Raw genomic sequence first — 56299 nt, 5'->3', positions numbered from 1 at the left:
GGCGCGCCACGCATCACCAAAGATGGTGTGTCTGTTGCGAAGGAAATCGAACTGGAAGACAAGTTCGAAAATATGGGCGCACAGATGGTTAAGGAAGTTGCTTCCCGGACCAACGACGAAGCAGGCGACGGTACAACAACCGCGACTGTTCTGGCACAAGCCATCGTCAAAGAAGGTCTGAAGCAAGTTGCTGCTGGCCTGAACCCAATGGACCTGAAGCGCGGCATCGACCTTGCGACATCAAAAGTTGTTGAAGGCCTGAAGAGCGCGGCACGTGAAGTTGCTGACTCTGCAGAAGTGGCACAAGTTGGCACAATCTCTGCAAACGGCGAAGCTGAAATCGGCAATCAAATCGCAGATGCGATGCAAAAGGTTGGCAACGAAGGCGTTATCACTGTTGAAGAAAACAAAGGTCTGGAAACAGAAACCGATGTTGTTGAAGGCATGCAATTCGACCGTGGCTTCCTGTCTCCTTACTTTGTCACCAACCCAGACAAGATGGTTGCGGACCTCGAAGACTGCATGATCTTGCTGCACGAGAAGAAACTGTCTTCCCTGCAGCCAATGGTTCCACTGCTTGAGCAAGTGATCCAGTCTCAGAAGCCTCTGCTGATCATCGCTGAAGATGTTGAAGGCGAAGCGCTGGCAACTCTGGTTGTGAACAAACTGCGTGGCGGTCTGAAAATCGCAGCGGTTAAAGCACCTGGTTTCGGCGACCGTCGTAAAGCAATGCTGCAAGACATCGCGATCCTGACTGGCGGCCAAGTGATTTCCGAAGACATCGGCATGAAGCTTGAGTCCGTAACTATGGACATGCTGGGCACTGCGAAGAAAGTCACCATCACCAAGGACGAAACCACTGTTGTGGACGGCGCTGGTAACAAAGGTGAAATCGAAGCACGTGTTGGCCAGATCCGCACACAAATCGAAGAAACAACGTCTGACTACGACCGTGAGAAGCTGCAAGAGCGCGTTGCCAAACTGGCAGGCGGTGTTGCTGTGATCCGCGTTGGCGGCATGACTGAAGTTGAAGTGAAAGAACGCAAAGACCGCGTTGACGATGCACTGAACGCGACCCGCGCAGCGGTTCAAGAAGGTGTTATCGTTGGTGGTGGTGTTGCTCTGGTACAAGCCGGTAAAGCACTGGCAGGCCTGGAAGGCGCTAACGCTGACCAGAACGCAGGTATCAAAATCGTTGCACGCGCAATCGAAGCACCTCTGCGTCAGATCGCTGAGAACTCCGGCGTTGACGGTGCGGTTGTTGCTGGAAAAGTTCGTGAAAGCGACGACACAGCGTTTGGTTTCAACGCACAGACTGAAGAATATGGTGACATGTTCGCATTCGGTGTGATTGACCCAGCGAAAGTTACACGTACAGCTCTGGAAGACGCAGCATCCATCGCGGGTCTGCTGATCACAACCGAAGCTATGGTTGCTGACAAGCCATCTGAAGGCGGCGCAGGCGCACCTGCAATGCCAGACATGGGCGGCATGGGCGGCATGATGTAATCAGCCGCACATTTGTGTGAATTGAGGGCCGTACCGGTTGGTGCGGCCCTTTTTTATGGCTAATGCATAGGTGTGAAGGCGGAAGCTTTCGACGAGAATATTTTTTAAAAAAGTGAAAGCAGAGGCTTTGCGGGTATTTCTTCTCACAGCACTGACCATGGTGGCCTTTGCGGCGAATTCTGTTTTGAATAGAATGGCGATTGTCGACGGCGGCATGGATGCGGTTTTATTTGCCGTTCTGCGTCTGCTTGCAGGGGCCGTAATCCTTGCGGGAATATTGCTTTGGCAGAAGAAGGCCTTTGAGCTTAAGGCCGATCTGCGTCCTGCCGGCGTGCTGTCTTTACTGGTCTATATCTTTGGCTTTTCAGTTGCCTATATAGTTTTGCCATCCGGCGTCGGCGCGCTTTTGCTTTTCGGCATGGTGCAAATCACGATGTTTATGGCGGCTGTCATCGAAAAAGATGTGATCCCCGCGAAACGTTGGTTCGGCACGGGGCTGGCTTTCCTAGGTCTTTGCTGGATGCTTTGGCCACAACCGGACGCCGAAACCCCTCTGATGGCCATGGGTGCAATGTTGATCGCTGGTTTGGGCTGGGGCGTCTATTCATTGGTTGGACGCTCCACCGCTGATCCGGTCAAAGCGACGGCGCTGAATTTCATTCTTGCGGCACCGATTGGGCTGGTGTTGCTGTTCCTTTTGCCGGCGGATTTAAATGCCTATTCGGCGCAAGGCGTGGCCTTGGCAGTTCTATCAGGTGCGGTGACGTCCGGACTTGGCTATGCGCTTTGGTATTCGGTTGTGCCTGACCTTGGCGCCACACGGGCCGCTGTAGCGCAGCTGAGCGTTCCAGTGATCGCGACAATTGGCGGCGCGGTGTTGCTGTCTGAGGCCGTAACGCTGCAGCTGCTAGTGGCAACGGTACTGGTCCTCGGTGGTGTCACGTTGGCGATTTGGCGCAAATAGCCGTCACAAAGATATTCCCCTGAAGTGAGCCGCCCTTCGCTATGATGAGATATGTCATGGCGCTGGATATGGGCAGTCGCGGCTTATGCGTTGCTGTTAGGCGGGGGCTTTCTGATTGGGCATTACCTGCCCATGTGGCTTGATGTCCCCGGCGAAACCAGTGCGCCTTTTGGAGCGATGACATTGACTGTGGCGGGCATCTATTTAGTGATCTCTGCGATCCCTTTTGTGCCAGGAGCAGAGATCGGTTTTGCTCTGATGATGGTTTTCGGTGCCCGTATCGTGATCTTGGTTTACCTTTGTATGGTGGCCGCGCTCTGGCTGGCTTTCGCGGCGGGGCATCTTCTGCCAAAGGCCACACTTCGAGAGCTGTTTGTTGCTCTGAAACTGAATCGCGCCGCGGTTATGGTACGTCAGGCTGAGACGATGACAGGCGCTGGCCGTAGGGCTTTTCTGACCCAGAATGCTCCGGGACGTATTCTGCCATTTCTTTTGAAAAACAGATACCTGGCCATTGCGATCTTATTCAATGTGCCAGGAAATGCAGTGTTGGGCGGCGGCGGCGGCATTGCACTGTTCGCGGGGATGAGCCGGCTTTATTCACCAATTTGGTTTTGTGTGGCATCGGCGCTTGCTGTCGCGCCGGTGCCCATTTTGTTTTTGGTCTTCGGATATCATCCGTAGCGGCGATTAAGCAGCTGTCAGACCCTGAAGGCTACGCACTTCGATGTCGCCAGTGATCTGTGCTTGGATCGCCAAAGCAGCAGAATGAGATCCTGCAGCTGTGGTGAAATAGGGGATCTTGTCGTTCAACGCGACCGCGCGGATGTCGCGGCTGTCTTCTACGGCTTGCGCGCCTTCGGTGGTGTTCATTACCAATGCAATCTCGCCGTTTTTCAACAGGTCCACGATGTTCGGGCGACCTTCGTAAACTTTATTCACTCGATCACAAGCAACGCCCTGATCCGCCAGCCATGTGGCTGTGCCAGACGTCGCAACGATTGCGAAACCAAGGCCAGTCAACAGTTTGGCTGCTTCCAACATCAGCTCGGTTTTGTCTGCATCTTTGATTGATACAAAAACTTTGCCTTCGTTTGGCAATGACATGCCTGCGCCTAGCTGAGCTTTCAGGAAAGCTGTCGCAAAGTCACGATCCCAGCCCATGACCTCACCGGTAGAGCGCATTTCCGGGCCCAAGATGGTATCAACGCCTGGGAAGCGGTTGAATGGCATCACAGCTTCTTTGACCGAGAACCATGGCATGTTTGGATCGGCCAAGGTCATCTGATCCGCAATTGGCTGAGGCTGGCTGATATCCGCGCCTTCCTGATACGGCGCGCGCAGCGGGAAGTTTGACAAAGGCTCACCTGCCATCAAACGTGCTGCAATCGATGCAATCGCACTGTCTGTGGCTTTCGCAACAAATGGCACGGTCCGTGATGCGCGTGGGTTTACCTCGATCAGGTAGACTTCGCCCTGTCGTGTCGCGAACTGGATGTTCATCAAGCCTTTGACGTGCAGGGCTTTAGCAAGGGCAACAGTTTGGCGCTTGATCTCTTCGATCAGCTCCGGTGCCATGCTGTATGGCGGCAAAGAACACGCAGAGTCCCCAGAGTGAACGCCAGCTTCTTCGATGTGCTGCATGATGCCTGCGATGTGGACGTTTTCACCGTCACATAGCGCATCCACATCAAGCTCGGTTGCGCCATCTAGGTAGCTGTCGAGCAGTACCGGGCTGTCGCCAGAAACCACAACAGCTTCAGAGATATAGCGTTCGAGCTGAGGCATATCGCGCACGATTTCCATCGCGCGGCCACCCAGAACGTAGGATGGGCGAATAACCAGTGGGAAGCCGATTTTCTCAGCGATTTCCAAGGCTTCTGCATCAGTGGACGCGATGCCGTTGTTCGGTTGCTTCAGACCCAACTCGTTGACCAAGGCTTGGAAACGTTCGCGGTCTTCTGCAAGATCAATCGCGTCTGGGGTGGTGCCAAGGATCGGAATACCAGCAGCTTCCAGATCGTTCGCCAATTTCAGTGGAGTTTGACCACCGAACTGAACAATCACACCATGAAGCGTGCCATTTTCCTGTTCTACGCGCAGGATTTCCATCACGTGTTCGAAAGTTAGCGGTTCGAAATACAAACGATCCGAGGTATCATAGTCAGTGGACACGGTTTCTGGGTTACAATTGATCATGATCGTTTCGTAACCAGCGTCTGTCAGCGCGTAGCACGCGTGGCAGCAGCAATAGTCAAACTCGATCCCCTGGCCGATCCGGTTTGGACCGCCACCCAGGATGACCACTTTTTTGCGGTCAGATGGGCGTGCTTCACATTCCACTTCGTCAAAGACTGGCTTTTCGTAGGTGGAGTACATGTAAGGGGTTTGTGCTTCGAATTCCGCAGCACATGTGTCGATGCGTTTGAAGACGGCGGTGACACCAAGATTGTGGCGTGCACGACGCACATTTGCTTCGTCGCGGCCTGTCAGAATGGCCAGGCGCGCATCGGAGAAGCCGAGCATCTTCAAATGACGCAGGGCTTTTTCTTCGACAGGAAGACCGTTCTTGCGCACGTCTTCTTCCGCATCGATGATTTCGCGGATGCGGTCCAGGAACCATGGGTCAAACATGGTCACGTTCTGGATTTCTTCGTTTGTCAGGCCGTGACGCATCGCTTGTGCGATCACGCGCAGACGGTCTGGCGTTTGCTTAGAAAGCGCACGCACAATGGCAGGCTTTTCTGGCGCACCTTCGATTTCGATCTCATCAAAGCCGGTCAGACCAGATTCCATGGAGCACAGCGCTTTTTGCATGGATTCATGGATGGTACGGCCGATGGACATGGCTTCGCCCACGGATTTCATCGCAGTTGTCAGGTAAGGCTCGGAACCTGGGAATTTCTCGAAAGCGAATTTCGGGATCTTAGTCACGACATAGTCGATGGTTGGCTCAAACGACGCCGGGGTCACTTTGGTGATGTCGTTGTCGAGCTCATCCAATGTGTAGCCAACCGCCAATTTCGCAGCGATTTTAGCGATCGGGAAACCGGTCGCTTTGGATGCCAGTGCGGAAGAACGAGACACCCGTGGGTTCATCTCGATCACCACCATACGACCATCGGCTGGGTTCACAGCCCATTGCACGTTGGAACCGCCGGTTTCCACACCGATTTCGCGCAGAACATTCACCGAATGGTTCCGCATGATCTGGTATTCTTTGTCGGTCAGCGTCAGAGCAGGGGCCACGGTGATTGAGTCACCAGTGTGCACGCCCATCGGGTCGATGTTTTCGATCGCACAAACGATAATGGCGTTATCCGCTTTGTCGCGGACCACTTCCATTTCGAATTCTTTCCAGCCTAGCAGGCTTTCATCGACGAGGATCTGGTTCACCGGGGACGCATCCATGCCGGTGCGGCAGAAGTGGATGTAGTCTTCGCGGTTGTAAGCCACACCGCCACCGGTGCCGCCCATGGTGAAGGCCGGGCGGATGATGGCTGGCAGACCGATGTCTTCCAGCTCTTCCAGCGCCAGACGAATGCCTTCATCCAGATCGTCTTCGCCGTTTTCTTTCTTCGGTGCAGTCACAATGGAGGCACGTGGGTTTTCAATGCCCAGACGATCCATCGCTTCGCGGAACAATTTGCGATCTTCTGCCATTTCAATCGCATCGCGTTTCGCGCCGATCATTTCGACGTTGAACTTATCCAGCACACCCATTTCTTCGAGCGCCAAAGATGTGTTCAGACCGGTCTGACCACCCATGGTGGGCAGCAGCGCATCTGGGCGTTCCTTTTCGATGATCTTCGCGACCACTTCAGGCGTGATCGGTTCGATATAGGTCGCGTCCGCCAGTTCAGGGTCGGTCATGATTGTCGCTGGGTTGGAGTTCACCAGAATGACGCGGTAGCCTTCTTCGCGCAGCGCTTTACACGCCTGTGCGCCGGAGTAGTCAAACTCGCAAGCTTGGCCGATCACAATAGGACCAGCGCCGATAATCATGATGGAGGAGATGTCGGTTCTTTTTGGCATGGCAGACCTCGGGTTTGGTGGGCAGCACCACCGTGTGCGCAAATTGTCGTGGGTTATACAAATCGAGGGCCAAGGTGCAAGGGGGATTCGGATAAATCCGCCTTCAAGTTGGCTGGTGACACAAACAACGCGTGGCTTCATTTAGCATATTGCAAGGCATAGGGGAAAACCTGTCGCTTTCCGGGCTGTGCAGGATCAGCATCAACGGTATATCAATCACATTACGAAAGAGGGCAGACGTTTGCAGATTCGGTTTGATCAGGGGCCTTTGGGGGCTGGCACATGGTTTGATGCGCCTGAAGATCTGATTGTGGCAAAAAGCCCTGAAGATGTACCAGCAGCTTTTGCGAAATTGGATGCGGCCCGCGCGGCGGGAAAATGGCTGGCGGGCTACGCGACCTATGAATTGGGCTATGCGCTGGAAGAAAAGCTGGCAGACCGGATGCCCGCCGAGCGCCGTTTGCCGCTTTTGTGTTTTGGCGTTTACGGCGCGCCAGGATTGAAAGCGCTTGTGCATGGTTCGGTCAAACTGAATGATCCAAAACCGCGATGGAATGAGGCACGCTATCAGCAGGCCTATGATCAGGTGAATGCTTACATCGGGGCCGGGGATATCTATCAGGCCAATCTGACTTTCCCGATGGATGCAGAATATGAAGGCAGCTCCGAAGCGCTGTATGCCGCGCTTTCCACGCGGCAACCGGTGGGGCAGGGCGTTATGGTATTGCAGGACGAATTGCCTGACCTTCTGAGCCGCTCCCCGGAGTTATTTTTTCGCACCTCAAGTGCAGGTATGATCGAAACGCGCCCTATGAAAGGCACGCAGCCCCGGTCTGACGACCCGGTTGAAGATGCCGAACGTGTGGCTTTCCTTCAGGCCGATGAAAAAAACAGGGCCGAGAACCTGATGATCGTTGACCTTCTGCGCAATGACATTAGCCGCGTCGCAGAACTCGGGTCGGTACATGTGCCCGAACTCTTCAAGGTCGAAAGCTACGCGACTGTGCATCAGATGGTTTCCCTCGTGCGCGCGCAACTGCGTAAGGGCGTGAGTTTGGGAGAGGTGTTTCAGGCGCTCTTTCCCTGCGGGTCGATCACTGGCGCACCAAAATTGCGCGCGATGGAGATTTTGAATGATCTCGAACCAGAATCCCGCGATATCTATTGCGGCACCATTGGTTGGGCGGCGCCTGATGGGCGCAGTGATTTCAACGTGGCGATCCGCACCCTTATGGTGGAAGATGGCAAGGCGACGTTGAATGTCGGTGGTGGTGTCGTATGGGACAGCACTGGCCCGTCAGAATATGAGGAAGCGCTTTGGAAAGCACGCTACGCGGCAGCGTTCCAGCAGGAACGCGACTGATTGAAACCTTTGGCTGGACGCCGGAGGCTGGATACCGACATCTAGATCGGCACTTCGCACGTATGGCTAGATCCGCTCGCTACATGGGATTTGAATTCGATGCAGCGGCGGCCCACGGGTGCCTGAGCGCGCAAGGGTCACAGCCGCTGCGCTGTCGGTTAACGCTGGGTGCTAAGGGATTTGAGTTTACTTGGGCAGATATGGCCGCAACCCCGGCAAGATGGACTGTGGCGATATCAGATCAACGTCTTTCATCAGCGGATCCATGGTTGCAGCATAAAACCACGCGCCGCGCGCTTTATGACAACGCACGGGCAAACCTGCCTGATGGAGTAGATGAATGGGTTTTTCTCAATGAACAGAACGAGGTCTGCGAAGGTACTATCACTAATATCTTTGTAACTTTGGCAAATGGTGCCCAAATCACGCCGCCCACATCCTGTGGCCTTCTTCCAGGTATATTGCGGGAAGAGTTGTTGACGTTGGGGCAGGTCAAAGAGGGCATCGTTACGCGTGATATGATGCGCGCGGCAAAAGCCATTCACATGGGCAATTCTTTACGCGGTTTAATCAAAGCTGATCTGGTCTGAAGCTATTGCGCCGCTGTGCGAAAACGGTTGGCTTCATCTTGATAAAGATAATCGCGGGTTAGCGGCACGCTGCTTTGTTCACGTGTGATTTGAAATTGAAACACACACTGGCGGTGCAACCGAAACGTCAGCTCGCTGGCGACTAGATAAAACCGCCACATCCGACAGAACCGTTCATCATAAAGCGCACGCGCTGCTTCAATATTTTCCATAAAGCGATCATGCCAATGTTTCAGCGTTTCTGCGTAATGCAGTCGCCAGACTTCGACATCCGTGACCCACAACCGTTCTTTTTCGATGGCTTTTAACGCTTCGGACATGGAGGGCACATAGCCGCCGGGGAAGATATATTTGTTCACCCAAGGGCTGGTACGACTGGGCGGCGCTGCGCGTCCAATGGTGTGGATCAGTGCAACCCCGTCGCGGCGTAGTTTTTTACGAACATGGTCAAAATACTCGCGGTAATGCGGCACTCCGACATGTTCAAACATGCCCACCGAGACGATACGATCAAATCGCTTATTCAATTCCCGATAATCCTGCAGGCGAATATCGATGCGATTTTCTAGCCCCGCGTCTTTGACTCGCTGGACGGCCACAGCATGTTGCTCTTCAGATAGTGTAACCCCGGTGACCCTTGCTCCATAATCTCGTGCTAGGGTCAGCGCCATACCGCCCCAACCGCAGCCAATATCCAAGGCACGCATATCTGGCTCGATCAGCAGTTTATCGGCAATATGACGTTTTTTGGCGCGCTGGGCGTCTTCAAGGCTCATCAAAGGATCGCGGAAATAGGCGCAGCTATATTGCTTATCCTCATCCAGAAAGAGGTCATAAAGTGCGCCCGAGAGATCATAGTGATGCGCCACATTGTCTTTGGCGCGACCCACTGGGTTAAATTGGTGAAAACGTTTTAACCAAGGTCCGATGTGGCGTTCCACACCATGCCCTTGACCCAGAGAGAAATTTCGGATGCCAATCGAGATCAAGCCATAGAGGTCGTCATTTTCGATGGTCAATGTGCCGTCCATATAGGCTTCGCCAACACCCAATTCAGGGCTCATCACGATGCGCCTGGGCAAGCTTGGATCGGTTAGAGTAATTCGCACGGGATCACCGCTGCCAAAGCGCTCCTGCGTGCCATCGGGCATCGTAATTTCCAAAGCGCCGCGTTTGATCAATTGGCGCATCATCCGTAGGAATAAGGCTGTCCACATACCTTCCCCCATACTGTCGCCAGCAGGGTGCGCTGGCTTTCCCTCACCGCAAAGTTTGCCTGAAAAGCACCGCTTTTGTAAAGATTTTGGCGTTTTGGCCAGTTTTTCCGCCTTCAGGGGCGGTTTGAGGTGGTGAAATCGGCCGATTGACCAATCGCAGTGCTTGACTTCCACGCCTACAAAAGGTGTATCACCCCAGACTGATTTTGCGCGCATTTGATGCGTCTATAGACATGCCCGATGAAAGGCCCCGAAGAATGGCAGATACCATGCATGCATACCGCAGCCACTCCTGCGCTGAGCTGACCAAATCCAATGTAGGCGAGACCGTGCGTCTGGCGGGTTGGGTGCACCGTGTTCGTGACCACGGCGGCGTTCTTTTCATCGATCTGCGCGACCATTACGGCGTGACCCAAGTGATTGCTGATGGCGACAGCCCTGTTTTCAAAGAACTGGAAAAAGTGCGTTCGGAATGGTGTATCCGCATCGACGGCAATGTGCTGGCGCGCGATGAAAGCTTGGTGAACCCAAACCTGCCAACCGGTGAAGTCGAAGTGTTCATCCGTGACCTCGAAGTGCTGGGCAGCTCTGAAGAACTGCCATTGATGGTCTTTGGCGATCAGGAATACCCAGAAGAAACGCGACTGAAGTATCGTTTCCTTGATCTGCGCCGCGAGCAGATGCAGGAAAATATGAAAATGCGCTCTGACGTTGTCATGTCCATGCGCAAGCGCATGTGGGATCTGAACTTCCGCGAGTATCAAACACCAATCATCACTGCCTCTTCCCCAGAAGGCGCGCGTGACTTCCTGGTGCCATCCCGTCTGCACCCAGGCAAATTCTACGCCCTGCCACAGGCGCCTCAACAGTTCAAACAGCTGATGATGGTTGCGGGCTTTGACAAGTACTTCCAAATCGCGCCGTGCTTCCGCGACGAAGACCCACGCGCAGACCGCTCCCCGACCGACTTCTACCAGCTCGACATGGAAATGAGCTTTGTTGAGCAGCAGGACGTTTTCGACACCATCGCGCCAGTTCTGGCCGGTGTGTTTGAAGAGTTCGGTGGTGGCCGCAAGGTGGATGCGCCAAACGAATGGCCGCAGATTTCTTACAAAGACGCGGCGCTGAAATACGGTTCTGACAAGCCTGACCTTCGTAACCCGATTGAGATGCAAGTTGTGTCTGAGCATTTCGCGGGTTCCGGTTTTGCGATCTTTGCGAAGCTTCTGGAACAAGAAGGTACTGAAGTCCGCGCAATCCCTGCGCCAACTGGTGGGTCTCGGAAATTCTGTGACCGCATGAACAAGTTCGCGCAGGGCGAAGGCCTGCCGGGAATGGGTTACATCTTCTGGCGTAAACAGTCTGCGGACAGCATCGCGCAAGAGCAAGGTATTTCCGTCAAAGAAGTGAACGCAAAGATCAAAGCGGGCGAGATCACTTTGGGTGAAGAAGCGGCTGGCCCTCTGGCGAAAAACATCGGCCCAGAGCGCACCGAAGCGATCCGCCAACAGCTGGGGCTGGGCGTGGGTGATGCGGCCTTCTTCTTAGGTGGCAAACCTAAGGCCTTTGAAAAGGTTGCTGGCCGTGCGCGTGACGTGATCGGTGCAGAACTGAACTTGATTGACAAAGATCGTTTCGCATTCGCTTGGATCGTGGACTTCCCGATTTACGAGCAGGACGAAGAAAGCGGCAAGATCGATTTTGAACACAACCCGTTCTCTATGCCGCAGGGTGGTATGGACGCGCTGATGGGCGATCCGTTGGATGTCAAAGGTTACCAGTATGATTTGGCGTGTAACGGCTATGAACTCGTGTCTGGTGCGGTGCGGAACCACAAGCCAGAGATCATGTTCAAAGCCTTTGAAATCGCAGGCTACGGCAAGGAAGAAGTCGAAAAACGTTTTGGTGCGCTTGTGAACGCCTTCCAATACGGCGCGCCTCCACACGCAGGATGTGCTGCGGGTGTTGACCGTATCGTAATGCTGTTGGCTGATCAGCAGAACATTCGCGAAGTCATGATGTTCCCAATGAACCAACGCGCCGAAGATCTGATGATGAACGCGCCAAATGATCCGCAAAGCGATCAATTGATGGAACTGGGCCTGCGGGTTATCCCACAGGACTAAGCGGTTCAAAAGACGATGAATTCAGGGGGCTTTGGCCCCCTTTTTCGTGCGCGAATTATGGCTGGTGACGAAAAGAACGACGGAAATCCTCGCGGCGCGCGTTTTAGCTTTTATAGTTGATGTGAAACCAGCCAGAGGCCGCCATGTTTGACCCAACCCTTGCCGAGATCCGATTTGGAACCGGTCTGTCACCAAGCCTGAAAGCGCCACGTGATGTGTCGCAGATGCTTGCGGGGATTCAGGGGCGTGACGTGATGGCGGACCGCTTTCCAATCGAGCCATATGACACGTACCGGCACCGCATTCGCGACTATGCGGTCGCGCAGCGCGCCTATCGCAAAGGGCGCGGGACTGAACAAGAAGAGCAGCTAAAGAATGCGCGTAAAAAAATTACGCGGGCTTCTCGGACGGCCTATGCGGAGTTCTTTCGCAATGCTTTTTTGCGCCGGATTCACAGCGAGACCGGATTTCGCGAAAGACTAGCGTTTTTCTGGCAGGATCACTTCACAGCCCGCGGTAAATCCGTGATCGCGAAACGTGCAACGGGGCCTTATGTCGAAGAGGTGATCCGCCCAAATATTGCGGGTCGATTTGAAGACATGCTGATAGCTGCCGTGACCCATCCGGTGATGCTGACCTATTTGGATCAAGCGCAATCGATGGGGCCAAATAGCAAGGTTGCTAAACGCGCGGAAAAGCGGGGGCGGCAACGTGGGTTGAATGAAAACTTGGCCCGAGAAGTCATGGAGCTGCACACATTGGGGGTTTCGGCGGGCTATTCCCAGGCTGATGTTCGGGAGCTCGCTGAGCTGTTTACGGGCATGAGTCTTAATAAATCTCTGCTCTTCACGTTCAAACCTGAAATGTCAGAACCGGGGGCTGAAACGGTAATGGGGCGTCTCTATTCAGATGAAGCATCGTTTGAACCCATCAAAGCAGCTTTACGCGATTTGGCGCGGCATCCCGTTACCGCGCGCCATCTTGCGCAAAAGTTGGCGCGTCATTTTGTGTCAGACAATCCAGAGCCTGATTTGGTTGCCGCGATGGAAGCGGCCTATGTCGAGAGTGGCGGTCAATTGGTTGAAGTTTATACCGCGATGCTGGCACATCCGGAAAGCTGGCAGGCATCTAGCGCTAAGGTCAAAAAACCATTTGATTTCATGGCCACAAGCCTGCGCGCATTAGATGTCGGCGGGACAACGCTTGCGCGCAGTCGCGAACGGGATTTGCGCAATATTCTCTATTTTCCGATGCAGATTATGGGGCAGCCCTGGCAAGCCCCAAATGGGCCAGATGGTTGGCCCGAAGAGGGCAATCACTGGATTACGCCGCAATTCATGGCCGCGCGCTTGCAGTGGGCGCTGGCCGCTCCGCGGGCGTTGCGACGAACCTTGCCTGATCCGCGTACCTTCGCGCACGCAGCGCTGGGCGACCGGCTGCCAAAGGATGTCCGCTTTGCAGCAGAAGCGGCTGAAAATCGTTGGGAAGGCATCGCCTTGGTGCTGACTTCCCCAGCGTTCCAGCGGTTTTAGGAGGAGTTGAGTATGATTTTACCACGTCGCAAATTCCTAAGCCTGTCCGCCGCAATCGGCTGTTCGGCGGCCGCTAGCCCACTGTTGACGCCGGTTAGTTTGGCCTCAGCGCCAGGAGATCGACGGCTGATCGTTATCGTCTTACGCGGTGGCATGGATGGGATTGATGTCCTGCGCCCTTGGGGGGATCGAACCTTTAAGGCCTTGCGGCCCACACTGGCCAAAGATCAGAACAATGCACTGGACTTAAACGATTTTTACGGCGTTCATGCAGGTCTAAAGGATCTGATGCCATTATGGAAAGATGGCAATCTAGGCTTTGTTCAAGCAACTTCGACACCCTATCGCGACAAACGCAGCCATTTTGATGGTCAGGATTTGCTTGAGGCTGGAACCTCCGCCTTAGCGCCGCTTGGGCGTCGCACAGGCTGGCTGAACCGGATGTTGCCTTATCTAGCGGGCGCTGAGGAACGCACGGCCTTTGCTTTGGGTCGTGAGGATATGTTGTTGCTGACCGGTGATGCACCTGTCTCAAACTGGTCTCCTGAGGTGGATCTGACGCTGAGTTCGCAAGGGCTGCGACTGTTGGAAATGACGATGCATAGCGATCCTGAAATGGCCGCAGCGATGGCAGAGGCGATCATGTTGGCCGGATCAGACGGGGATTCTGTGACCTTTGAGATGTCAGACCAAGAGATGATGTCTGAGATGGCTGAGGATGCTAAAAAGGCGCGTACCGGACAAACCCATCTGAAAATCGCCGATTTCGCCGCGGAACAGCTACGTGCCGACAGTCGGATTGCGTCCTTTTCAGTTGGCGGTTGGGATACGCACGCAAATCAACAGCGCGCATTGAATGCTCCGTTGAAACGATTGAGCGAAGTCATTCTGCGCCTGAAAGAAGGTTTGGGGCTGCAGGTTTGGGGCAAGACTTCGATCCTGTGTATGACCGAATTTGGTCGCACGGTGCGAGAAAATGGCACGCAAGGAACTGATCATGGCACCGGTGGCACAATGATCATGGCTGGCGGCGCTATTCGGGGTGGGCAAGTATTCGGTGATTGGCCGGGACTTAAGGAAGCCGATCTTTACAAAGGGCGCGATCTGATGCCGACATCAGATGTCCGTGCTTGGGCAGCATGGGCGATGCATGATAGTTTTGGTGTGCCGCAATCCATTTTAGAATCTGAGGTCTTCAGCGGATTGGATATGGGCCGCTCGCCGGGGCTGTTGCTTTAGCGCGGGAGATGATCTTTAGACGGCTTGTCGCTTGTTCAATCGATCCTGAACCAGCCCTGCCAATCGCGACACACAGGCTCGGTCTGGTTTGCCTTTGGACAGAGTTGCTAGCAGCTCGTCACACGCGCGGGTTAACCCATTGTCTTTTGCGCTACGCGCAACACCTGATAGGAACTGCGCTACATAGGCAATTGTTTTGCTATCCTGCGCATCGCCGAGCACGTCAGAGGCATGCGCTAGGTCATCTGTGAATGCAATTGGATCAGGTTCGATATCCTCCTGCGGGACGGGCCGTGGCCCATTGGGAACGCGGTCTCTGGGCAATAGGGCAAGCACTGCGCTTTGAAAATCAGCCAAAGAGGTTAGGGGCTTATCCAGAAAACGGTCAGCGCCAGCGGCTCGTGCCGCGTGTGCCAGATGTGGATCGCCGGAAATCGCCAGTAACACATCAACGCGGGGTGTCGTTTTATTGAGGTCGCGGATCAGATCGATCCCTGATCCATCTGGCAGGCCAAGATCGATCACTGCAATCGATGGCCGGTAGGCACGCAAGTGACGCCGGGCAGAGGCGACACTGTCAGCCCGCCGAATACGTGCGCCGCTTTTAAGGCAGATCAAGCGTAAGGCTTCGCTCGCAAATCGGCTGTCTTCCACTGCCAAGACCGTCAAACCTAGAAATGGTCGGGTTGAGGTCGGGGTGGTCATAAAGGTGGAAAATTCATCCATGGCGGCAGCTCCTGACTGAAAACACAGCTTTGGACGCCACGTTAGAAGGGATATGGCTAACAAGCCGTTAAGCCCGCGACGGCCTGTCGCTTGTCAGAGGCTTATGGCTCCCCCATAAAAGCGGCACTTAAAGAACTCCGAGGAGACGCCAATGATTGGCCGTTTGAACCACGTCGCGATTGCTGTTCCAGATCTGGAAGCTGCCGCTGATCAATACCGCAATGCGCTGGGCGCAAATGTAGGTGCACCGCAGGATGAGCCGGATCACGGCGTGACCGTAATCTTCATCGAACTGCCGAACACAAAGATCGAATTGCTGTACCCTCTGGGAGAAAACAGCCCGATCCAAAGCTTTTTGGATAAGAACCCGTCAGGCGGCATGCACCACGTGTGTTATGAAGTCGAAGATATCATTGCAGCGCGTGATCACCTGAAAGAAACTGGCGCACGAGTGCTGGGCAGCGGCGAGCCAAAGATCGGCGCGCACGGCAAGCCAGTTCTGTTCCTGCATCCAAAGGACTTCAACGGCTGCCTGGTGGAGCTGGAGCAGGTCTAATTGGCCGCAGCTTAGCCTTACGAATTGAACAAAGCCGCCCTTGTCCGGGCGGCTTTCGCACATTAGGTAGTGCAGAAATCTGAAGGAGTGACCATGTCTATTACCTCTGCCATCGTTTTATATGCTGTCTGCTGGTTTATGACCTTTCTCGTGGTCATTCCGATCCGGCTGCAAACTCAAGGCGATGTGGGTAAGGTTGTGCCTGGTACACAGGCCGGCGCGCCGGAACATCACTACCTTAAGAAAAAAGCCTGGATAACCACTGGTGTTGCAGCGGTGATCTGGGGGATCCTAGTTTGGATTGTTTCGCAGGGCATCATCGAAGTCAGAGATTTTGACTGGATGAACCGCTTGCCTCCGATAAGCGAATAAAGAGTGAAAAGAAAAAGCCGCCCAGTAGGGCGGCTTTCTTTTTAGAGATCATTGATGGCGACGCGACTGCTAAGCCGTTCGCCCTGCAGCAGATGATAAATATGCGTGTAGGTCGCAGCGCCTAGGATCGGAACCAAGAGGTTCACGATCGGAACAGACAATGGCATGGCCATCAGCACACCCGCAGCCCAAATCGTTGGGAAATGTTCTTTGCGCAACGCCTTGGCCCCTTTGCGACCGACGCGACGTATGGCGACAAGCGTGAAGTACTCGCGGCCTAGCAGAAATCCGTTTAATCCCCAGAATACAAAAGGCGCAAACGGTGGCAGTCCGACATAAATCAGCAATGCCAATAGGTTGGCGATGATCAGCAGGCCAAGAAAGCTGATGGTATCGATCAATGCTTCACTCAACGGAACGCGATTGGCTTCGGAAAGGTGAGGGAAGTGTTTGTCTTCAACGGCATCAGCAACCTGATCCAAAAACAAGGACGTCATGGCTGAGGCCACCGGGACCATCAAAAAGATCGATGCTATCATCATCATGATAAGCGAACCGATCCCAATCGCGCCACCAATCCATGCGCTTTCGCCAAACCAGCTGGCCAGCAGGCCCGGTAGGCCCACCCAATTAAGGAACCCCAGAAACAGAAAATAGGCGAGCAGCAGCAACCCAAGAGTTAAACCGATGCCGCGCCAGAAAACCTTACGAAACCGCAAGTCCATCATCTGTCCCAAGGCCTTGGAAAAGGATGCGAAAATTACTCCGATTGCCATGTGACCTTTTCCTTTAGCTCAGGGCGTGGGCGTTCAGGTGGAGTCATCTTTTCCGTACCAATGTGAATGATGCCTGCCACGCGCTCATGGGCGGCAAGACTAAGGCCGGTTTCAACGAATTCACGATCATGGCTCGGCCAACCGCTGAGCCAATTGGCACCCCAGCCCGCAGCCAAAGCTGTGTTCAAAAGGGCCAGGCAGACGGCACCAGTGGAATAGGTCTGTTCGATCACAGGCACTTTCGGGCTGTCTTGTGGGCTATCCACAACCACAACGGCCAAGTTGCCAGTGTCAAACTGGTGGCGGCCTTTGTCAGTCTGAGTCGTATCATGTCCTAATGCAGCACCACGCGCGCCAGCAAGTTCGCCAAGGCGGGCAAGGGCTGCGCGTTCAAGCACGATCAGCCGCCAAGGTTCTAATTTCCCGTGATCAGGCGTGCGCAGGGCCGCGGTCAGAATGGGGGCTAGCTCTTCGCGAGTGGGCACCGGGGCGGTCAGCGTTTTGGCCGGGCGCGAACGCCGGTTAAGTAAAAAATCAAGCGCAGCATCATTGCGGTCAGGCATAAAGGTCTCCTGTCAGTCGCCTTTCATGTCTGCGTACTCGGGGCGAAATTCAACAGGAAATCGGATTTTTTCTTACGAAAATACCCGTTTGTGGTGTGTTATTCTGCTTCAGCATCCCGCGCGATGCGGTAAACGCCTTCTGGCAGATCTAAAGCTGCTGCGAGGTCTTCGGCCTGCGTGATCGACAGGGTGATCTTTTGCACGGTTTCCGTGCGCGGATCAAGCTGCTCGATTGTGATGCAGTCTTCAAACAGATTGATGGAAATGTCTTCTTGCAGATGGGCTGCGCCTTCATCGACAAGTGTAACGACGGTGGAGTCAAATTCGTGCTCTATGCTGAACATAGGATCAGCCTATCGCAGTTTAATCAAAGCGCAAGGCTTTCGGATAGAAACCCAGACTCTTGGTCACGCAAAATTGCGCCTATGCATTGAATGTCTGGTTTTGGCGCATCTGATTTGCTCTTAAAGTGATGGAAAGGAGCCCCTATGCGCAGTGCATTGATCTTTGTTGGTTTGGCATTTCTTGGCCTCGCGGGCTGTGACGTCGTTCCTGTTCAACCAGATCAGCCACCCATGACGGTTGAACATCAGGCTGCGGGACACGTCAGCCCCGCGCAATTTAGCTCCGTTGTCGAAAGGCTTGCGCCGGTGGTGCAGGACAGCTGCGAACAGATCAATCTGGTGCGCAATTGCAAAATCCGGCTTTATGTCGCCCGGACACCTGATGGGACCGCCAACGCATTTCAATCCATCGACGGTTTTGGACGGCCCTTTGTGGTGCTGACCGAAAGCCTGTTGGCAGACATGCGCAACGAAGATGAAATCGCATTGGTACTGGCGCACGAAGCGGTTCATCACATATTAAATCATTTAGAACGACAGCGCGTGGATGCCATCGAAGGGGCGGATGTTCTGGCAGATGCTACCGAGCGCAAAGGCGGCACTAGGCGTGATATTCGTAAGGCGCGTCAGGTTGGGGCTTTTGTTGGCGCGCGGCTTTATGCACAGGAATATGAACTGGAAGCGGATGCTTTGGGTGCAATTCTTTTGCGCGAAGCAGGGTTTGATGCGCAGCGCGGGGCATTGCTGTTTCAGCGCATTCCCGATCCGGGCCATCATGCACTCAACACTCATCCGTCAAATGCACAGCGCCGCGCAGTGGTGCGCGATGCGGTGCTGAATAATAAAATCCCGGGTGATGTTCTGGTGATTTTCCCCAATCAATCGTAACTTTCATACAAAGACGTAAAACAAGGGCAGGGCCTGCAATGAAAGCCGTGGCAATCGCTGCAATGATAGGTGCAATTGGACTAAGCGCCTGTGTTGAAACCACAGTGGGGCAGGGCAGCTCTGGCGGCAATGTATCTGCTGCGACTTCGACCTCACCACCGGCTGTCTCGGCAGGAGATCCCGCGATCCAGCGCTACAATCGAGTGGTCGCGCGGATGGAACCTATTGCAGAGAAGGCTTGCCAGAGACGCGTGCGCGCCGGGGTGAATTGCGATTTTAATATCGTGCTCAACACCGATCCGCGTCAGCCTTCGAACGCTTATCAATCTTTGGATCGAAACGGTCGCCCAGTCTTAACCTTCACGGTCGCTATTCTGAAGGAAATGCAGAACGATCACGAAGTGGCGTTTGTTCTGGGCCATGAAGCTGCGCACCACATCGCCGGACACCTTGGGCAAATGCGCGAGACTGCAACACTTGGTGCTGTCTTGGGCGGAGGTCTTGCCGTCTTACTGGGCGGCGGGCAGTCCGCGGTTGAGATCGGCGCCGACCTCGGCGGCACGGTGGGCGCACGGGCCTATTCAAAGGATCATGAACTGGAGGCTGATGCTCTGGGCGCGCGTATCACTCATGACGCGGGTTATGACCCGGTCAAAGGCGCCGCTTTCTTTCAGCGCATCCCTGATCCGGGCAACCGTTTTCTGGGCTCACATCCCCCCAATGCTGAACGCATTGCAACAGTCCACCGAGCGGCTGCGAGTTTCTGATGCGGCAAATCATGAACGTCGTCACAGATCGCGGCAGCAAATATGCGGTCACTGGGTTTCAAGTTAAAACGCGCACCGACATCGATGCGGCGTTAAAAGAGCTGAAGCGCAATAAAAAGTTCGCCAAGGCAACGCATAACACTTGGGCGACTCTCTTTTCAGACGGAACACCATTGAAAGGGGATGATGGCGAAAGTGGTGCGGGCCTGGTCATTGTACGCATGCTCGAGCGCGCAGAGCTTTTCGACCATTTGATCGTGGTCACCCGGTGGTATGGGGGTACCAAACTTGGCGGCGATCGGTTTCGTAGGGTGCAAGACTGCGTGAATGCCTATTTGGACTCTTAAGCGACTTGGCTCCCTTACGAATTGGCTTGGGCAACTCAGATTTCGGCTGTTGATACAGATCAAGTTCTAAATTGACGTCACTTGGTAGGCTTTCGTCGGAGGAGACCCGATGAAAGATTTTAAGAAAGACCCTGAACTGAGCCCGCATATCTATCTATTTGACGAAATGGCCGAGCAGCTGGGCAAGAACCTAGAGCTGGCTTTAATCGAAGGAAAGATAGACGCTGAGGATGTCGTGGAGGGCGTCGTTCGCTGTGGCACCTGCAAGCGCGCCGATGTCTGTGCCGCTCATATTTCGGAGGTTCATGATACACAGCAACCGTTTGAGTTTTGCCAAAATAAAGATTGGTTTTCAGAGCTTTAACTCGATTTTCTTTGTGGAATTTGAGTAAGCCAATCAATCGCGCTACAGTTCATCTGGGGATGCACAGTCACGACCACTTCCAAAAGGAGGAAACGGATGAGACGTGCATATATTTGGATCGCAGGATGCATGGTGCTTGCCGCCTGTGCCACACCGCGCGCGCAATGCGAGGCGCGTGTCGACAGCAATATCAAAGCGTTGAAACAAGCCATCGCCACAAGCGAGGCCAATCTCGCACGCGGTTATGCCATTGAAACCGAGGTCACGCCGCGATTGCGCTATGGACTTTGTGTGGGCGGGGCAAATGTCGAATCCTGTTTAAAAACCGAATACGACACCAAAAAACGCCCAGTCGCGATTGATCTGGAGGAAGAGCAACGCAAGCTTGCCTCTGCAAAACGCCGGTTGCAGTCAGAAGAACGGCAGCGTGCCTCTGCCTTCGCCGAATGCGCAGCCAATTATCCTGACAGTTAGAAACCCGTGGAATTGCCTATAATGTTGCAGCGATGCTTGCGGCTCAGTGGGCAACTCCTTACCTCTTAACGCAATGGATTCCTTTAGAGGTTATTAGAATGCGGATCATCAAAGTTCTCTTGTCTGTCATTGTGGTGCTTGTGCTCACTCTTGTAGGGCTGGTGTTTTTGCTACCGGGCGAAAAGATTGCAGGTCTGGCCGCAGATCAAGTCAAAGGGCAGACCGGTCGTGATCTGACCTTTGAAGGAGATGTGAGTTTCAGCATTTTCCCGACTTTGGGGGTTGCCACGGGTCCTGTGGCGCTCAGCAATGCGGATTGGTCTGACAATGGCCCAATGTTTGCAGCACAAGGAGCCAAGATTGGTGTTGACCTCATGGCGCTGATTGGCGGCAATATCCAAGTGAAAAACATTGAGCTAGACAACCCGATTATCCTGCTAGAACAGGACAGGCAGGGTCATGCAAATTGGGATCTCTTCCCCGAGAGCCAAGGCACTGCAAACACTGAGACTGCAGGGGAAGCTGGTGGAGCTGCATTCACCTTAGATAAGTTAAGCGTCACTGACGCCAGCATTCGTTACCTCGTTGGCAATCGCGAAGAATTTGCGCTGAAGGAAGTGACCGCAAAGCTGGCTTGGGGTGGGAACGATGCAACACTTGATGTGCGCGCAATTCCAGCCAGTGAAGAAGTTAATCTGAAAGCTGAAATCGGGGATCTGGACGCGCTATTGGCTGGCGAGATCACCAGCGTTAAAGCGGATCTGTCTGCCGTGGGCAACGAAATTGCATTTGAAGGGCGTGCATCCATTGCACCAGAACTTCAAGGCGCAGCGCGCGCGAAATTGCCAAACCCAGATGCTTTCTTAGCGGCCCTGAGCTTGGGAGGGGCAGGTGTACCTGCAACGGATTTTGCAGGCGACATTACCTTTACTAAATCACAGCTCTTAAGTCTGCGGAATGGTGAGATGACGGTAGCTGGGAATGCCTTCAAAGCTGATGCAGATATCAACCTGGCGGCCAAACCTGTTGTGACTGCAAATGTTCAGGCCGGGGATTTGAGCCTAGAGGCTTTCACCACCTCGGCTGACGCTGGTGCTGAGAGTGCTGACACGGGTTGGTCAAAAGCTCCGATTGATGCAAGCGCACTTGGGCTTTTTGATGGGACAATCTCACTTAGCGCGTCTTCGATTGCGACGGGCACTCTGAACTTCGGCGCCTCGCGTCTGTCCATTGATGTTGATAACTCCCGGGCTGTGGCAACGTTGACTGAATTGAACGGCTATGATGGCGTGATCACAGGGCAGTTTGTGGCCAACAATCGCTCTGGCTTATCCGTTGGCGGAAAAATGAATGTTGCTGGTATGGAGCTGCAGGGGCTGTTGAACGACTTCGCAGAAATGGACCGATTTACCGGTGCAGCGGATGCGCAGATCGGCTTTTTGGCGTCAGGGAATTCACTGCATAGCATCATGCATTCTTTGAAGGGCGACGGACAGGTCACCGTTGGGCGTGGTACAATTGCTGGGTTGGATTTGGACAAGTTGTTCCGAGGCACTCCGAGCGGGGGCACCACAGTCTTTGATGATCTGTCCGCCAGCTGGACCATCGTGGATGGGGTTCTCACCAACAATGATCTGCTAATGGACCTGCCCAATGTGCAAGCCAAGGGCACTGGCACGGTCGGTTTGGGGCCGCAAACCATTGACTACACCTTCACGCCTCAGATTAAGAATGACACCGACACCGGCATCGCAATCCCGGTGCGAGTGAAGGGCGCTTGGGCGGATCCAAAAATTTGGCCTGATTTGGAAGCTGTTGTGAAACAGAACTTCAAAGAAGAGACAAAACAGCTGGAAGAGAAAGCCAAACAGGCCGTGGCTGATAAGCTGGGCGTGACCACAGAAGAAGGCCAATCGCTGGAAGATGCGGCAAAACAAAAGCTTGAAGATGAGGCCGCGAAGCAACTGCTCAAACTCTTTGGCGGGAACTAAGGCTTGACGATCCGTGTTGTGGGTGGCACCAATCAGTCCATGACACGGATGACCACCATCTTTGTAACCTATTATCCCCTGCCTAAATAACGGCGGGTGAATTGACGTGACCGCCGCTTGCCGGTGGATCACAGACTCCCAAACATGAAAATGCATCGGTTCGCGGCTCTGATAAAGGGCAATGCAATGTGCGCTAAGAAATTAACAGTTGGACTGTTTGGGTTTGGGGGCTTTGGCCGGTTGATTGCCGAGCATCTCGCCCCGCATGTAGAACTGCGTATACATGATCCGTATAAATCCGTATTGGGCGGTGTCAGCTTGGTTGAAGTTGCGCAGGCTGACGTGATTATCCTTGCGGTGCCGGTCAGCGAAATCCGCTCAATCTGCGAAGATATCGCCGAATTTTTACGCCCCGGTGCGGTGGTTGTTGATGTTGGGTCGGTTAAGATTGCCCCGATCGCTGACATGGTGGAATGTCTGCCTGATCATGTGCAAATCGTCGGAACTCACCCCTTGTTTGGCCCGCAAAGCGCGGCGGATGGCGTGGCTGGCCACAAGCTGTCGATCTGCCCGGTGCGAGGTGACGCTTGGCGAAGCATACGCGTGTTCCTGGCAAGACAACTCAAGCTGAAAGTGATTACCTGCCAGCCAGAAGACCACGACCGCGAAGCGGCGATGGTGCAGGGGCTGACGCATTTAATCGCTAAGGTGATGACCGATATGGGGCCGCTGCCGGAGCGGATGACCACAACCAGCTTCGACTTAATCGCGCGCGCGGTAGAAATGGTGAAAGATGATCCACCAACAGTGCTGCATGCCATCGAAAGTGCAAATCCGTTTGCGTCTGAAGTGAGGGAAAGTTTTTTTCAACGCGCTGACATATTAAGGGCGCAGTTTGATGGAACTGTGCCGACAGGACGCTTTTTTTCTCGGTAGGGTTGTAGTAGAAAAGTGTTGTTGTTGTGAAGCTTTCTTGGACCATGAGAAAGCGGTTGAGGAGAAATAGTTTTGAAACGTTCGATACGGAATATTACGGCCGTTGTTCTGGTGCCGGCCTTGCTTGCAGGATGTGGCGGTGAAAACTCTGTGGTGGGTATCGTTGGCGGTGGTGGCGGTTCTGGCGGAGGTGGCACAACGATAACCAATCACCCTGCTTTGGTTGCGTCATTTCTAACCACACTGGATTCTGTTCGAACGGCCGCGAACAACTTGATCACCACTGATGCGCGTTATCTTTTGCAAGACAGTTATTTCGATGTGAACGGAAGCGGGAGCTTCGATGCGGGCGATTTGGCAGCCAGCCCGATTAAACATGCTGGGATCCATTATGCCCACGCCGCAGGTTTGACAGGTGCGGGTGAAACCATTGCAGTTACAGACAGTGGGTTTCGTACTACGCACGAGGTTTTTGCTGGGAAGAATGTGACTGTGGGTGCTGGCGTTTCCGCTACAGATCACGGCACAACCGTAGCGTCAATTGCCGCTGGTAGTTCCTCTACGATGATTGGTGTCGCGCCCGGTGCAGATTTGATTTTAGGAGATTGGGGCATCGCCAATCGGACCGCTACAGCGAACGCTGCTGCCGCAGCCGGCGCTGTCGCGTACAACAACTCTTGGGGATACGTTGGATCATCTGCAACGACTACAGATTATAATGCTCTGTTCTCCAGCACTGCTGGAACTGATTATCTGAACGCGCTTAAAAACTATGCGCAGGATGGGATCGTCCTATTTGCAATTGATAATGATGAAACGATCACAAACGTCGGCTTGATGGCAGGCTTGCCTATTCTTGAACCAGATCTGGAAGAAAGCTGGATTGCTGTAGTGAACGGCGTCCCGGTAATGGTTGGTGACGATATAACCTCTGCAACCCGGTTATCTGGAGCGTGTCTGGACGCAGCTGCATGGTGTTTGGCAGCCGATGGGACATGGGCTGGTGCTGACTCTACTTCTGACAACAGCTATTCTCGCGGAACCGGCTCATCTTTTGCATCGCCAACGATCGCAGGTTCTTTGGCCCTTTTGGCTGAAGCCTTCCCAACATTGACGCATAAAGAACTGCGTATTCGTTTGTTGGCATCAGCCGACAATGATTTTGCTGGATTTACAACGGCAGGTTCTGTCGAGCTGGTACCTGGGTTTGAGCACGACTACAGCACTGAATGGGGACATGGGTTCTTGGATGTCGCAGCGGCCCTTTTGCCGATTGGACAAACAACAATGACCATGGGCAGTGGTGCTGTCGTGAGCCCAGATCAACCCTTGGTCGTCACCGGTGGCGCGAGCGGGGATGCCGTATCTCGGGCGTTGCGTGGTGTGAAACTTTTAAGTCGCGATCAACTGGCTGGTGAGTTCACTGTCGACGGCGGCGCGATGGTCGTAGATGCACCGAACAATCCTCTGTTTACAAACAATGACGTTACACGCTTTTCGCAGGTTCAGGATGCAACCTTCGGTTCTTCTGCCTTCTTCGGTGAAGGGCAGACCATTCCGACACAGTGGGGCGATAATGATCTGAGCATTGCATTCTACCAGCGCAGTGAAGTTGGAAATGACTCTTTCGGGATCGGCGCCAGCCGTCGCTTTGACCTTGATGGGGCGACTTTGGAGATCAGCACAGCCCTAGGCGATGACACAAAAGGTCTTTTGTCTGATTGGAATGGCGGCACACAGTCTTCGATTGTGTCGGCGGGAATGGCCTTGTCTGCTGATCTCAGCAACGCGTCAGCGATTTCTTTCGAAGTCGGCTATGCCGCGGGACGTGAAGATTCTGGTTTAGGTACTTCGGCAGCGGTTCTGATGAATTCAGCAGCTGTATCGTTTACTCGTACAAATACCTTTGCACGCAATGATCGGTTTAACGTGTCTTTGTCGATGCCTGCGGCTGTGACGCGGGGGTCGACCTCACTGTCTTTGCCAGTGCAATCTGACGATGGGTTGATGACATTTCAGGATGTCGCAATCGATTTGGCACCTGAACAACGCGAGTTGCGCCTGGCTTTGACCTACGAGCGCCCGATTTCTCGGACCGCATCCTTGGGGCTTTCCATCGCGCATGCGCATAACCATGGAAACATTGCAGGCAACAAACAGACAGGTCTGCTGTTTAGCTATACAAAGCAGTTCTAAGGCGAAGACATTGCAAGAAAAAACCCAGCCATTTGGCTGGGTTTTTTTATTTAGGATGTTGTCACGATTACCGGCGACGGTCACGCCGTGAAGACATTGGCTGGAAAGCCACGCCTACATGGGCTTCACAGTATGGCTTACCCGCTTGTACCGGCAGGCCGCAGAACCAGAAGTGCTCGGTCGCTGGATCGCCTACTGGCCATTTGCAGGTACGTTCTGTCAGTTCCATCAAAGTCAGCTTCTTCGCCTTCTTCTCAACTTCATTCACCTTCGCCAGCGCTTCTGGGCTGATTTCATTTGCAGACGGCTGAGGTGGCAGAGGTTGGCCCGCAGGGATGATTGCCTTGCGGTTTGGAGCACCGGCTGGGCGCGGCGGCACAGCAGGCTCGGTTTTCATCTCGGGCATTGGCTTGGCCGCTTTAGGCTCTGTCTTGGGCTTTGGTGCCGGCGCCTTCTTTGGCTTGGCTTCTGCCTTAGGTTTGGCATCCGCTTTTGCGCCGCCAGACCCAGCCCTGTTGGACAGGCCAAGGCGGTGGACCTTACCGATCACCGCATTGCGGGTCACGCCGCCCAGTTCCTTTGCGATCTGGCTAGCGGATTGGCCTTCGCCCCACATTTTTTTCAGGATCTCTACGCGGTCGTCAGTCCAGGACATGCCTAATTCCTTACAAAAAAAGCGGTGCCCCGGTTGGACCAGGGTCCGCTTTTAAAATTCTCGGTCAGACACCTATTTTAGTCGCCCCACGGCCAGTTACAAGGCATTGATTCGTCTTGCAGCGCATCCCTGGTACCAATTTTTGCCGAATCCTCGAGTGCCTCATTGAAAACTTGGCAAAAAACATCGTGTTTCCCTAGGTTTGAGGGGCATTGGTGAAAGTGATTCTTATTTATGATTTCTATGATGAAATGGCAGATTTGCTTGTTGGCGGCATTGCTCTTGAGCCCACCGGTACAGGCCGGTGAAATTGCAATAACTTTGGGTGATCTCCCGTACGCGCAGCCCTCACAAACCACGCCGGAGGCTGGGCTGTTGTATGTCACAGAGATCAATCAGGCCTTGGCTAAACATCAGATCACAGCCACGGGTTTTGTGGTCGGGCAACAAATCAATCGAAGGTCTCGCAAAGCTCTGCAGGCTTTTGTGGATGCAGGTCACTCTATTGGAAATCATACCTGGTCGCATCCTGACTACGGAACTCTAACAAGCGCCGAGTTTCGCAAAGAGGTCAGTCGTACTGATCGGGTATTGCAGAGGGTCGCAGGGAAGGTCGATTACTTTCGGTTCCCTTATTTACGCGAAGGTGAAAGCCAAACATCAAAACGCCTCGCAGAAGAGATCTTGGCAGAATTTAACTATAGCAATGTGCCCGCCACGATCGACAATGATGAATGGAAGTTTAACGCTGAATATGTTGCAGCGTTAAGCAGCGGGGATGTGCAAATAGCCGAACAAGTTGCTGAAAGTTACTTTGCGTATATGAAGGCCCAAACGCTGCACTTTGATCAAATGGCGAAGTCTCACTTCGGGCGCGAGGTCAAACACATCTTGTTGCTTCATATGAACAGGATCAATGCCGATCATCTTGCGACGTTGCTTGATTGGTATGCTGAAAATGATTGGCAGTTCATAACAGTTGATCAGGCTTTGAAGGACCCGCTTTTTACGGCGCCTGATCTTTATATTGGGCCCAAAGGGCTGTCACAGATCGAGCGGGTGATCGGACATAAAATCGATTGAGACTGCGGTTTATGTAACCGCGCGCCGTTTGGTTTCTCTCCATGCCAGAACTGCCGCTGACAGCAAGATCAATGCGCTGCCAAGGAAGGATGTGCTATCGGGGATCACCCCAAAAATTACGCCATCGTAAAGCGCGGCAAACACTAATGTTGTGTAAAAGAAGGGGGCTACAAAGCTCGCATCCCCTAGGCGAACCGCATTCACGAAACAGCTTTGCGCCGCTGCCATCAACAGGCCCACACCGGTCAAAGCCGCCCATTGTAGTGGGTTGGGCCAAATCCAGACCATAGACGCAGCAGCAGTCGAAATCACGAGCCCGATGAGGTTGTTAATCCAAAGGATCTGCAATGGCCCTTCAAGGTTGGTCAATTTTTTGATGACGGTGACTTCGATGCCTAACAGCAAGGCGCCTGCTAATGCCACGAGGGCGCCAAATTCCAACACGCCTGATGTCGGCCGCATCAAAATGATCGCGCCTGTGATAGCGATCGCTGCGGACAACCAGCGCCAGGGGCCAACTTTTTCGCCTAAAAACGGGATGGCAAAAAGCATCCCAAACACGGGGTTTAAAAAGCTGATCGCGGTTGCGTCACTCAGCGGGATAAAAGCAGCAGCGGCAAACATCAGTGTAACGCCGCCCCATCCTAACGTTGAACGTAGAACATGGGTCCCAAAGGCTGGCCTGCTGAACTTGGGGCGTAGGATAGCAACGGCTGTTGATATGGCCACGAAGGCAAATAGGAACCGCCCTTGGCTGACTTGTAGTGCGTGCAGCGGTGTTCCTAGCGCATCCGTACCAAGCGCCTTGGCCAATAAAGTTGTCCCCGCCACAAAAGAAGATGCGAGGATCGTAAGCGCTGCGGCCAGGATTGGTTTTTGTTGCACCTTGGTCATAGCGTTTCGTTATGAGGTTTTCGCAGCCCCCACAAGCCTTGGGTGAGCGGCTAAGTGAAAGCGCAGGCGAACAGATGAAAGAAAAGACTTCTCAAACTCAAGTCCGCGTCCTATAGAGCGCTCATGATGATGAAAACAAGCCATACGCGAGTCCGACGATTCCGACGCTAACCCTCAACCCTCTGTCTTGCGACAAGGTCTGAGCAACATCATCTTGCGATTTTCTAATCGTATCTTTGCAAAATATGCGCAAATGCGCCGCAATCCCAAGTTCTCTCATTGACACCATAGCCCAGCTATTGCACGCCGTTATTTCTTCGCGCTTGCAGGCCAAGGGCTTCACTACAAGGATCGGACCATGATTTCTTCTGTTCTGCCGACATATAATCGGGCACCACTTAACTTCGTCAAAGGCGAAGGCAGCTGGGTTACTGAAGCAGATGGCCGACGTTTTCTGGACCTCGGCGCTGGTATTGCTGTGAACGTGTTGGGTCATGCGAACCCGGCGCTGGTGGACGCGTTGACCACGCAGGCGAACGCCATCTGGCATGTGTCTAACCTTTATGAAATTCCGGAGCAGCAGGCGTTGGCTGACAAACTGGTCGATGCGAGTTTCGCTGACACAGTGTTCTTCACCAATTCTGGTACCGAAAGCTGCGAGTTGGCTGTGAAAATGGCGCGCAAGTATTGGTATGAAAAGGGCCAGCCCGAAAAGACCGATATCATTGGGTTTGAGGGCGCTTTCCACGGGCGTAGCTCTGCGGGTATCGCAGCGGCCGGCTCTGAGAAGATGACCAAGGGCTTTGGACCACTGTTGCCAGGCTTTGCACAAGTCGCATGGGGTGATCTTGAGGCTTTGAAAGCGGCCATCACAGAAACCACCGGGTCAATCATTCTTGAGCCGGTACAGGGCGAGGGTGGTATCCGCCCAATGGACGACGCAGATCTGCGCGCTGTGCGGGACATCTGTGATGACGCGGGCGTCTTACTGATCCTGGATGAGGTACAATGCGGCGTCGCGCGGACAGGCAAGCTTTTTGCTCATGAATGGGCAGGAATTTCGCCTGACATCATGATGGTCGCTAAAGGCATCGGCGGAGGGTTTCCTTTGGGTGCAGTTCTAGCGACTGAAGAGGCCGCAAGCGGCATGGTCGCGGGCACTCACGGGTCGACTTACGGTGGTAATCCATTGGCCTGTGCGGTCGGTAATGCCGTGATGGATATTGTGGCTGATCCTGACTTTTTGGATGATGTGAACCGCAAATCTGGTCTCTTGCGTCAAAAGCTCGAAGGTCTGGTTGCCGCGCATCCAGAGATTTTTGAAGCTGTGCGTGGATCTGGCTTGATGATCGGTTTGAAATGCAAGGCTGATATGGGGGCCGTTTTGCAGGCGGCTTATGACGCTGACCTGATCACCATCCCTGCCGCAGATAATGTGATCCGCCTTTTGCCGGCTTTGAACATCACCGATGCAGACATTGACGAAGCGCTCGTGCGGCTGACCAAAGCCGCACAGACCGTCGAAAAGACACTCTAAAGGATAAGCAAGATGAACCACTTTCTGGATATTCACAAAACTGATCCGGCGGATTTGCGGGCGATTATCGACAATGCGAAAGCCATGAAAACGGCGCGGGCGGGTCTGTCCAAGGGCACTCTTGATGCTGACCGGCCGCTTGAGAACCAAATGGTTGCGCTGATATTTGAAAAGCCCTCTACACGGACGCGTGTCTCTTTTGACGTTGGTGTCCGTCAGATGGGTGGTCAGACCATGGTGCTGTCCGGCAAAGAGATGCAGCTGGGCCATGGTGAAACAATCGCGGATACCGCGCGTGTACTGAGCCGTTACGTGGACCTGATCATGATCCGCACCTTTGAAGAGCAAACCCTGCTGGAACTGGCGGAATACGCCGATGTGCCGGTGATCAACGGTTTGACCGATCGCACGCACCCGTGTCAGATCATGGCGGATATTTTGACCTTTGAAGAGCACAACGGTCCGATCAAAGGCAAAAAGGTTGTTTGGTCTGGCGACGGCAATAACGTCTTTGCAAGCTTTGCCCATGCTGCTGGTCAATTTGGGTTTGATTTGACGTTTACTGGTCCGCAAACCCTTGATCCAGAACAAGAGTTCATCGATCTTGCGCGTTCCAAGGGCAGCAAGATTGAGATCGAGCGCGATCCGATCAAAGCGGTTGAAGGGGCTGATCTGGTTGTAACCGACACCTGGGTGTCTATGCATGATCCGCAATCAGCTCGGGAGCGTCGTCACAATCAGCTGCGTCCTTATCAGGTGAACGAAGGGCTGATGTCGCATGCTAAGTCTGATGCGTTGTTTATGCACTGTCTGCCAGCGCACCGCGACGAAGAGGCGACGAATGCGGTTATGGATGGTCCACGCTCTGTGATCTTTGATGAAGCAGAAAACCGGTTGCACGCCCAAAAGGCAGTTATGCGCTGGTGCTTGGGTAAGTAAACGATTGCTTCACCTGCCGGGGCTCTGCTCGTCGTCATTGGTCGCTCGGGCCAATGGCGCAACCTACAGCGACTCTTAAGCAAGAAGAAATTGGAAGCAGCGCTTTAGGAGCGCCGTTTTGCTTTTAATGTGGGGTCGGCTTTTGTGGGGTCTTCGGGCCAGGGATGTTTTGGATAGCGCCCACGCATATCTTTGCGCACATCGGCATAACTGCTGGCCCAAAACCCAGGAATATCCATTGTGGTTTGCACCGGGCGCTGAGCAGGGGAGAGCAATGTTACTTTAAGGGGTGAATTGCCGACCATTGGATGGCTCTTTTGGCCGAACATTTCCTGTAGGCGAAGCGTGATCTCTGGATGTTCACCTGCGTAATCGATGGGGATCTGGCGGTTCAAAGGCGTGGTGAAATGCGCTGGGGCTATCTGGTCCAAAAGCTGCATCTGTGGCCAGTCGAGCATAGCGCGCAGGGCATCCAAAATGTCGAATTTTTTCCATTGGGCTGCGGTCTTGACCCCAGAGATATGCGGCAGCAGCCAGTTATCCAGATCTGCAAGAAGTGCAGTATCGGTCATGACAGGCAGGTCGTGGCCTGCTTCGCGCGTAAGCTCTACCCGAGCGATAAACCGTTGTGCCGCGGGGCTTGGACGAAGCCCAAGGTCTTTCACACCCTCAAGCATGGCCTGCGCGATGGCATCATCAGGAGCGTCTCTCCAGAGACGGTCATCCAAAGCCACGGCTCCGAACATCTCTTGCTGACGCAGAAGAACGCGCCCGTCGCGTTTGGACCATACGCATGTTTTTTGCCATGAGATCTGATCAGCAAAGAGCGAACGGAGTTCGGTTTCGGAGATCGCAACGGCTTGGCGAATGCGCGCTTCGCGCGGGTTGCCATCTAGATCTGTAGCCACAATCAAGCGTTCAGATGCCATCGGGTCACTGTCTTCAAGTATGGCGCCTTTGCCTCCGGATAGCACGTAACGTGCCGCATCGCCCTTGCGTCGCAACCCGATGCGGTCCGGATAGGCAAGGGCGGCCATTTCAGCGAGCGAAAGGTCAGCGTCCGCAGGTGAAAGCCGTGCAAGGCGTTTGATTTCATCGCGGATGGTATGCAGAGCGCCGCGATTGACTTGGTAGGGGCGTGCCTGTTCAAAACGTTTAAGATCTGAAATGGCCTCTGCGCGTAAGCTCAGATCCACGGGAGCGGACCGCGCAAGTGGATCCCGTGCCGCTAGAAGTGCCGCAAGGGGCGCGGCTTTGCGTCCGGCAATTTCAAGCATATGGGCGAGGCGGGGGTGCAGAGGCATGCGCGCAACGCTTTTGCCATGTTCGGTGATACGCATACCGTCGTCAAGAATGCCAAGCATCTGCAGCAGGCTTTGCGCCTCAGAGAAGGTGCCCGTCGGTGGTTGCGTGAGGAAGGGCAAATCATTTGGCGTAGCGCCCCATGTGGCCAATTCTAAGGCGAGCCCAGCTAAATCGGCTGCCTCGATTTCTGCGGGTGGGAAGGCCGCCAGCCCACCTTCTTCACCTTTGGTCCATAGCCTGTAGCAAATACCCTCGGCGACCCGTCCAGCGCGGCCTTCGCGTTGTGTGGCTTCGGCTTTGGTTACTCTCTCTGTCACCAGACGCGACATGCCCGATCCTGGGTCAAACCGCGCGCGTCTGGCCCGGCCAGCATCGACTACGACTCTGACATCTTGAATGGTCAGCGAAGTTTCTGCGATTGAGGTCGCAAGCACCACTTTCCGTCCGGTCTCTGCGGGCTGGATTGCGGCGCGTTGGGCTTTGAAGTCCATGGCACCAAACAAAGTATGCACGTGGCATTCGTCGGGCAGCTTTAGCCTTTGTACAGTGCGCCGTATCTCTCCCTCGCCGGGCAAGAAGACGAGCACACCACCCGTTGTTTCAGAAACAGCCTTTTCGATCAGTCGAGTGGTGGCATCTTCAAGCCGGTCTTCTTTGCGCATGGGCTTGTCGAGCCAGCGTGTTTCGACCGAATAACTGCGGCCCGCCGACGTGATCATAGGCGCTTGATCCATCAGGGCCGCGACTGGTCCTGCATCGAGCGTTGCAGACATCACCAAGATCATCAAATCCTCGCGTAGAGCCCCGGCTATTTCGAGACAAAGAGCCAGGCCGAGATCTGCATTCAGCGATCTTTCATGGAATTCATCAAAGATGACGGCTCCAATTCCTGACAATTCCGGATCGGATTGGATCATCCGCGTCAGAATGCCTTCGGTGACAACTTCGACTTTGGTCGTTTTTGAGGTCTTGGACTCACCTCGCACCCGGTAGCCGACGCTTTGCCCCACAGTTTCGCCCAATGTTTGCGCCATACGTTCAGCGGCGGCCCGGGCCGCCAGACGGCGCGGCTCGAGCATCACAATTTTACCCGAGACAAACCCAGCGTCACGAAGAGCTAGAGGTACGACAGTGGTTTTGCCAGCACCTGGTGGAGCCTGCAGAACAGCGCGGCCGCGGGCTTTCATTGCGGCGATCAACTCTGGCAAGGCTTCGTGAATGGGCAGTTGGGTCATACTGCCTTATCTCGAATGCGCTGCCACGGGTAAAGCGGGAAACCAAGCCGCATGAAGCTGCGAATGCTACGAAACCCAGCGTCAATGGCGCGCAGGGGTCGTTTGGCAATAGCTACGGGGTGGACATCGGGTGCGGGTGCGGGGCATGAACTTGAGCCAGAAGCAATACTAACTCAGGGTCGTAGCATGGACATCGCAGAGCTGCGTGACAGGATTTTAAAGCAAGACCGCCGGGCTTTGGCGCGCGCCATTACTTTGGTTGAAAGTGGTCGTGCGGACCACCGTGCACGGGCGGCTGAGCTGTTGGAAGCTCTGCGAGGCGCGGGGCGTCAGGCCTTGCGTATCGGACTGTCAGGCACGCCCGGGGTTGGCAAATCCACCTTTATCGAAAGCTTTGGTATGTTTTTAACCGCCCAAGGCAAACGTGTGGCCGTGCTAGCAGTTGATCCATCATCTGCACGCTCTGGTGGGTCCATTCTGGGGGATAAAACCCGCATGGAGCGCCTGTCGCGGGATAAGAACGCCTTTATCCGCCCATCTCCAAGTCAGACCCACTTAGGGGGCGTTGCACGGCGCACGCGCGAAGCTGTAGCGCTGTGTGAGGCGGCTGGCTTTGATGTGGTGCTGATCGAAACCGTTGGCGTGGGGCAAAGCGAAACCGTTGTGGCCGAGATGTCAGATCTGTTCTTGCTGTTGTTGGCCCCGGCTGGGGGTGATGAATTGCAGGGCGTGAAACGCGGCATCATGGAAATGGCCGACCTGATCCTTGTGAATAAGGCGGATGGGGATTTGAAAACCACCGCGATGCGCACCTGCGCTGACTATTCCGGTGCGCTACGCTTGCTGCGTAAACGCCCGCAGGATCCGCAAGGCTTCCCCACAGCGATGACGGTCTCGGCCTTGGAAGAGCAGGGGTTGAGCGATGCGTGGGATCAAATGAACACGCTTACGGATTGGCGTCGCGACAATGGGCATTGGGACGGCCGGCGGCAATCTCAGGCGCAATTCTGGTTCCACGAGGAAGTGAAACAAGGCGTGCTTGCGCAGCTGGAAACAGGTGATGCAAAGGCGAAAATTGCAGAGCTGGCGGCCCAAGTTGCAGCGCAGGCGATCACGCCTTCTGCGGCGGCGGATCATGTCTTAAGTGCGCTGGATATTCGAAAGAAGTAGTTCACGAGGTGGGGTGTGAGGGAAAATGAGTTTTCCTCGGTCCCAGTGGCATTTCATTGACGTGAATCACTTGACGCCACCCGATTTCAGGCCTAAAGACGCCCAACGAATTTCTGGGTACTGCCAGTGGCGGTGCCTTTTTGCTTTATCGGGGCGCATTCCCCGTAGACCGTAAAACGAGGATGATCCTATGTCGCGCCGTTGCGAACTGACCGGAAAAGGCCCGATGACTGGCAACAATGTCAGCCACGCCAACAACAAAACAAAGCGTCGCTTCCTGCCGAACCTGAACGACGTGACACTGCAATCCGAAACTTTGGGTCGCGGCGTTAAACTGCGTATCTCTGCTTCTGCATTGCGCTCTGTCGATCACCGCGGTGGTCTGGACGCGTTCTTGGCAAAAGCGAAGAACGAAGAGCTGTCAACGAACGCTCTGAAAGTTAAAAAAGAAATCGCGAAAGCACAGGCGGAACAAGCCTAAGCACGTCGTAAAGAAACGCGTTTCTTTCTCACTGGACAGTGAAGCATGCCCCGCCTGATATCAGGCGGGGCTGTTGCGTTTTGTCGCTTTCCATTGGCAAGAGCCGCGGCCTATATAAGGTGCGATGACTCGGCTGCGCCTTCATATCAGCGTTTTTCTGATCGCTTTGATGACCCTGACGGGTCAGAGTATGGCAATGGCGCGTGGCATGCCTGTCAGCGTTGGCACGATGGAGCTTTGCTCTGGTCAGCACACCGTCATTATTGCGGTAGACGCCAACGGAGAGCCGACGCTACCACAGCATCATTGTCTGGATTGCACATTGATGGCTCTGGCGTTGCCGGTTGCTGACCCACGGCCAGTGATATTGGACCTGGCCTATTTCAGTCTGTCTGTTCCGTCAGAGGCATCTGAAGCCTCTGTTCAAAGGGTTTTGCGCCTGAATGCGCGTGCGCCCCCTGCGTTTATTTGAACACAATCAACACCCTTAAAACATTACGAAAATTCGGAGAAAGCTATGTCTTTCAAATCAATCGCCATGGCCGCTGTGGCCACAATTGCATTCACAACACCTGTCTTGGCGGAAAGCCAAATCATGATCAAAGATGCCTATGCTCGGGTGGCATCTAAGGCGGCGAAGACCGGTGCAGCCTTTCTAGAAATTCACAATATGGGTGATACAGACGATCGCCTGATCTCTGTCAGTACTGACATCGCAGTCAAAAATGAGCTGCACACCCATAAAGACATGGGTGATGGCGTTATGAAGATGATGCATGTCGAAGAGGGTTTTGTGATCCCAGCAGGCGGTTCGCACGTTCTTGCGCGCGGGGGTGATCACCTGATGTTTATGGGGTTGAACAAACGGCTGGAACACGGTGACGAAGTAAACGCCATTCTGGTGTTTGAACAAGCCGGTGAAGTCGCTTTGACCTTTCCTGTCGACCTAGAGCGCAAGGCGATGCACGGCGGTCATGGCGATCACAAAATGGATCACGATAAACATGACGACAAGGCGGATGACGATCACGATCATCATTAATTGACAAGGCCGGGGAAACCCGGCCTTTTTCTTTAGAGATCTAAATATTGCAAACCCGAGAGGCCTTATGAAAGTTCTGTTTGTCTGTCTTGGAAACATCTGTCGCAGCCCGTCCGCAGAGGGTGTCTTTCGTCAAATGACAGCTGCCGAAACGGACAGTGCAGGCACTGCAGGCTGGCATGTGGGCAAGCCCCCTTATGGGCCAATGCAAGAGGCTGCAGCGCGTCGTGGATATGATTTCAGTGATCTGCGTGCACGGCAATTTACACAAAGTGATTTCGAACGGTTCGATCTGATTATCGGTATGGATGTCTCAAATCTGAACGACATCGAAGCGCTGCGCCCTAGCGGTAACGCGACCCGTGTGAAATGCTTCACTGATTATGCACCACACACTGGGATGAGTGAGGTTCCAGACCCTTATTACACACGTGATTTTGATGGGGCGCTTGATTTGATCGAAAGCTGCGCGGCTGGGTTGAAGGCTGAAATCGGCTAGGCCAATTTCATTTTTTCAAATATAGGCGTTTTTGATTTAGAATAGGGTCACCCCATGCTTGCCTGAAGGTGATGGTTTTGCCCCAATGGGCAAATCAACGGAGCGCGCGCATGCAGACCTGCAGAATTCTGAAAGCTTTAGCTTGGCAACAGCTTGAACTCGCCATTCAAGAACGGTTGGCTTCGCACGGCAGGTTTGATGATTTTATCCTGCAGCATCGTTCTGAAAGATTGTGCCAAATCGCTTGGGACGGAATCTGCAAAATCCGGGCTGGCCAACAAAGAAATGCGACGGGAAAATTGAGCAAAGGGCAGGGGATGTGCGGTGATCTGGTCATGGAACCGCACAGCGCGCATGTATCCAAGCGGTGTTGTGATCGCCCATCCAATGCCTCGCGACACGCAGGCCATCAGCGCCAAGTTGCTGCCAATTTCGAACCGTTCCGGAAACTCGAGTTTCAGTCGCGCCAAATGGGCGTCGATCTGACGCGAAATCAGTTGTTCGCGCTCGTAGCGCACAAATGGCAGATCACTCATCACTTTGATCACATCGGCCCCTTTGGGCGCAATGGCCGTGGGCGTAACCAAGATAAATGGGTCGCGGATAAGAGGGTATTCCATCGCGTAATCAATGACTTCACCAGATGTCGCGGTGATGCCCATATGCAATCGTCGATCCCGCATCAAATCAGCAATATCGTTGCTGCTTGCGGTGATCATTTTGAACCGGCACTTGGACAGGCTTTCAGCCAAAGTGGTCACCAATCGCGGGGTCATATCGTTGTCAAAGTCATCGATAATGCCCATCGACATTTTACTGATGTGAGACAAGTCCATCACGGTCAGCTCGGATTGCGCCAGGCGCAGTTCAGACAGCATCGATTGGGTACGGCCCAGAAACGATCGGCCCGCCGTTGTCAGCTGCATAGGGCGTTTCCCATGATCCACCAGAGGGGTGCCAAGTGCCGTTTCAAGGTTGCGGATTTGCTGGCTGACAGCCGGCTGGCTCAGCCCGGTTGTATCAGCCGCCTGTGCGACAGATCCACTCGCTGCCAAGGCCTCAAACACCTCAAGACCACGCAGAGTTACGCCTTTGGTCAGCATTTCCGATCTCCCGCTAGATTTACCTTTTGTGAAACTAGATCGGCGTTCGGTCAAACAAAATATTCAATTCAATCTCGACAGGAGGCCGCGTGATGGCACGTCAGTATCTGAAAAAAGCAAAGGGTCTTCCGCCACAGGATAAAGCCCAAACCGGTGAGATTGTCAGCGAAATGCTGCGCGAAATCCAATCTGGAGGTGAAGATCGCGTGGCACAATATGCGCGGGATCTAGATGGTTGGGCTGATGACATTGTAGTGTCCAAAGACGCCTTGCAGGCTGCAGGATATCGTCTTTCTGAGCAGATGAAGGATGATATTCGATATGCACATGACAATATCCGTAACTTTGCAGAAGCCCAGCGAGATTCTATTTCCAACTTTGAAACAGAGCTGCGTCCCGGACTGCTAACAGGTCAACGTGTGATCCCGATGCAAGCCGCGGGGTGCTATGTTCCCGGAGGGCGCTATTCACACGTGGCCAGCGCGTTGATGTCAATAACAACTGCGAAGGTCGCAGGCGTGACTGATATCACGGCGTGTTCACCTCCTAAACCGGGGGAAGGGGTGCCCGATTCCATTCTGTTTGCCATGGATCTGGCGGGTGCAGATCGCGTATTGGCCTTGGGCGGTGTTCAGGGCGTCGCTGCAATGGCGCAAGGTTTATTTGGTGCGTTGCCTGCAGATATTTTGGTGGGGCCTGGCAACCACTTTGTCGCCGAAGCCAAACGCCAGTTGTTTGGGCCTGTTGGCATCGACATGTTTGCTGGCCCGACGGATAGTTTGATTTTAGCGGATGAAACCGCAGATGCCGAAATGGTGGCTTGGGATTTAATTGGTCAGGCAGAGCACGGGTTTAATTCGCCGGTTTGGTTGGCGACAACACATGCGCCCTTGGCCGAGGCCGTATTGGAACGTATTCCCCGCTTAATCGAAGAGCTACCAGAACCCAACAAAAGCAGCGCAAAAGAAGCCTGGTCCGCTCTCGGAGAAGTAATGCTGTGCGACACTCGTGAAGAGGTCGCTCAGGTGGCTGATGACTATGCGCCAGAGCATCTGCATGTACAGGCGGCGGATTTGGATTGGTGGCTTGGTCGGTTGAAGGCCTATGGCTCATTGTTTTTGGGGCAAGAAACCACCGTTCCATTTGGCGATAAAGCCAGTGGGCCAAACCATGTTTTACCGACTAGCCGCGCAGCACGGTATACGGGGGGGCTATCGGTGCATAAGTTCCTAAAAACAGTGACATGGCAGCGAGTTAGCACGGAAGCTCTGCCAGACCTCGCACGTGTTTCAGCCTCAATTTCGCGCCTTGAGGGCATGGAAGGCCATGCCCGCAGCGCCGAAATCCGTCTGGAAAAGCTGTTTTAGCTTCTTTGGCTGCACACAGATGCTGCCGTTTGTCCGTAGTCCTTATAGCGCAGCCAGAATTTTTCATGGCTGCGTCGATCTGACTGGCGCATGACTTGTGCTTTATGTGGGTCTTTGAAAAAGCTGGCTGCCAGTTTTTGATCTGTCCGCGACAATTCTGAATTTGCCACACTCTGCAGGCATCTGCACATGCTCCGGGTGGCTGCTTTGCGATCAGATTTGTTGCAAGCAGAAGAAATCGGGCCGGCGTCTACGCTGATTGCACTGACAGATAGACATGTCATCGCAAGGATGGCGGCGCTGAATAAAAGTTTCACGTCTTGCCTCTTTGGTTTGCCTCAGGGGGTCGCCCGAACTTTGCGATCGCGGCTTTTCTTTTTGGTATTATGCCTAATTTTTCTGAAAATACAAAGTAGGGTTCAAGCGATTGTGACGGGCTTGGCAATTCTGAGCCGGTGGTGAGGGGGGCGATAGAATGTGCGGATATGGTTCGCACGGCCTGATTGCATCCTAGGCGCAAATAGTATCCACAACACATGCGCCCAAGTAGGATGCAACCAGAACCGGCTTTGACTGACGAAATTCAATTTGGGCGCGGACCCAAAGTATCGCATCAGCTCCCCTCACATCCGCAGAATGAGAGATATTGGTAAAGAAAGCCTTAAGATTTCCCAACTTGATGGTTTCATAAATTTCTTGGCGTTCAGGCCAGCGTGGCGCTAGGCTGGTGAAAAACAAGGAGGATTGCCCATATGCCAACGATCAGAAAAGGTGAAGCCCGTCAAACCGTGATCACAACCTTCGAGGTCACGCCGGGCACCTGTCAGGATCTGGTGGATGAGCTTACGGCGGCATATCGGGATTTTATCTCGAACCAATCGGGGTTTGTGGCTGCTGGCCTGCACGTGAATGACGCGCAAACACGAATCGCTAATTATTCCCAATGGGAAAACCGAGATCATTTTCTTGCGATGTTGCGCTCTAAGGAAATGCGCGATCGGAACCGAAAAATCAGTGCACTTTGCAAGACTTTTGAGCCTGTGATGTACGACGTGCAAGAAACCTTTTAGCGATTTAGGTGACGGGCAGCAGAGGGGGCTGGCCATGTATAAGAACATTTTGGTGCCGTTGTCTTTTAACGAAAAGCAGCGGGTGGAATGCGTGATGCAGGCCGCGTCAACCTTGGCCTGCGAAGATGCTGTTGTCACTTTGCTGCATGTCATGAGCCCAGTGCCTGGCTATGCAAGTTCTTACTTTCCGGATGGTTACAAAGACGAAGCGCGCGCTGCCATTGAAGCGTTATTGGAAGAATTGGCGCATGATCTTCCCTCTGCAAAGGGCGTTGTTGCGGAGGGAAAACCTGGCAATGCAATTGTCACATGGATCCGAGAGCATGATATTGATTGTGTTGTGATGTCTTCGCATCGTCCTGGTCCGCATGAGTTTAACCTTGGCAGCACAGCGGCACAGGTTGTGCGCCATGTGCGGTGCGCGGTTCACGTTGCGCGATAACGCTACTCTAATTCAGTTGAATGATGACAACCGTTGCAACAGCAATGATGGGCAAGGCCGCGATGCCTATGGCGAAGGGTTGCATGTTAAAGTTGCGGGCCAAACGTAGGGCTGGCACGAAGCATAAAATGATTGCGGTGACACAAAGGAACAGGAAGCTTTCCATAGATTGAGATGGCAGCTTGTCGTCGGGTCCAAGATAAGCAACCCCCATATAAGTCACCCAAGCAATTAGCTGAGCTGCGATCATCAGATGAACTGCAAGACGCATCACAAGCCTTTCCTTATGAGCTTTGGACTTACCCGCGTTAGCGTGAGGCCCTGAACCATTGAATCAAAGTTAACATATAATACCCAGAGAGCATGATGTGTAGAAATGCTGTCGATTGCCAACGTAAATTGAGATAAAGCCGATCAGTGGATGAATTCTTTTATTTATTCACATAATGTTTGAATTTTGCAGTTGAAATTAGATGTTCTGTGGATAAATCGAAATAATTGCTGTCTATGTGACAGATCTCGCTTGTGGATAACTTCAATAGACGACGGCATCGCGCGGTAGGGAGACTGCGCAGAGCATCGTTGATGCTCGCACTCAACCCGGTACTTTAGAATTCAGATTGCCGTTGTAATTGAGGTGGTTGCGGTACGGGCCTAACGTCCTTTGCGGCGCTGAACATTGCCTCCACGTTGGCCTGGCCGTCCTGCGGTCGAACGCCCTCTAGATTTCACGGCTTGATCAGCTGCGGCATCAATTGCGGACTGCCGCGCTAGCGGATCGTCCGCGATGGCAAGATCAACGGCCTCTAGTCGTTTCACCTCGTCCCGCAGTCGTGCGGCTTCTTCGAATTCAAGGTTTTCTGCAGCCTTACGCATCTCTTCTTTGAGACCTGCAAGATGGGCTTCCAAGTTGGCACCATGCATCGGCTTGTCGATGGTTGCGGTGACGCGCGACATATCGGTGTCGCCTTTGTAGAGGCCTGCCAGAACATCCTCGACATTCTTTTTCACTGTTGATGGAGTGATGCCGTGTTCAATGTTGTAGGCCATTTGCTTTTCACGACGGCGGCCTGTTTCTCTCAATGCACGTTCCATGCTGCCGGTCATTTTGTCGGCATACATGATCACGCGGCCCTCGGCGTTTCGCGCTGCGCGACCAATGGTCTGAACCAGCGACGTTTCAGATCTGAGGAAGCCTTCTTTATCTGCATCCAAAATTGCGACGAGGCCACATTCTGGGATATCCAAGCCTTCGCGCAAAAGGTTGATCCCTATCAAAACGTCAAATGCCCCAAGCCGAAGATCGCGTAGAATTTCAATCCGCTCCAGCGTATCGATGTCGCTGTGCATATAGCGCACTTTGATACCCTGTTCGTGTAGGTATTCCGTCAGGTCCTCGGCCATGCGCTTGGTCAAAGTGGTGACCAAAGTCCTAAATCCATCAGCTGAAACCTTGCGGATTTCATCTAGTAGATCATCAACCTGCATCTCCACAGGGCGGATTTCCACCTCTGGGTCCAAAAGGCCGGTTGGACGGATCACTTGTTCCGTAAAGACACCACCGGATTGCTCCATTTCCCAAGATGCCGGGGTGGCTGATACAAAAATCGACTGCGGGCGCATTGCGTCCCATTCTTCGAATTTCAGCGGACGGTTGTCCATGCAAGACGGCAGACGGAACCCGTGTTCCGCCAGCGTGAACTTACGTCGATGGTCACCTTTATACATCCCGCCGATTTGCGGCACGGATACGTGGCTCTCATCTGCAAAGACGATCGCATTATCGGGGATGAACTCAAATAGGGTGGGGGGCGGTTCACCCGGCGCGCGACCAGTCAAGTAGCGCGAGTAGTTCTCGATCCCGTTGCAGAACCCCTGCGCTTCGATCATTTCAATGTCAAAATTGGTCCTTTGCTCAAGCCGTTGGGCTTCCAATAGTTTGCCTTCAGATACCAACTGGTCCAAACGAAGCTTCAGCTCGTTTTTTATATTGATGACGGCTTGGTTCAGCGTTGGTTTGGGTGTCACATAGTGCGAGTTCGCATAGACACGGATTTTTTCAAAATCATCGGTTTTCTCACCTGTTAATGGGTCAAATTCGGTAATACTTTCAAGCTCTTCCCCAAAAAAAGAAAGCCGCCAAGCGCGGTCTTCTAAGTGGGCTGGGAAAATCTCAAGGCTGTCGCCACGCACTCGGAAAGAACCGCGCTGAAACGCCTGATCGTTGCGCCGATATTGTTGCGCAACGAGATCGGCCATTACCTGACGCTGATCATAGTCTTTGCCTACATGCAGGTCCTGCGTCATCGCTGAATAAGTCTCGACAGAACCAATACCGTAGATGCAACTGACCGAAGCCACGATGATCACGTCATCGCGTTCCAGCAATGACCGCGTCGCAGAGTGGCGCATACGGTCGATCTGTTCGTTAATTTGGCTTTCTTTTTCAATATAAGTATCAGACCGCGCGACATAGGCTTCTGGCTGGTAATAATCATAGAAAGATACAAAGTACTCGACGGAGTTTTCCGGAAAGAAACCTTTGAATTCGCCGTACAACTGCGCTGCTAAGGTCTTGTTCGGGGCCAGAATAATCGCCGGGCGCTGTGTCTCTTCGATGACCTTCGCCATTGTGAAGGTTTTACCAGTCCCGGTCGCTCCCAGCAGTACCTGGTCTCTCTCGCCGTCTGAAATCCCCCCGCTGAGTTCTTTGATCGCGGTCGGCTGGTCACCGGCAGGATCAAAGTCGGTATGCATAATAAACCGCTTACCACCTTCTAGCTTTTCGCGTCGGTGGGGCACGGTTTGCATCATCGGCATCGATTGATTGGGTTCAGCGCTGCTCATTGAGATTCCTTTGCTGCCCTAAATTTGTACCGAAATCCTGGGAGTGCAAGGCCCTCGATTAAGACGGAGGGGAATTCAAAGGGATTACTGCCAGTTTTTGTCATTGCGGGATCAGAAATCACTCTGAGACGGAATGTCGCAGACTGCATCAATTTAAAGCAATTCAAGAGGGTATAGGCTTACCTTAGGTAAGGCTTTGAAATTATGGTTATTATTATGTTTTGAGTTTTCGCTGCGATTTATATCTGAGAACGCATTGATGTTGTAATAAATGCAAATATTTAACCCGTTTCGCGCACAATTCTTGCAAAGGACGGTTGCCAATCTTTCCTGACCGTTAGTATAGTTTTTTGGCAAGCAGCGCTTGGTTGCTGGGTGGGCCACACATACCCCTCGCTCCCCGTGGACCGTTTGGCAACCAAGGCGTTTGTTTGAGACAAATGAAAAACCCCCGCGAAAGTCGCGGGGGTTTTCATTTAATCGCCTTCTTTTAGCGGCACATAAAGCTCGCCGCCTTCGCGGAATTTGGCAGCCATGGCCTCCATGCCTTCTTTCTGAGCTTCTGCACGGATGTCATGCGAAATCCGCATCGAGCAGAATTTCGGGCCACACATTGAACAGAAGTGCGCGACCTTATGGGCCTCTTTTGGCAGGGTCTGATCGTGGTATTCACGCGCTGTATCCGGGTCGAGCGACAGATTGAACTGATCTTCCCAACGGAATTCAAACCTCGCACGAGACAGTGCGTCATCCCGACGTTGTGCACCTGGCAATCCTTTGGCCAAGTCGGCTGCGTGGGCTGCGATTTTGTAGGTGATCACACCGACCTTAACGTCGTCCCGATCTGGCAGCCCTAGGTGTTCTTTAGGCGTCACATAGCAAAGCATCGCACAGCCGAACCAACCGATCATGGCAGCACCGATACCGGAGGTGATGTGATCATACCCCGGAGCGATATCCGTCGTCAGCGGCCCAAGCGTATAGAAAGGCGCTTCGTGGCAGCATTCAAGCTGCTTATCCATGTTCTCTTTGATTTTATGCATGGCCACGTGACCCGGGCCTTCGATCATTACCTGACAGCCTTTGTCCCAAGCGATTTTCGTCAATTCACCCAACGTTTCCAATTCAGCAAATTGCGCTTCGTCATTGGCATCGGCAATCGACCCCGGACGCAGACCATCCCCTAGTGAAAACGACACATCATATTGGCGGCAGATGTCGGCGATTTCGTCGAAATGCTCATAAAGGAAGCTTTCCTTGTGATGATGCAGGCACCACTTAGCCATGATCGAGCCACCACGAGACACGATGCCAGTCACGCGCGTTGCGGTCATAGGCACCATATGCAGGCGCACACCGGCGTGGATGGTGAAGTAATCGACACCTTGTTCAGCCTGCTCGATCAGCGTATCGCGGAACACTTCCCAAGTCAGGTCTTCGGCAATACCATTCACCTTTTCCAAGGCTTGGTAGATCGGCACAGTCCCAATTGGCACCGGGGAGTTGCGGATGATCCATTCGCGGGTGTTGTGAATATTACGCCCGGTGGACAGGTCCATCACGGTGTCTGCGCCCCAACGGATGGACCAAACCAGCTTGTCGACTTCTTCTTCCATGGAAGAGGTCACCGCAGAGGTCCCCATATTGGCATTGATTTTCACAAGGAAATTTCGACCGATGATCATCGGTTCAATTTCAGGGTGGTTGATATTAGCGGGGATGATCGCGCGACCTGCTGCGATTTCATCGCGTACAAATTCAGGTGTTACGTAGTCAGGGATATTGGCGCCAAAATCATTGCCGTCGCGGTGACACGGAGACAGCTCGCGCAGCTGGTTTTCGCGGATCGCGACGAATTCCATCTCGGGTGTAACGATGCCACGCCGCGCGTATTCATATTGCGTGACAGCTTTGCCGTCCTTGGCGCGCAAGGGGTTACGAATATTCGGAAATTCTGCGACCAAACGTTCACCTTCGACAAAGCCATTGTCCTCTGGTTTCACATCGCGGCCGGTGTATTCTTCGACGTCACCGCGCGCTTTGATCCAGTCTTCGCGCAGGGCTGGCAGACCTTGGCGGATATCAGTCAGCACGTCAGGATCTGTATAGGGACCAGAGCTGTCATAGACCGGCAGCGGCGCCTCGCCTGCCGTTGGATGTGTTGAAATCTCACGCATGGGCACGCGGATGTCTGGGAATTGCTCTCCGCTAACATAGATTTTCCGGGAAGCGGGTAGGGCGCCCGTGGTGATCTTTGGATTTGGGACGTTCATTGCTGTCTCCTCCTATTCATCAATGGCGACCAGATGAGAATTGGGTGGGAGGCAAAGGGGCGAACCCCTTGATCGGTTTACACAAGCCGGATTGATCCACGGATCAAAGGCGATGCGGTCCTAGCTTCCTACGCCAGTATCAACTGGGTCAGGTTCAAAGGGTCGCGTCGCTGGGCATCAGCCCATATCCGCCTCTCAGTTCCTTGCTGGAACTCCCCTGCGTGCAGGAAGATTACGCTCGGAAAAGTTGTATGGTCAATGCGACATTTCTACTGGACCGATGGTCATGTGAAAACTGGAAATTATCACCCCTACTTAGGTCTCAAGGCTTGCTCGTTGCGCGTAAATTTCCGATAAAGCAGGCAGCCCAAGGAGATTGCACATGATTGCGCGCATCTATCAGCCAGCCCGGAACGCCATGACATCAGGTCAGGCCAAGACCAAGGTTTGGATTTTGGAGTTTGCTCAGGCCTCTGCCAGAGACATCGACCCGCTGATGGGATGGACCGGCTCGGATGACACGCAGTCTCAGGTGAAACTGAAATTCCCGTCCAAAGAAGCTGCTGTTGATTACGCAAAAGAACACGGAATCGAGGCAACGGTGACGGACCCTCAGAAGCGTAAAGCGAATATTCGCGCCGGTGGCTATGGGGAAAACTTCGCGACCAATCGCAAGGGGCCTTGGACGCATTAACTTTTTGTAAATCGGGATAAAGTTGTCTCGAAATCGGGACAAAGATGTCGCGAAGTTCAAGGAAATCGAGAAATAATGCCGCTGCGTTCTAATGGGCGGCGAGTAGTTAATTCGCATTTTAAAAACTTTGATCAAATTTTATAGAAAGTTTGCGATAGTTGTCGCTTCAAATTCGTTCGAATACCGATCGCTCGAATTTGGTTCCTCAAGTATATAACACAACTGAGAAACGCTGCGATCGAAAGCGCATTCGGTTCGAAACTTCTCCAGGCAATATGGCTTTAGTGTCTGCCGTCAGTGCCTACTGGACCAAATCGGGTGATTTGAAAAGGAAGGTTTCTGGCTCATCGCCCTCATCGGGGAGTAGGCTGTGAGAAAGATTTGGCGTTTTGCCATTCTCGTGTTGTAAGGGCGGCCCAGTTCTTGTGTAACTTCGAAGTTACTGCGCTCCTCTGTTATCGAGGATTTTAAGAAGACCTAGGCGCGCCCGTCTTTCTAAATGCAAAATGCGTCTATATTTGCAGCGTTACCTACCAAACCCGAAAAGAGAACTCCCTTCGCTTCAAACAGCATGAGAAGGTTTGGAATAGGCGCTGATGACGGACTCGCAGCCACCAAATTCATCGATATTATTTGGTGGTCTGTCCATCGCTGATACTAGGGTTTTACTGTTATTTTCCGAGCGCTTCCGCATTCAATTGTTCGATAGCGTGCGCCGTTGTTCATGTTGCCGTATTGGCCCGAAAATTGGGATTATAAGTTCCATTTAATGTGGCTACTGAGCGTGGGTAGGGCAAGCTATTTCATCTGGATAAGGATCATGTTGGCACCGGTACGGAAAAGGACGATGCGCATGGTAGTTCGTGAGTTTGGCTTAGCCAATCGCATTTGGCGTGGCCTCGATTGGAGGTGCCGATGGGAAAGGATTTAGCCTGGACTACCCACTCTGCGAATTGAAAATATCCAATGGCCTCTCGGAAGTACGGTTTTGAGCCACGGCAAATCCTCATCAAATGGAAGAAGCTAAATGACATTAAAAATAAAGATAAACGGGCAAGAACGCACAGTTAATGCCCCCGAGGGAACACCGCTTTTGTGGGTTATTCGTGATGAATTGAAAATGACGGGCACGAAATTTGGCTGCGGCGTTGCTGCATGTGGTGCTTGTACAGTCCACGTTGACGGTGAACCTACCCGTTCTTGCCAGACTTACGTAGAGGATCTTGAAGGCGCAGAAGTTACAACCATCGAAGCGATGGCTGACACAACTATCGGCGCTGCAGTTCAGCAAGCTTGGAAAGAACTTGATGTTGTTCAGTGTGGTTACTGCCAGTCCGGTCAGATCATGTCTGCCGTTGGTTTGCTAAAAGAAAATGCGAACCCGACCGCGGAAGAAATCGATGAGTACATGGATGGCAACGCCTGCCGTTGCGCCACTTACCAGCGTATCCGTACTGGCGTCCAACGCGCCTCTGAAATTCTGGGAGCCTAAGAAATGACGATTGATACTTCTCGCCGTGGGTTCTTGAAAGGCGCGAGCGCAGCTGTGGCTGTTCTTGCTTTTGGTGCGACATCTAAAGGTGCTTTGGCTTCATCGGCAACATCGACAAGCAGCATCACACCTTTCGTAAAAATTGGCGCTGATGGCACTGTGACGGCGATCGTGAAACACTTCGAAGGTGGGCAAGGCGCAGCGACAGGCCTGTCAACATTGATTGCCGAAGAAATGAACATGGAGCTGGCAGACATCAAGTTTGAAACAGCACCGTCTAATGTCGAAGTTTACAGCAACCTGTTTTTCCCTTTGCAGGCGAGTGGCGGCTCAACGTCAATGGCGAACTCGTTCATGCAGTACCGGACTGCAGGAGCAGCAGCGCGTGAGGTCCTATTGCAAGCGGCTGCCAAAGACTGGGCTGTCGACGCGGGTGAACTGGTTCTAAAAGATGGCGTTATTTCCGGCGCAGGCAAGACAGGTTCTATCGGCGATTTTTTGTCGACTGCGGCGGGAATTGATGTTCCTGCTTCGCCTACTCTGAAAGCACCTGCAGAGTGGACCCAGATCGGGAACCCTCAAAAAGAGCGCGTTGATAGCAGCGCTAAGGTAAACGGCGAAGCCGTTTTTGGCATGGACATCCAGCTGGACAACCAAATGGTTGTTGCGATTAAACGCACACCGAAGTTTGGTGGCGTCGTGAGCTCATTCGACGACTCGGCGGCGAAAGAGGTCCCTGGCTTTATCATGGCCAAAGCGCTGCCGAATGGTAAAGGCGTTGTGGCTTATGCAGATAACACTTGGGCCGCGTTTCAAGCACGCGATGCGCTAGACGTTGTCTGGGATGATACAAATGCGGAAGGCCGCAGCAGTTCTGAAATCAAAGAAGAACTTTTGGCAGCTGTTAATACAGCGCCTGTACATCAGGGTACTGCGGTCACTTTGGACGCGGCGAATGCGGCCATCGAAGGTGCCAAAACAGTTGTCGAACGCGAGTTCTATTTCCCGCTGTTAGCGCAGGCTCCTATGGAGCCATTGTCTGCAACGATCGCCCCAACGGACGACGGTGGCGTAATTATGTATGATGGCGCGCAGAGCCAGACAGGTGATCACCAAGTGATGCATCAGATCCTCGGCCTTTCAATGGACAAGATCCAGGTAAAAGCGATCTACGCCGGAGGCTTCTTCGGTCGCCGATTTACCATTGATATGGATTACGCAACCGAAGTCACACTTGCCTATTCCATGACAGATGGTAAGCGCCCTGTGAAGTTGGCTTGGTCACGTGAAGATGACATCACCGGCGGCTGGTATCGCCCGTCATACGCACACAAAGCGCGTATTGGTTTGGACGAAGAAGGCAAAATCGTTGGCTGGGATCATCGTGTTGCGGGACACGCGATTGCAAAAGATGGTCTGTTCAAAGCTTTCTTTGTACATAATGACGTTGACCACTCCTCCATCGAAGGGACTGCAAACTCTGTTTATGCAATTCCTGAAATGCACGTTGGTTTGACTGACGCTGGTAAATCAACAAGTGCCACATACTGGCGTTCTGTGGGTCACAACCACAATGCTTACGTGATGGAAACTATGATGGATGTGGCGGCCGCAGCTGCGGGCCAAGATCCTGTTAGCTTCCGTTTGGCGCATTTGGCATCCGACTCTGCCGATCACATTCGTAAGTCGAACGTGCTTAAAATTGTCGCTGAAAAAGCGGGTGTTGGTAAGGCTTTGCCTGAGGGTCACTTCCATGGTGTCGCCGTTCACAAATCGTTTGGCACATATGTTGCTGAGGTTTGCGAAATCTCGATCGATAGCGATGACTACGTTCAGATCGAGAAGTTTACCGCTGTTGTAGATTGCGGCATTGCGGTGAACCCTGACGTTGTGAAGGCACAGGTCGAAGGTGGTATCGGCTATGGTGTTGGACACATCATGCGCGATGAGATCACTCTGGATGGCGGTGTTGTTGAACAGCAGAACTTCCCAGATTACGAGCCGCTGCGAATTCACGACATCAAGGCGATTGATGTTCACATAGTGAAGTCCAACGAAGCGCCAAGCGGTATCGGTGAGCCTGGCTTGCCACCTGCGGGCCCTGCATTGGGTAACGCAATCGCGGCATCAGGTCGTCCGGCTGTTACTCATCTGCCGATGATCAACAACGGTGTTGATTTCGTTTAACCAAGCTCAGCGTTGCCTGCAAAATAGCGGGCAACGCCCTACCTACATGTCATGCGAGTATTGACCTCCCGTTTCGCGGATCAGGTACTCAGCAGAGGTGATTTCCCAATGTTGATGACATCCTCTTTCGATTTGGTCTCAAGCCGAGATACAATTACTGAGATCCTTCACTACGATGGCGCAGCAGCGCTTGCGATCATTATTGCGATCGAGGGTCCGTCTTATCGTCCATTGGGCGCCACTATGGCCATTTTGGATGACGGTACACGTGTTGGAACCCTGTCTTCTGGCTGCATTGAAGCCGATATTGCCCAGCATGCGCTGGACACGCTTGAAACCGGCGATCCGGTCACCATTCGCTACGGGCAAGGCTCGCCTTTTTTTGACATCCAGCTGCCCTGCGGTGGGGGGCTTGATATTTTGATTTTGCCGCGCCCCGATAAAACCGTTTTGGCGCAGTTGGATCAGCAGCGCAATGCACGCGTACCCTACACTTTGGAGATTGATGTTGCGACGGCGGCGATGACCCTGTCTGAAATCCCCGTCACCGCGTTGTCCAATGGGGTGTTTCAAGCGCATTTCCAGCCTGATGTGCGGTTTTTGGTGTTTGGAAAAGGTCCAGAAGCCAGCACTTTCTCGGCGTTGGTAACCTCGAGCGGCTATCCAAACCTGCTGTTGTCGCCAGATGCTGAAACCTTAGAAGAAGCTGAGCGCTTTGGCGGAAAAACTGTACAACTGACGTCCAAATCCATCCCTGATAACGTGAAAATAGACCCAAGAACCGCAGTCATTTTATTTTTCCACGACCACGACTGGGAGCCAGGTATTTTGGCTGATGCCTTAGCGACCGAAGCCTTCTATATCGGAGCGCAGGGAAGTAGACGCGCCCGAGATGCGCGACTGTTGGAATTGGAAGCAATGGGTGTATCTGAAACAGATCGGTCTCGTTTATTTGGGCCAGTCGGTCTGATCCCATCGGTGAGGGATGCGAAAACTCTTGCGGTTTCAACACTTGCCGAAATTCTGGCAGAAGCCGCCTAGGCTCTAAAACATTTGCCGCCGGCTGGTGTAGTGTCGCCAATAATCAGGTCTTTACGGGCCAATTTGTCATTCGCAACGACACGCAAGCAAAGGAATGGTTCTAGATAAGGGCCAACGTCAATCCTGCAGCTGGTGATTTTTGATGTATAGATTTCGTGCGATCTGAGTTTGTAGCTCTTCAATTCTTGTAGAAGTAAGCGAAATTTTGAGTGGATTAAAACAATGAAAACGATTGGAATTGTGTTGGCCGCCGGGAAATCGCAGCGCTTTGGCAGCGATGACAAGTTGCTAGCAAACTATAAGGGACGCACGCTTTGTAGCTTTGCGGCCGACGCGATGCGTAGCGCTGGTTTGGACGCCCAAATTGCCTGCGTATCAACCCCATGTGTTGAACAAGAGTTCCAGGGCTTTGACATTGTGACTTGTACTGGCGTTCAATCAGATAGTCTTAGATTTGGTTTGAAACGGGCAATGCAATTGAACGCTGATAGGGTAATCATTGCTCTCGCTGATATGCCCAACATAACGTCCAGCGTTTTGCGAAAACTAAAAGAAAGTGACCAGCCGATCGCAGCCTGTATAGATGAAAGTGGACTGATATCTGTTCCAGCACTTTTTGAGAGTGCTCTATTTCCTGAGCTGATGAAATTGGAGGGGGACAAAGGCGCCAAAGCACTGCTTCGAGCCAATGCTGCTTTGAGCACCGTGGAAATTTCAAGACTGGAGTCGATAGATATAGACACTCCAGACCAGCTTTGAATGTCGCTGGTTTTGCAACCGAATTTGGCAGTTCAATGATTGCGCTGCGAGAACTCGTCTCCCGGTTACCTCGCTTAATTGCTTAGCACGAACAGCTTATTTGTAAGTCACCAAATAGGCTCCAAAGATCACAAATGCTGAGCCTGCAATTTTGCTAACTGATAAATGTGAAATCGGGGCGCCAAACAATCCATATTGACTGAAGACAATGCCAGTTAAGATTTGCCCTGAAACGATCAAGATAAAAAATGCGCTGATACCAATTCGAGGCACCAGATAAGATGAGCCCAATACCATCGCCGCACTCATGACACCAGCACTCAGCAACCAGATGGGCAGGGCGGGGATTTTTGCAAAATCCGTCAGCTTGCTGCCGGTAAAAGCTGCGATGAACAGGGACGAAACAAATGCGACACCAAAAAAAGGAACATTCGCGAGCGCCACTGAGTTCAGGAGGTTCGCGGTTTGCGAAATCATCGGTAGGTAAACCGATATAAGGGCGCCCATCAAAAGAGCGAACAAGATCAGAGAAAGGGTCATGTTATGTGCCTTCCACGGGGTATTGCTGGATAGCTGCCGGGGGCACAGCGCACCCCCGGAGATTGGTCATAAATTAGCCGTTGATCGCGTGCGCAAACTCTTGAGCGAAGTCTTCGAACGAGCGCACAGGGCGGCCGAGGATTGTTTCAACGTTATTGGTTACCGAAGCGTAGTCAGCGGTCGCGAACCATTCGAAAGCGTCTGCAAGTGTTTTTGATGTCCATGCGTCCAGACCTGCACCGTTCAGAGCGCCTTCAAAGGCGTCTTTCGGAATATCTACAAAGTTTACTTCTTTGCCGGACGCTTCAGAGATCGCTTTCGCCTGCTCAGCTGAGGTCAGCGCAGACGGTCCGGTCAAAGGGTAGATCTTTTGAGCGTGACCTTCTTTTGTAAGGACTTCTGCGGCGACAGCTGCAACGTCATTGATGTCAATGTTGCTGTAAGCCTTGTCACCTAGTGGGCCGTAGAATGCGCCTTCAGCTTGAATGGACGGCAGGTTACCGTAGAAGTTCTGGAAGAAGCTATTTGCACCTAGAATGGTGTAGTCGACACCTGAATTTACGATCATTTTGTCGGTTTCGGCGTGGTCGCGGATCAGGTCGGACGTTGCGTCCAGTTTTGGGTTCAAACCAGATTGTTTTACGATGCGTTTAACACCCGCATCTTTGGCTGCTGCGATAACATTTTCTGTCCAGGACAGCATATTCGGGTTGATTGGCATAACAAAGTATATGGTCTCAACACCGGTCATCGCGGCGATCAAACTGACTTGGTCCTCATAGCTAGCAACGCGGACTTGAGATGCTTCAAGGCCCAAGGTGTCGCCTTTCCCATATGCTGAGACGGCAACGCCAAAGTCAGCTTGTTTTTCTTTTAGTTGATTAACGATCAGCGAACCTGTGTTGCCAGTCGCACCAAAAACGAGAATATCCATTGTGTTATTCCTTCAGTAATGCGGTCTTGCCGCGTTTCGTCTGAGGTGGATATAGCTTGTCCCGAATTTGTTGATTAGGTAGGGGTGATGGAATTGATTGTCCCACTTAACGGTTTAATATGAAACATACCGATGCGTTGAAAGTGTTTGTTGAGGTGGTGAGGCAGGGGAGCTTTGCCGAAGCCTCAAGAACCCTGAACCTGCCCACCACAACGGTGAGCCGAAAGATCAAGTTGCTAGAAGAGGAGTTGGGTTTACTTCTTCTGCACAGAACAACCAGAAGCCAGACTTTAACCGAGGCCGGTGAGGGTTTGTTACCAAAGGCTGAGGCAGTTTTGGCTTCGCTACAAGAGTTGATGGACGACATTTCGGACAATGCACATTCGCCAAAAGGGATGCTGAGCATTTCTGGTCCTGCAACTGTTTTGCGTGAGTATACTCCTGTATTTGCCAGGTTCTTGCGCAAATATCCTGACATCTCGTTGCGATTTGAAGGATCAAGTCGGTATCAAAACCTTATTGATGATCGTCTCGATTTTGCCTTTCGGGTTGGCCCTCTAACGGATTCTTCGATCATCGCTCGTCGGGTTCAAACCATGAGGAATTATCTGGTAGCAAGTCCATCATTTCTCAGTGGAAAAACCCTTCCAAAACACCCTTTAGAACTATCAAACTGGCCGAGTATCCGGTCCCACATTAACGGATATGAAGCGCCTTGGGTTTTTTCGAGCGAAAATGGCGAAAATCTACAAGTACACCCCAACAATTATGTTGTTAGTGACGATCTGTCATTTTGCCTGAATATGGCGATCGAGGGGATGGGCGTCGCCTACCTTTCTGACCACTTGATTGATCGTTATTTGGAGGATCAATCTCTTGTCGCTCTAACATTCGGAGAATGGGAGCCAGTCTCAAGGGATGTATTCCTTGTTTATCAAGAAAAGTCTTACCTGCCACCCAAGTCCCGCGCATTCATCGAGTTCTTTTCCAATAGTAAAAACTACTGAAGCGGCTGATACTATATCAATGGTATATGAGCATGATCGTTCATTGTCCTAAAAGAGTTGAATGACGGCGTTAGTCTGCCGGGATTGCATTCAGAAAACCGAAAATGCGGTTCTTAAAAACGTATCTACGGTATCCGGTGACGCCCGGCGCTTGATAAGCGTCATCGCGCTGCTCAACTGCAAATCTATATAGATCGCGGCATCAGAGTTGGACAGATCTGTCGAAACCTCTCCATGTTCTTTGGCGCGTGCGATCCAACCTTCATAAGTACTTAAAGTCTCTGCCCGAAGCATTCGGATAGTCTCTGCGGTCAAATCGCCCATATGAGGATGCGCTGCAGTCATATCTTGCAACAGGCATCCCTTTGCCGTGTCTAATTCTTTTTGAGACAGACGGAAAAACCCGAACAAGTTTTCCAAGCTTTCCGAAAAAGAATCATCAGACTGCAGAACCGCATAAAGAGGGGCTAAGTTCTCTTCGCGGTAGCTTTTTAAGACTGTCTGTTTAAGGCCGTCTTCGTTGCCAAACTCGCGATATAAACCAGGCTTTGAAACACCTGAGCGTTTGCAAATCTCGTTGATCGAAACATGTGTCGCGCCCTCGGTCCAGTAGCTTTCTTTTGCAATTTCAATCAGATGACGGCGATCAATCGTCTTGGGGCGTCCTCTGGAGGCGGGTTTTTGCTGTGTGTTCATTTTGGTACCGTCTGGTATTTTATGCTTGCGTTTTATTTATGTACCACCTAGTACGAAAAAAATCAACCAAGGATGACATGCCGGTTTGGCAAATATTAGAAAGAGTGAAACATGACTAAAACTGTGCTTTTAACCGGTATTTCCGGGTTCATTGGATTGCATAGCGCAAAAGAACTACTAAGCCAGGGATACGCGGTTCGCGGCTCTGTTCGTAGCAAGCGAAAAGAACAACAGGTGCGCGATACGCTCACTGCAGCATCTGTTGATGTATCAAACCTGACAATCGTCGAACTGGACCTGGGATCCGACAAAGGCTGGGATGAAGCTGCTTCTGGTGCCGACTTTATCATGCACGTCGCCTCGCCATTTTTCACTTCACAGCCGAAGCATGAAGATGAACTTATTGTTCCGGCGGTTCAGGGCACACTACGGGCCATGCGCGCTGCCAAAAATGCGGGTGTGAAACGGGTTGTTTTAACCAGCTCTGCTGGGGCGATGTTCAGTAAGCTATCAGGTGAGATTGGCCCGAAAGATTGGACAAATACCGACGTTCCAAAGATGAGCGCATATCTTAAAAGCAAGACACTCGCTGAACGTGCGGCTTGGGATTTCATGGAGAATGAAGCCGCTGGGACAGGTCTGGAGCTGACCGTTATCGCGCCGGGTGCAACATTTGGCCCACCTGTAGGCGATGACATTTCCGGTGAGGCCCTGACCTCTATCGCCCGCATGCTTGGCGGCGAAATGCCAATGGTTCCAAAAATCGCGATGCCTATGGGAGATGTGCGTGATGTTGCGGCCCTGCATGTCAAAGCCCTAGAAACACCCGAAGCAGCCGGACAAAGGTTCCTTGCCGCCGACGCGCCTGCGAGGGGCTTTCGAGACCTTGCGCAGATGTTGAAGGATGAAGGGCATAGTGGTCCAAGCACCCGCCTTGCTCCCAATTTTCTTATGCGGATCATAGCTCTTTTCGACAAAGAAGCCCGCGGCATGGTGGGATGGCTTGGTCTGAACCTGAGCGGTGATAACTCTGCGACGCGCAAAACGTTTGGCTGGGCACCTATTCCGTTCAAACAGACCGTATCGGAAACGGCAGCTAAGATCTCCGGCCTGCAGTCCTAGTCAGGGCTAG

General features: G+C 52.9%; 53 protein-coding genes and 1 riboswitch (1 of these 54 only partly in view). Of the genes, 36 read left to right on the top strand and 17 right to left on the bottom strand.

What is annotated here, in order from left to right; all coding sequences use genetic code 11:
- From groL to JXQ85_RS08840, 3 genes are all read left to right on the top strand, one after another.
- On the top strand, positions 1-1509 hold the 3' portion of the coding sequence (gene groL / locus JXQ85_RS08850) for a chaperonin GroEL (protein WP_421748534.1). 129 nt of this gene lie to the left of the window's left edge; 1509 of the gene's 1638 nt are visible here — the last part of the coding sequence; the start codon falls outside the window, past its left edge; it ends in the stop codon at positions 1507-1509.
- Between the two features lie 127 nt (positions 1510-1636).
- Entirely contained in the window at positions 1637-2473 is an 837-nt protein-coding gene (locus JXQ85_RS08845; RefSeq protein ID WP_421748533.1) for a DMT family transporter, read from the top strand.
- Between the two features lie 51 nt (positions 2474-2524).
- Positions 2525-3157 (top strand): hypothetical protein, encoded by a 633-nt coding sequence (locus JXQ85_RS08840; protein WP_421748532.1) that lies wholly within the window; start codon positions 2525-2527, stop codon positions 3155-3157.
- Between the two features lie 6 nt (positions 3158-3163).
- Here the strand turns inward: JXQ85_RS08840 and carB are convergent, their stop codons facing one another.
- The gene (gene carB / locus JXQ85_RS08835; RefSeq protein ID WP_421748531.1) at positions 3164-6508 is read right to left on the bottom strand and encodes a carbamoyl-phosphate synthase large subunit; all 3345 of its coding nucleotides are present in this window, start codon (positions 6506-6508) and stop codon (positions 3164-3166) included.
- 241 nt (positions 6509-6749) lie between these two features.
- Between carB and JXQ85_RS08830 the strand changes: the two genes are divergently transcribed.
- A complete protein-coding gene (locus tag JXQ85_RS08830; protein ID WP_421748530.1) occupies positions 6750-7871 on the top strand; it encodes an aminodeoxychorismate synthase component I in 1122 nt (373 codons plus the stop codon).
- A complete protein-coding gene (locus tag JXQ85_RS08825) occupies positions 7826-8461 on the top strand; it encodes an aminotransferase class IV family protein (RefSeq protein ID WP_421748529.1) in 636 nt (211 codons plus the stop codon). The genes JXQ85_RS08830 and JXQ85_RS08825 overlap by 46 nt, the downstream gene beginning before the upstream one ends.
- 2 nt (positions 8462-8463) lie before the next feature.
- Here the strand turns inward: JXQ85_RS08825 and JXQ85_RS08820 are convergent, their stop codons facing one another.
- The gene (locus JXQ85_RS08820) at positions 8464-9678 is read right to left on the bottom strand and encodes a class I SAM-dependent methyltransferase (RefSeq protein ID WP_421748528.1); all 1215 of its coding nucleotides are present in this window, start codon (positions 9676-9678) and stop codon (positions 8464-8466) included.
- Between the two features lie 269 nt (positions 9679-9947).
- On the opposite strand from JXQ85_RS08820, the gene aspS reads away from it, so the two are divergent.
- The 3 genes from aspS (at position 9948) to JXQ85_RS08805 (ending at position 14575) form a co-directional block, all read left to right on the top strand.
- Entirely contained in the window at positions 9948-11804 is a 1857-nt protein-coding gene (gene aspS, locus JXQ85_RS08815; RefSeq protein ID WP_421749044.1) for an aspartate--tRNA ligase, read from the top strand.
- Between the two features lie 143 nt (positions 11805-11947).
- Positions 11948-13336 carry a DUF1800 domain-containing protein gene (locus JXQ85_RS08810; RefSeq protein WP_421748527.1) on the top strand — a complete coding sequence of 463 codons (1389 nt, stop codon included), beginning with the start codon at positions 11948-11950 and terminating at the stop codon, positions 13334-13336.
- A gap of 12 nt (positions 13337-13348) precedes the next feature.
- Complete coding sequence (locus tag JXQ85_RS08805; protein ID WP_421748526.1) at positions 13349-14575, top strand: DUF1501 domain-containing protein; 1227 nt, start codon at positions 13349-13351, stop codon at positions 14573-14575.
- A 15-nt stretch (positions 14576-14590) separates the two neighbouring features.
- Here the strand turns inward: JXQ85_RS08805 and JXQ85_RS08800 are convergent, their stop codons facing one another.
- A complete protein-coding gene (locus JXQ85_RS08800; RefSeq protein WP_421748525.1) occupies positions 14591-15301 on the bottom strand; it encodes a response regulator in 711 nt (236 codons plus the stop codon).
- A 151-nt stretch (positions 15302-15452) separates the two neighbouring features.
- On the opposite strand from JXQ85_RS08800, the gene mce reads away from it, so the two are divergent.
- Together mce and JXQ85_RS08790 are read left to right on the top strand one after the other, a co-directional pair.
- On the top strand, positions 15453-15857 hold the full coding sequence (gene mce / locus JXQ85_RS08795; RefSeq protein WP_421748524.1) for a methylmalonyl-CoA epimerase: 405 nt from the start codon (positions 15453-15455) through the stop codon (positions 15855-15857).
- Between the two features lie 93 nt (positions 15858-15950).
- Positions 15951-16229, top strand: coding sequence for a DUF1467 family protein (locus JXQ85_RS08790; RefSeq protein ID WP_421748523.1), 279 nt, complete (start codon positions 15951-15953; stop codon positions 16227-16229).
- Between the two features lie 41 nt (positions 16230-16270).
- Here JXQ85_RS08790 and JXQ85_RS08785 read toward each other — a convergent pair whose 3' ends face one another.
- The 3 genes from JXQ85_RS08785 to JXQ85_RS08775 all read right to left on the bottom strand — a co-directional run bounded on the left by JXQ85_RS08785 (position 16271) and on the right by JXQ85_RS08775 (position 17912).
- Positions 16271-17005 (bottom strand): EI24 domain-containing protein, encoded by a 735-nt coding sequence (locus JXQ85_RS08785; RefSeq protein ID WP_421748522.1) that lies wholly within the window; start codon positions 17003-17005, stop codon positions 16271-16273.
- On the bottom strand, positions 16990-17568 hold the full coding sequence (locus JXQ85_RS08780; RefSeq protein WP_421748521.1) for a nitroreductase family protein: 579 nt from the start codon (positions 17566-17568) through the stop codon (positions 16990-16992). The genes JXQ85_RS08785 and JXQ85_RS08780 overlap by 16 nt, the downstream gene beginning before the upstream one ends.
- Positions 17569-17666: 98 nt before the next feature.
- Positions 17667-17912, bottom strand: a complete 246-nt coding sequence (locus tag JXQ85_RS08775; RefSeq protein ID WP_421748520.1) for a hypothetical protein — start codon at positions 17910-17912, stop codon at positions 17667-17669.
- 144 nt (positions 17913-18056) lie between these two features.
- Between JXQ85_RS08775 and JXQ85_RS08770 the strand changes: the two genes are divergently transcribed.
- From JXQ85_RS08770 to JXQ85_RS08735, 8 genes are all read left to right on the top strand, one after another.
- Positions 18057-18800: a M48 family metalloprotease gene (locus tag JXQ85_RS08770; protein ID WP_421748519.1), complete on the top strand. Its 744-nt coding sequence runs from the start codon at positions 18057-18059 to the stop codon at positions 18798-18800.
- Positions 18801-18838: 38 nt separating this feature from the next.
- A complete protein-coding gene (locus tag JXQ85_RS08765) occupies positions 18839-19567 on the top strand; it encodes a M48 family metallopeptidase (protein WP_421748518.1) in 729 nt (242 codons plus the stop codon).
- Complete coding sequence (locus JXQ85_RS08760) at positions 19567-19914, top strand: YigZ family protein (RefSeq protein WP_421748517.1); 348 nt, start codon at positions 19567-19569, stop codon at positions 19912-19914. The genes JXQ85_RS08765 and JXQ85_RS08760 overlap by 1 nt, the downstream gene beginning before the upstream one ends.
- Before the next feature lie 109 nt (positions 19915-20023).
- Positions 20024-20278 (top strand): DUF6455 family protein, encoded by a 255-nt coding sequence (locus JXQ85_RS08755; RefSeq protein ID WP_421748516.1) that lies wholly within the window; start codon positions 20024-20026, stop codon positions 20276-20278.
- A 96-nt stretch (positions 20279-20374) separates the two neighbouring features.
- The gene (locus tag JXQ85_RS08750; RefSeq protein ID WP_421748515.1) at positions 20375-20752 is read left to right on the top strand and encodes a hypothetical protein; all 378 of its coding nucleotides are present in this window, start codon (positions 20375-20377) and stop codon (positions 20750-20752) included.
- Positions 20753-20850: 98 nt separating this feature from the next.
- Positions 20851-22743 carry an AsmA family protein gene (locus tag JXQ85_RS08745; RefSeq protein WP_421748514.1) on the top strand — a complete coding sequence of 631 codons (1893 nt, stop codon included), beginning with the start codon at positions 20851-20853 and terminating at the stop codon, positions 22741-22743.
- Between the two features lie 186 nt (positions 22744-22929).
- Entirely contained in the window at positions 22930-23679 is a 750-nt protein-coding gene (locus JXQ85_RS08740; protein WP_421748513.1) for a prephenate dehydrogenase/arogenate dehydrogenase family protein, read from the top strand.
- A gap of 72 nt (positions 23680-23751) precedes the next feature.
- Positions 23752-25875, top strand: a complete 2124-nt coding sequence (locus JXQ85_RS08735) for a S8 family peptidase (protein WP_421748512.1) — start codon at positions 23752-23754, stop codon at positions 25873-25875.
- A 67-nt stretch (positions 25876-25942) separates the two neighbouring features.
- On the opposite strand, the gene JXQ85_RS08730 is transcribed toward JXQ85_RS08735, so the two are convergent.
- Positions 25943-26530, bottom strand: coding sequence for a GcrA family cell cycle regulator (locus tag JXQ85_RS08730; RefSeq protein ID WP_421748511.1), 588 nt, complete (start codon positions 26528-26530; stop codon positions 25943-25945).
- 246 nt (positions 26531-26776) lie between these two features.
- On the opposite strand from JXQ85_RS08730, the gene JXQ85_RS08725 reads away from it, so the two are divergent.
- A complete protein-coding gene (locus tag JXQ85_RS08725) occupies positions 26777-27613 on the top strand; it encodes a polysaccharide deacetylase family protein (protein ID WP_421748510.1) in 837 nt (278 codons plus the stop codon).
- 9 nt (positions 27614-27622) lie between these two features.
- On the opposite strand, the gene JXQ85_RS08720 is transcribed toward JXQ85_RS08725, so the two are convergent.
- On the bottom strand, positions 27623-28507 hold the full coding sequence (locus tag JXQ85_RS08720; RefSeq protein ID WP_421748509.1) for a DMT family transporter: 885 nt from the start codon (positions 28505-28507) through the stop codon (positions 27623-27625).
- A gap of 358 nt (positions 28508-28865) precedes the next feature.
- On the opposite strand from JXQ85_RS08720, the gene JXQ85_RS08715 reads away from it, so the two are divergent.
- Positions 28866-30044 carry an aspartate aminotransferase family protein gene (locus tag JXQ85_RS08715; RefSeq protein WP_421748508.1) on the top strand — a complete coding sequence of 393 codons (1179 nt, stop codon included), beginning with the start codon at positions 28866-28868 and terminating at the stop codon, positions 30042-30044.
- Positions 30045-30056: 12 nt separating this feature from the next.
- Positions 30057-30983 carry an ornithine carbamoyltransferase gene (gene argF, locus JXQ85_RS08710; protein ID WP_421748507.1) on the top strand — a complete coding sequence of 309 codons (927 nt, stop codon included), beginning with the start codon at positions 30057-30059 and terminating at the stop codon, positions 30981-30983.
- A gap of 104 nt (positions 30984-31087) precedes the next feature.
- Here argF and hrpB read toward each other — a convergent pair whose 3' ends face one another.
- Complete coding sequence (gene hrpB, locus JXQ85_RS08705) at positions 31088-33523, bottom strand: ATP-dependent helicase HrpB (protein WP_421748506.1); 2436 nt, start codon at positions 33521-33523, stop codon at positions 31088-31090.
- 186 nt (positions 33524-33709) lie between these two features.
- Here hrpB and meaB point away from each other — a divergent pair, with 186 nt between their 5' ends.
- From meaB to JXQ85_RS08680, 5 genes are all read left to right on the top strand, one after another.
- Positions 33710-34693 (top strand): methylmalonyl Co-A mutase-associated GTPase MeaB, encoded by a 984-nt coding sequence (gene meaB / locus JXQ85_RS08700; protein WP_421749043.1) that lies wholly within the window; start codon positions 33710-33712, stop codon positions 34691-34693.
- Between the two features lie 190 nt (positions 34694-34883).
- Entirely contained in the window at positions 34884-35174 is a 291-nt protein-coding gene (gene rpmB / locus JXQ85_RS08695) for a 50S ribosomal protein L28 (protein WP_421748505.1), read from the top strand.
- 124 nt (positions 35175-35298) lie between these two features.
- On the top strand, positions 35299-35646 hold the full coding sequence (locus JXQ85_RS08690; RefSeq protein WP_421748504.1) for a hypothetical protein: 348 nt from the start codon (positions 35299-35301) through the stop codon (positions 35644-35646).
- 45 nt (positions 35647-35691) lie between these two features.
- Entirely contained in the window at positions 35692-36216 is a 525-nt protein-coding gene (locus tag JXQ85_RS08685; protein ID WP_421748503.1) for a copper chaperone PCu(A)C, read from the top strand.
- A gap of 67 nt (positions 36217-36283) precedes the next feature.
- A complete protein-coding gene (locus tag JXQ85_RS08680; protein WP_421748502.1) occupies positions 36284-36715 on the top strand; it encodes a low molecular weight protein-tyrosine-phosphatase in 432 nt (143 codons plus the stop codon).
- A gap of 137 nt (positions 36716-36852) precedes the next feature.
- Here the strand turns inward: JXQ85_RS08680 and JXQ85_RS08675 are convergent, their stop codons facing one another.
- On the bottom strand, positions 36853-37818 hold the full coding sequence (locus tag JXQ85_RS08675) for a LysR family transcriptional regulator (protein ID WP_421748501.1): 966 nt from the start codon (positions 37816-37818) through the stop codon (positions 36853-36855).
- A gap of 92 nt (positions 37819-37910) precedes the next feature.
- On the opposite strand from JXQ85_RS08675, the gene hisD reads away from it, so the two are divergent.
- Complete coding sequence (gene hisD, locus JXQ85_RS08670) at positions 37911-39185, top strand: histidinol dehydrogenase (RefSeq protein WP_421748500.1); 1275 nt, start codon at positions 37911-37913, stop codon at positions 39183-39185.
- Here hisD and JXQ85_RS08665 read toward each other — a convergent pair.
- A complete protein-coding gene (locus tag JXQ85_RS08665) occupies positions 39182-39502 on the bottom strand; it encodes a hypothetical protein (protein ID WP_421748499.1) in 321 nt (106 codons plus the stop codon). The genes hisD and JXQ85_RS08665 overlap by 4 nt on opposite strands.
- A 435-nt stretch (positions 39503-39937) precedes the next feature.
- On the opposite strand from JXQ85_RS08665, the gene JXQ85_RS08660 reads away from it, so the two are divergent.
- Together JXQ85_RS08660 and JXQ85_RS08655 are read left to right on the top strand one after the other, a co-directional pair.
- Positions 39938-40255, top strand: coding sequence for an antibiotic biosynthesis monooxygenase family protein (locus JXQ85_RS08660; protein WP_421748498.1), 318 nt, complete (start codon positions 39938-39940; stop codon positions 40253-40255).
- A 34-nt stretch (positions 40256-40289) separates the two neighbouring features.
- Positions 40290-40697 carry a universal stress protein gene (locus JXQ85_RS08655; protein ID WP_421748497.1) on the top strand — a complete coding sequence of 136 codons (408 nt, stop codon included), beginning with the start codon at positions 40290-40292 and terminating at the stop codon, positions 40695-40697.
- 7 nt (positions 40698-40704) lie between these two features.
- Here the strand turns inward: JXQ85_RS08655 and JXQ85_RS08650 are convergent, their stop codons facing one another.
- The 3 genes from JXQ85_RS08650 to thiC form a co-directional block, all read right to left on the bottom strand.
- On the bottom strand, positions 40705-40968 hold the full coding sequence (locus JXQ85_RS08650) for a hypothetical protein (protein WP_421748496.1): 264 nt from the start codon (positions 40966-40968) through the stop codon (positions 40705-40707).
- A gap of 383 nt (positions 40969-41351) precedes the next feature.
- A complete protein-coding gene (gene uvrB, locus JXQ85_RS08645) occupies positions 41352-43544 on the bottom strand; it encodes an excinuclease ABC subunit UvrB (RefSeq protein ID WP_421748495.1) in 2193 nt (730 codons plus the stop codon).
- 476 nt (positions 43545-44020) lie between these two features.
- On the bottom strand, positions 44021-45817 hold the full coding sequence (gene thiC / locus JXQ85_RS08640; RefSeq protein WP_421748494.1) for a phosphomethylpyrimidine synthase ThiC: 1797 nt from the start codon (positions 45815-45817) through the stop codon (positions 44021-44023).
- Positions 45818-45925: 108 nt separating this feature from the next.
- Positions 45926-46046, bottom strand: a riboswitch (TPP riboswitch).
- A 153-nt stretch (positions 46047-46199) separates the two neighbouring features.
- On the opposite strand from thiC, the gene JXQ85_RS08635 reads away from it, so the two are divergent.
- The 5 genes from JXQ85_RS08635 to JXQ85_RS08615 all read left to right on the top strand — a co-directional run bounded on the left by JXQ85_RS08635 (position 46200) and on the right by JXQ85_RS08615 (position 51990).
- Complete coding sequence (locus tag JXQ85_RS08635; RefSeq protein WP_421748493.1) at positions 46200-46511, top strand: ETC complex I subunit; 312 nt, start codon at positions 46200-46202, stop codon at positions 46509-46511.
- 1027 nt (positions 46512-47538) lie between these two features.
- Positions 47539-48003 carry a (2Fe-2S)-binding protein gene (locus tag JXQ85_RS08630; RefSeq protein ID WP_421748492.1) on the top strand — a complete coding sequence of 155 codons (465 nt, stop codon included), beginning with the start codon at positions 47539-47541 and terminating at the stop codon, positions 48001-48003.
- Positions 48004-48006: 3 nt separating this feature from the next.
- Positions 48007-50190: a molybdopterin cofactor-binding domain-containing protein gene (locus tag JXQ85_RS08625; RefSeq protein ID WP_421748491.1), complete on the top strand. Its 2184-nt coding sequence runs from the start codon at positions 48007-48009 to the stop codon at positions 50188-50190.
- Between the two features lie 108 nt (positions 50191-50298).
- Positions 50299-51231 (top strand): XdhC family protein, encoded by a 933-nt coding sequence (locus JXQ85_RS08620; RefSeq protein WP_421748490.1) that lies wholly within the window; start codon positions 50299-50301, stop codon positions 51229-51231.
- A gap of 222 nt (positions 51232-51453) precedes the next feature.
- Positions 51454-51990: a nucleotidyltransferase family protein gene (locus JXQ85_RS08615; protein ID WP_421748489.1), complete on the top strand. Its 537-nt coding sequence runs from the start codon at positions 51454-51456 to the stop codon at positions 51988-51990.
- A gap of 96 nt (positions 51991-52086) precedes the next feature.
- Here the strand turns inward: JXQ85_RS08615 and JXQ85_RS08610 are convergent, their stop codons facing one another.
- Together JXQ85_RS08610 and JXQ85_RS08605 are read right to left on the bottom strand one after the other, a co-directional pair.
- A complete protein-coding gene (locus JXQ85_RS08610) occupies positions 52087-52530 on the bottom strand; it encodes a DMT family transporter (protein WP_421748488.1) in 444 nt (147 codons plus the stop codon).
- 73 nt (positions 52531-52603) lie between these two features.
- Positions 52604-53464, bottom strand: coding sequence for an SDR family oxidoreductase (locus JXQ85_RS08605; RefSeq protein WP_421748487.1), 861 nt, complete (start codon positions 53462-53464; stop codon positions 52604-52606).
- Between the two features lie 119 nt (positions 53465-53583).
- Between JXQ85_RS08605 and JXQ85_RS08600 the strand changes: the two genes are divergently transcribed.
- On the top strand, positions 53584-54471 hold the full coding sequence (locus JXQ85_RS08600; protein ID WP_421748486.1) for a LysR substrate-binding domain-containing protein: 888 nt from the start codon (positions 53584-53586) through the stop codon (positions 54469-54471).
- A 90-nt stretch (positions 54472-54561) separates the two neighbouring features.
- Here JXQ85_RS08600 and JXQ85_RS08595 read toward each other — a convergent pair whose 3' ends face one another.
- On the bottom strand, positions 54562-55167 hold the full coding sequence (locus tag JXQ85_RS08595) for a TetR/AcrR family transcriptional regulator (RefSeq protein WP_421748485.1): 606 nt from the start codon (positions 55165-55167) through the stop codon (positions 54562-54564).
- Positions 55168-55278: 111 nt separating this feature from the next.
- On the opposite strand from JXQ85_RS08595, the gene JXQ85_RS08590 reads away from it, so the two are divergent.
- The gene (locus JXQ85_RS08590) at positions 55279-56289 is read left to right on the top strand and encodes an NAD-dependent epimerase/dehydratase family protein (protein WP_421748484.1); all 1011 of its coding nucleotides are present in this window, start codon (positions 55279-55281) and stop codon (positions 56287-56289) included.
- The last annotated feature ends 10 nt before the right edge of the window (positions 56290-56299 follow it).

Origin of the sequence: Cognatishimia sp., assembly GCF_049116455.1 — a bacterium.
Taxonomy (GTDB): Bacteria; Pseudomonadota; Alphaproteobacteria; order Rhodobacterales; family Rhodobacteraceae; genus Cognatishimia.
Note: the sequence above shows the minus strand (reverse complement) of the source record. Positions and strands in the feature narration are given on the sequence as shown.

What these genes read in the sequence shown, in the direction of transcription:
- JXQ85_RS08840 (WP_421748532.1), top strand. Translation starts at nt 2,525, where the DNA reads ATGTCATGGCGCTGGATATGGGCAGTCGCGGCTTATGCGTTGCTGTTA.
- carB (WP_421748531.1), bottom strand. Translation starts at nt 6,508, where the DNA reads ATGCCAAAAAGAACCGACATCTCCTCCATCATGATTATCGGCGCTGGT.
- JXQ85_RS08820 (WP_421748528.1), bottom strand. Translation starts at nt 9,678, where the DNA reads ATGTGGACAGCCTTATTCCTACGGATGATGCGCCAATTGATCAAACGC.
- aspS (WP_421749044.1), top strand. Translation starts at nt 9,948, where the DNA reads ATGCATGCATACCGCAGCCACTCCTGCGCTGAGCTGACCAAATCCAAT.
- JXQ85_RS08810 (WP_421748527.1), top strand. Translation starts at nt 11,948, where the DNA reads ATGTTTGACCCAACCCTTGCCGAGATCCGATTTGGAACCGGTCTGTCA.
- JXQ85_RS08805 (WP_421748526.1), top strand. Translation starts at nt 13,349, where the DNA reads ATGATTTTACCACGTCGCAAATTCCTAAGCCTGTCCGCCGCAATCGGC.
- JXQ85_RS08800 (WP_421748525.1), bottom strand. Translation starts at nt 15,301, where the DNA reads ATGGATGAATTTTCCACCTTTATGACCACCCCGACCTCAACCCGACCA.
- mce (WP_421748524.1), top strand. Translation starts at nt 15,453, where the DNA reads ATGATTGGCCGTTTGAACCACGTCGCGATTGCTGTTCCAGATCTGGAA.
- JXQ85_RS08790 (WP_421748523.1), top strand. Translation starts at nt 15,951, where the DNA reads ATGTCTATTACCTCTGCCATCGTTTTATATGCTGTCTGCTGGTTTATG.
- JXQ85_RS08785 (WP_421748522.1), bottom strand. Translation starts at nt 17,005, where the DNA reads ATGGCAATCGGAGTAATTTTCGCATCCTTTTCCAAGGCCTTGGGACAG.
- JXQ85_RS08780 (WP_421748521.1), bottom strand. Translation starts at nt 17,568, where the DNA reads ATGCCTGACCGCAATGATGCTGCGCTTGATTTTTTACTTAACCGGCGT.
- JXQ85_RS08775 (WP_421748520.1), bottom strand. Translation starts at nt 17,912, where the DNA reads ATGTTCAGCATAGAGCACGAATTTGACTCCACCGTCGTTACACTTGTC.
- JXQ85_RS08770 (WP_421748519.1), top strand. Translation starts at nt 18,057, where the DNA reads ATGCGCAGTGCATTGATCTTTGTTGGTTTGGCATTTCTTGGCCTCGCG.
- JXQ85_RS08765 (WP_421748518.1), top strand. Translation starts at nt 18,839, where the DNA reads ATGAAAGCCGTGGCAATCGCTGCAATGATAGGTGCAATTGGACTAAGC.
- JXQ85_RS08760 (WP_421748517.1), top strand. Translation starts at nt 19,567, where the DNA reads ATGCGGCAAATCATGAACGTCGTCACAGATCGCGGCAGCAAATATGCG.
- JXQ85_RS08755 (WP_421748516.1), top strand. Translation starts at nt 20,024, where the DNA reads ATGAAAGATTTTAAGAAAGACCCTGAACTGAGCCCGCATATCTATCTA.
- JXQ85_RS08750 (WP_421748515.1), top strand. Translation starts at nt 20,375, where the DNA reads ATGAGACGTGCATATATTTGGATCGCAGGATGCATGGTGCTTGCCGCC.
- JXQ85_RS08745 (WP_421748514.1), top strand. Translation starts at nt 20,851, where the DNA reads ATGCGGATCATCAAAGTTCTCTTGTCTGTCATTGTGGTGCTTGTGCTC.
- JXQ85_RS08740 (WP_421748513.1), top strand. Translation starts at nt 22,930, where the DNA reads ATGTGCGCTAAGAAATTAACAGTTGGACTGTTTGGGTTTGGGGGCTTT.
- JXQ85_RS08730 (WP_421748511.1), bottom strand. Translation starts at nt 26,530, where the DNA reads ATGTCCTGGACTGACGACCGCGTAGAGATCCTGAAAAAAATGTGGGGC.
- JXQ85_RS08725 (WP_421748510.1), top strand. Translation starts at nt 26,777, where the DNA reads ATGAAATGGCAGATTTGCTTGTTGGCGGCATTGCTCTTGAGCCCACCG.
- JXQ85_RS08720 (WP_421748509.1), bottom strand. Translation starts at nt 28,507, where the DNA reads ATGACCAAGGTGCAACAAAAACCAATCCTGGCCGCAGCGCTTACGATC.
- JXQ85_RS08715 (WP_421748508.1), top strand. Translation starts at nt 28,866, where the DNA reads ATGATTTCTTCTGTTCTGCCGACATATAATCGGGCACCACTTAACTTC.
- argF (WP_421748507.1), top strand. Translation starts at nt 30,057, where the DNA reads ATGAACCACTTTCTGGATATTCACAAAACTGATCCGGCGGATTTGCGG.
- hrpB (WP_421748506.1), bottom strand. Translation starts at nt 33,523, where the DNA reads ATGACCCAACTGCCCATTCACGAAGCCTTGCCAGAGTTGATCGCCGCA.
- meaB (WP_421749043.1), top strand. Translation starts at nt 33,710, where the DNA reads ATGGACATCGCAGAGCTGCGTGACAGGATTTTAAAGCAAGACCGCCGG.
- rpmB (WP_421748505.1), top strand. Translation starts at nt 34,884, where the DNA reads ATGTCGCGCCGTTGCGAACTGACCGGAAAAGGCCCGATGACTGGCAAC.
- JXQ85_RS08690 (WP_421748504.1), top strand. Translation starts at nt 35,299, where the DNA reads ATGACTCGGCTGCGCCTTCATATCAGCGTTTTTCTGATCGCTTTGATG.
- JXQ85_RS08685 (WP_421748503.1), top strand. Translation starts at nt 35,692, where the DNA reads ATGTCTTTCAAATCAATCGCCATGGCCGCTGTGGCCACAATTGCATTC.
- JXQ85_RS08680 (WP_421748502.1), top strand. Translation starts at nt 36,284, where the DNA reads ATGAAAGTTCTGTTTGTCTGTCTTGGAAACATCTGTCGCAGCCCGTCC.
- JXQ85_RS08675 (WP_421748501.1), bottom strand. Translation starts at nt 37,818, where the DNA reads ATGCTGACCAAAGGCGTAACTCTGCGTGGTCTTGAGGTGTTTGAGGCC.
- hisD (WP_421748500.1), top strand. Translation starts at nt 37,911, where the DNA reads ATGGCACGTCAGTATCTGAAAAAAGCAAAGGGTCTTCCGCCACAGGAT.
- JXQ85_RS08660 (WP_421748498.1), top strand. Translation starts at nt 39,938, where the DNA reads ATGCCAACGATCAGAAAAGGTGAAGCCCGTCAAACCGTGATCACAACC.
- JXQ85_RS08655 (WP_421748497.1), top strand. Translation starts at nt 40,290, where the DNA reads ATGTATAAGAACATTTTGGTGCCGTTGTCTTTTAACGAAAAGCAGCGG.
- JXQ85_RS08650 (WP_421748496.1), bottom strand. Translation starts at nt 40,968, where the DNA reads ATGCGTCTTGCAGTTCATCTGATGATCGCAGCTCAGCTAATTGCTTGG.
- uvrB (WP_421748495.1), bottom strand. Translation starts at nt 43,544, where the DNA reads ATGAGCAGCGCTGAACCCAATCAATCGATGCCGATGATGCAAACCGTG.
- thiC (WP_421748494.1), bottom strand. Translation starts at nt 45,817, where the DNA reads ATGAACGTCCCAAATCCAAAGATCACCACGGGCGCCCTACCCGCTTCC.
- JXQ85_RS08635 (WP_421748493.1), top strand. Translation starts at nt 46,200, where the DNA reads ATGATTGCGCGCATCTATCAGCCAGCCCGGAACGCCATGACATCAGGT.
- JXQ85_RS08630 (WP_421748492.1), top strand. Translation starts at nt 47,539, where the DNA reads ATGACATTAAAAATAAAGATAAACGGGCAAGAACGCACAGTTAATGCC.
- JXQ85_RS08625 (WP_421748491.1), top strand. Translation starts at nt 48,007, where the DNA reads ATGACGATTGATACTTCTCGCCGTGGGTTCTTGAAAGGCGCGAGCGCA.
- JXQ85_RS08620 (WP_421748490.1), top strand. Translation starts at nt 50,299, where the DNA reads ATGTTGATGACATCCTCTTTCGATTTGGTCTCAAGCCGAGATACAATT.
- JXQ85_RS08615 (WP_421748489.1), top strand. Translation starts at nt 51,454, where the DNA reads ATGAAAACGATTGGAATTGTGTTGGCCGCCGGGAAATCGCAGCGCTTT.
- JXQ85_RS08610 (WP_421748488.1), bottom strand. Translation starts at nt 52,530, where the DNA reads ATGACCCTTTCTCTGATCTTGTTCGCTCTTTTGATGGGCGCCCTTATA.
- JXQ85_RS08605 (WP_421748487.1), bottom strand. Translation starts at nt 53,464, where the DNA reads ATGGATATTCTCGTTTTTGGTGCGACTGGCAACACAGGTTCGCTGATC.
- JXQ85_RS08600 (WP_421748486.1), top strand. Translation starts at nt 53,584, where the DNA reads ATGAAACATACCGATGCGTTGAAAGTGTTTGTTGAGGTGGTGAGGCAG.
- JXQ85_RS08595 (WP_421748485.1), bottom strand. Translation starts at nt 55,167, where the DNA reads ATGAACACACAGCAAAAACCCGCCTCCAGAGGACGCCCCAAGACGATT.
- JXQ85_RS08590 (WP_421748484.1), top strand. Translation starts at nt 55,279, where the DNA reads ATGACTAAAACTGTGCTTTTAACCGGTATTTCCGGGTTCATTGGATTG.